61 protein-coding genes and 1 tRNA gene (1 of these 62 cut by a window edge) are annotated in these 55,888 nt (G+C 67.2%); 29 read left to right on the forward strand and 33 right to left on the reverse strand.

All coding sequences use genetic code 11. The features are described from left to right. Positions 1-850, forward strand: an 850-nt coding sequence (locus A5732_RS27625; RefSeq protein ID WP_253189076.1) for an MAP_0585 family protein, incomplete at its 5' end; no start/stop codon positions are given. Between the two features lie 110 nt (positions 851-960). Further along, positions 961-1,200 (forward strand): hypothetical protein, encoded by a 240-nt coding sequence (locus tag A5732_RS15550; protein WP_064951372.1) that lies wholly within the window; start codon positions 961-963, stop codon positions 1,198-1,200. 14 nt (positions 1,201-1,214) lie between these two features. Here A5732_RS15550 and A5732_RS15555 read toward each other — a convergent pair whose 3' ends face one another. After that, positions 1,215-2,162, reverse strand: a complete 948-nt coding sequence (locus tag A5732_RS15555; protein WP_076102836.1) for a lytic transglycosylase domain-containing protein — start codon at positions 2,160-2,162, stop codon at positions 1,215-1,217. Between the two features lie 155 nt (positions 2,163-2,317). Between A5732_RS15555 and A5732_RS15560 the strand changes: the two genes are divergently transcribed. From A5732_RS15560 to A5732_RS15575, 4 genes are all read left to right on the forward strand, one after another. Continuing rightward, on the forward strand, positions 2,318-3,106 hold the full coding sequence (locus A5732_RS15560; RefSeq protein WP_076102698.1) for a DUF732 domain-containing protein: 789 nt from the start codon (positions 2,318-2,320) through the stop codon (positions 3,104-3,106). A 136-nt stretch (positions 3,107-3,242) separates the two neighbouring features. Beyond that, positions 3,243-3,593, forward strand: coding sequence for a LapA family protein (locus A5732_RS15565; RefSeq protein WP_142256627.1), 351 nt, complete (start codon positions 3,243-3,245; stop codon positions 3,591-3,593). A 164-nt stretch (positions 3,594-3,757) separates the two neighbouring features. Then, positions 3,758-3,833 (forward strand) — tRNA-Thr (locus A5732_RS15570). A gap of 32 nt (positions 3,834-3,865) precedes the next feature. Further along, positions 3,866-4,273, forward strand: coding sequence for an HNH endonuclease (locus A5732_RS15575; RefSeq protein ID WP_076102700.1), 408 nt, complete (start codon positions 3,866-3,868; stop codon positions 4,271-4,273). Positions 4,274-4,364: 91 nt separating this feature from the next. On the opposite strand, the gene A5732_RS15580 is transcribed toward A5732_RS15575, so the two are convergent. Beyond that, positions 4,365-5,081 (reverse strand): hypothetical protein, encoded by a 717-nt coding sequence (locus A5732_RS15580; RefSeq protein WP_076102701.1) that lies wholly within the window; start codon positions 5,079-5,081, stop codon positions 4,365-4,367. Between the two features lie 156 nt (positions 5,082-5,237). On the opposite strand from A5732_RS15580, the gene phoP reads away from it, so the two are divergent. Next, a complete protein-coding gene (gene phoP, locus A5732_RS15585; protein ID WP_064951367.1) occupies positions 5,238-5,954 on the forward strand; it encodes a two-component system response regulator PhoP in 717 nt (238 codons plus the stop codon). 26 nt (positions 5,955-5,980) lie between these two features. Then, complete coding sequence (locus A5732_RS15590) at positions 5,981-7,423, forward strand: sensor histidine kinase (protein ID WP_076054996.1); 1,443 nt, start codon at positions 5,981-5,983, stop codon at positions 7,421-7,423. Here the strand turns inward: A5732_RS15590 and A5732_RS15595 are convergent. Further along, a complete protein-coding gene (locus tag A5732_RS15595; RefSeq protein WP_064951365.1) occupies positions 7,411-7,815 on the reverse strand; it encodes an HIT family protein in 405 nt (134 codons plus the stop codon). The two genes, A5732_RS15590 and A5732_RS15595, sit on opposite strands and share 13 nt — an antisense overlap. Before the next feature lie 158 nt (positions 7,816-7,973). Between A5732_RS15595 and A5732_RS15600 the strand changes: the two genes are divergently transcribed. Beyond that, positions 7,974-8,621, forward strand: coding sequence for a dihydrofolate reductase family protein (locus A5732_RS15600; protein ID WP_076055028.1), 648 nt, complete (start codon positions 7,974-7,976; stop codon positions 8,619-8,621). Between the two features lie 27 nt (positions 8,622-8,648). Here A5732_RS15600 and A5732_RS15605 read toward each other — a convergent pair whose 3' ends face one another. The 9 genes from A5732_RS15605 to A5732_RS15645 form a co-directional block, all read right to left on the reverse strand. Then, a complete protein-coding gene (locus tag A5732_RS15605; RefSeq protein ID WP_076054994.1) occupies positions 8,649-9,068 on the reverse strand; it encodes a ketosteroid isomerase family protein in 420 nt (139 codons plus the stop codon). A 17-nt stretch (positions 9,069-9,085) separates the two neighbouring features. Further along, a complete protein-coding gene (locus A5732_RS15610; protein WP_076102702.1) occupies positions 9,086-11,140 on the reverse strand; it encodes an FAD-dependent oxidoreductase in 2,055 nt (684 codons plus the stop codon). Between the two features lie 24 nt (positions 11,141-11,164). Beyond that, a complete protein-coding gene (locus A5732_RS15615; protein ID WP_064951362.1) occupies positions 11,165-12,292 on the reverse strand; it encodes an NDMA-dependent alcohol dehydrogenase in 1,128 nt (375 codons plus the stop codon). A gap of 146 nt (positions 12,293-12,438) precedes the next feature. After that, positions 12,439-12,984, reverse strand: coding sequence for a hypothetical protein (locus A5732_RS15620; RefSeq protein WP_076102703.1), 546 nt, complete (start codon positions 12,982-12,984; stop codon positions 12,439-12,441). 5 nt (positions 12,985-12,989) lie between these two features. Beyond that, on the reverse strand, positions 12,990-13,196 hold the full coding sequence (locus tag A5732_RS15625) for a ferredoxin (RefSeq protein WP_064951360.1): 207 nt from the start codon (positions 13,194-13,196) through the stop codon (positions 12,990-12,992). A gap of 12 nt (positions 13,197-13,208) precedes the next feature. Further along, positions 13,209-14,564 (reverse strand): cytochrome P450, encoded by a 1,356-nt coding sequence (locus A5732_RS15630; RefSeq protein ID WP_076054988.1) that lies wholly within the window; start codon positions 14,562-14,564, stop codon positions 13,209-13,211. Beyond that, positions 14,561-15,385 (reverse strand): SDR family oxidoreductase, encoded by an 825-nt coding sequence (locus tag A5732_RS15635; RefSeq protein WP_064951358.1) that lies wholly within the window; start codon positions 15,383-15,385, stop codon positions 14,561-14,563. The genes A5732_RS15630 and A5732_RS15635 overlap by 4 nt, the downstream gene beginning before the upstream one ends. Continuing rightward, on the reverse strand, positions 15,386-16,603 hold the full coding sequence (locus A5732_RS15640; protein ID WP_076102704.1) for a cytochrome P450: 1,218 nt from the start codon (positions 16,601-16,603) through the stop codon (positions 15,386-15,388). Next, a complete protein-coding gene (locus tag A5732_RS15645) occupies positions 16,604-17,239 on the reverse strand; it encodes a TetR/AcrR family transcriptional regulator (RefSeq protein WP_076054984.1) in 636 nt (211 codons plus the stop codon). Between the two features lie 209 nt (positions 17,240-17,448). On the opposite strand from A5732_RS15645, the gene A5732_RS15650 reads away from it, so the two are divergent. Genes A5732_RS15650 through A5732_RS15665 form a run of 4 tightly spaced genes read left to right on the forward strand, consistent with a single transcriptional unit; the run spans position 17,449 to position 20,980 of the window. Beyond that, positions 17,449-18,918 carry an aldehyde dehydrogenase gene (locus A5732_RS15650; RefSeq protein WP_076102705.1) on the forward strand — a complete coding sequence of 490 codons (1,470 nt, stop codon included), beginning with the start codon at positions 17,449-17,451 and terminating at the stop codon, positions 18,916-18,918. Between the two features lie 30 nt (positions 18,919-18,948). Beyond that, positions 18,949-19,698, forward strand: a complete 750-nt coding sequence (locus A5732_RS15655; RefSeq protein WP_064951354.1) for an SDR family oxidoreductase — start codon at positions 18,949-18,951, stop codon at positions 19,696-19,698. After that, complete coding sequence (locus A5732_RS15660) at positions 19,695-20,552, forward strand: NAD(P)-dependent oxidoreductase (RefSeq protein WP_076102706.1); 858 nt, start codon at positions 19,695-19,697, stop codon at positions 20,550-20,552. Before A5732_RS15655 ends, A5732_RS15660 begins: the two co-directional genes overlap by 4 nt. After that, positions 20,552-20,980 (forward strand): carboxymuconolactone decarboxylase family protein, encoded by a 429-nt coding sequence (locus A5732_RS15665; protein WP_076054978.1) that lies wholly within the window; start codon positions 20,552-20,554, stop codon positions 20,978-20,980. The genes A5732_RS15660 and A5732_RS15665 overlap by 1 nt, the downstream gene beginning before the upstream one ends. Positions 20,981-20,990: 10 nt before the next feature. On the opposite strand, the gene A5732_RS15670 is transcribed toward A5732_RS15665, so the two are convergent. Continuing rightward, positions 20,991-22,085 (reverse strand): aldo/keto reductase, encoded by a 1,095-nt coding sequence (locus tag A5732_RS15670; RefSeq protein ID WP_076102707.1) that lies wholly within the window; start codon positions 22,083-22,085, stop codon positions 20,991-20,993. 74 nt (positions 22,086-22,159) lie between these two features. Between A5732_RS15670 and A5732_RS15675 the strand changes: the two genes are divergently transcribed. Together A5732_RS15675 and purD are read left to right on the forward strand one after the other, a co-directional pair. Then, entirely contained in the window at positions 22,160-22,567 is a 408-nt protein-coding gene (locus A5732_RS15675; RefSeq protein ID WP_076102708.1) for a MarR family winged helix-turn-helix transcriptional regulator, read from the forward strand. A 50-nt stretch (positions 22,568-22,617) separates the two neighbouring features. Next, positions 22,618-23,886, forward strand: a complete 1,269-nt coding sequence (purD, locus tag A5732_RS15680) for a phosphoribosylamine--glycine ligase (RefSeq protein ID WP_076054976.1) — start codon at positions 22,618-22,620, stop codon at positions 23,884-23,886. Here the strand turns inward: purD and A5732_RS15685 are convergent. Further along, on the reverse strand, positions 23,883-25,466 hold the full coding sequence (locus tag A5732_RS15685) for a gamma-glutamyltransferase family protein (protein ID WP_076102709.1): 1,584 nt from the start codon (positions 25,464-25,466) through the stop codon (positions 23,883-23,885). The genes purD and A5732_RS15685 overlap by 4 nt on opposite strands. 18 nt (positions 25,467-25,484) lie before the next feature. Next, complete coding sequence (locus tag A5732_RS15690) at positions 25,485-26,402, reverse strand: alpha/beta hydrolase-fold protein (protein ID WP_076055026.1); 918 nt, start codon at positions 26,400-26,402, stop codon at positions 25,485-25,487. Positions 26,403-26,463: 61 nt separating this feature from the next. On the opposite strand from A5732_RS15690, the gene A5732_RS15695 reads away from it, so the two are divergent. After that, on the forward strand, positions 26,464-27,081 hold the full coding sequence (locus A5732_RS15695) for a TetR/AcrR family transcriptional regulator (RefSeq protein ID WP_065051913.1): 618 nt from the start codon (positions 26,464-26,466) through the stop codon (positions 27,079-27,081). Here the strand turns inward: A5732_RS15695 and A5732_RS15700 are convergent. After that, on the reverse strand, positions 27,060-27,836 hold the full coding sequence (locus tag A5732_RS15700; protein WP_076054972.1) for a DUF429 domain-containing protein: 777 nt from the start codon (positions 27,834-27,836) through the stop codon (positions 27,060-27,062). The two genes, A5732_RS15695 and A5732_RS15700, sit on opposite strands and share 22 nt — an antisense overlap. Positions 27,837-27,885: 49 nt before the next feature. Between A5732_RS15700 and purB the strand changes: the two genes are divergently transcribed. The 3 genes from purB to A5732_RS15715 are packed head-to-tail and all read left to right on the forward strand — an operon-like array spanning position 27,886 to position 31,576. Further along, positions 27,886-29,304, forward strand: a complete 1,419-nt coding sequence (purB, locus tag A5732_RS15705) for an adenylosuccinate lyase (protein ID WP_076102710.1) — start codon at positions 27,886-27,888, stop codon at positions 29,302-29,304. Further along, positions 29,301-30,557, forward strand: coding sequence for a cytochrome P450 (locus tag A5732_RS15710; RefSeq protein ID WP_076102711.1), 1,257 nt, complete (start codon positions 29,301-29,303; stop codon positions 30,555-30,557). Before purB ends, A5732_RS15710 begins: the two co-directional genes overlap by 4 nt. Beyond that, entirely contained in the window at positions 30,554-31,576 is a 1,023-nt protein-coding gene (locus A5732_RS15715) for a tellurite resistance/C4-dicarboxylate transporter family protein (RefSeq protein WP_076102712.1), read from the forward strand. The genes A5732_RS15710 and A5732_RS15715 overlap by 4 nt, the downstream gene beginning before the upstream one ends. Here the strand turns inward: A5732_RS15715 and A5732_RS15720 are convergent. After that, a complete protein-coding gene (locus tag A5732_RS15720; RefSeq protein ID WP_076102713.1) occupies positions 31,541-32,161 on the reverse strand; it encodes a hypothetical protein in 621 nt (206 codons plus the stop codon). The two genes, A5732_RS15715 and A5732_RS15720, sit on opposite strands and share 36 nt — an antisense overlap. Positions 32,162-32,213: 52 nt before the next feature. Here A5732_RS15720 and A5732_RS15725 point away from each other — a divergent pair, with 52 nt between their 5' ends. Beyond that, positions 32,214-33,104 carry a phosphoribosylaminoimidazolesuccinocarboxamide synthase gene (locus A5732_RS15725; RefSeq protein WP_076054962.1) on the forward strand — a complete coding sequence of 297 codons (891 nt, stop codon included), beginning with the start codon at positions 32,214-32,216 and terminating at the stop codon, positions 33,102-33,104. Next, positions 33,101-35,263, forward strand: a complete 2,163-nt coding sequence (locus A5732_RS15730) for a S9 family peptidase (protein ID WP_076102714.1) — start codon at positions 33,101-33,103, stop codon at positions 35,261-35,263. Before A5732_RS15725 ends, A5732_RS15730 begins: the two co-directional genes overlap by 4 nt. On the opposite strand, the gene A5732_RS15735 is transcribed toward A5732_RS15730, so the two are convergent. Continuing rightward, positions 35,192-35,638 carry a DoxX family protein gene (locus tag A5732_RS15735; protein WP_076054958.1) on the reverse strand — a complete coding sequence of 149 codons (447 nt, stop codon included), beginning with the start codon at positions 35,636-35,638 and terminating at the stop codon, positions 35,192-35,194. The two genes, A5732_RS15730 and A5732_RS15735, sit on opposite strands and share 72 nt — an antisense overlap. Positions 35,639-35,730: 92 nt before the next feature. Between A5732_RS15735 and A5732_RS15740 the strand changes: the two genes are divergently transcribed. Continuing rightward, the gene (locus A5732_RS15740) at positions 35,731-36,294 is read left to right on the forward strand and encodes a TetR/AcrR family transcriptional regulator (protein ID WP_076102715.1); all 564 of its coding nucleotides are present in this window, start codon (positions 35,731-35,733) and stop codon (positions 36,292-36,294) included. 5 nt (positions 36,295-36,299) lie between these two features. Here the strand turns inward: A5732_RS15740 and A5732_RS15745 are convergent, their stop codons facing one another. Both A5732_RS15745 and A5732_RS15750 read right to left on the reverse strand, forming a co-directional pair. Next, positions 36,300-37,913, reverse strand: coding sequence for a DHA2 family efflux MFS transporter permease subunit (locus tag A5732_RS15745; RefSeq protein ID WP_064951337.1), 1,614 nt, complete (start codon positions 37,911-37,913; stop codon positions 36,300-36,302). 140 nt (positions 37,914-38,053) lie between these two features. After that, positions 38,054-39,673 carry a DHA2 family efflux MFS transporter permease subunit gene (locus tag A5732_RS15750; RefSeq protein WP_249266814.1) on the reverse strand — a complete coding sequence of 540 codons (1,620 nt, stop codon included), beginning with the start codon at positions 39,671-39,673 and terminating at the stop codon, positions 38,054-38,056. 150 nt (positions 39,674-39,823) lie between these two features. On the opposite strand from A5732_RS15750, the gene A5732_RS15755 reads away from it, so the two are divergent. Both A5732_RS15755 and A5732_RS15760 read left to right on the forward strand, forming a co-directional pair. Beyond that, complete coding sequence (locus A5732_RS15755) at positions 39,824-40,528, forward strand: DUF2334 domain-containing protein (protein WP_064951335.1); 705 nt, start codon at positions 39,824-39,826, stop codon at positions 40,526-40,528. Between the two features lie 47 nt (positions 40,529-40,575). Next, complete coding sequence (locus A5732_RS15760) at positions 40,576-42,243, forward strand: FAD-binding dehydrogenase (protein WP_076102716.1); 1,668 nt, start codon at positions 40,576-40,578, stop codon at positions 42,241-42,243. 23 nt (positions 42,244-42,266) lie between these two features. On the opposite strand, the gene A5732_RS15765 is transcribed toward A5732_RS15760, so the two are convergent. Next, a complete protein-coding gene (locus A5732_RS15765; protein WP_076102717.1) occupies positions 42,267-42,905 on the reverse strand; it encodes an MBL fold metallo-hydrolase in 639 nt (212 codons plus the stop codon). Between A5732_RS15765 and A5732_RS15770 the strand changes: the two genes are divergently transcribed. The 3 genes from A5732_RS15770 to purQ all read left to right on the forward strand — a co-directional run bounded on the left by A5732_RS15770 (position 42,882) and on the right by purQ (position 44,589). Continuing rightward, on the forward strand, positions 42,882-43,616 hold the full coding sequence (locus A5732_RS15770; RefSeq protein ID WP_216351584.1) for an ATPase: 735 nt from the start codon (positions 42,882-42,884) through the stop codon (positions 43,614-43,616). The genes A5732_RS15765 and A5732_RS15770 overlap by 24 nt on opposite strands. Before the next feature lie 62 nt (positions 43,617-43,678). Next, positions 43,679-43,918, forward strand: a complete 240-nt coding sequence (gene purS / locus A5732_RS15775; RefSeq protein ID WP_064951331.1) for a phosphoribosylformylglycinamidine synthase subunit PurS — start codon at positions 43,679-43,681, stop codon at positions 43,916-43,918. Further along, positions 43,915-44,589: a phosphoribosylformylglycinamidine synthase subunit PurQ gene (gene purQ / locus A5732_RS15780; RefSeq protein WP_065051886.1), complete on the forward strand. Its 675-nt coding sequence runs from the start codon at positions 43,915-43,917 to the stop codon at positions 44,587-44,589. The genes purS and purQ overlap by 4 nt, the downstream gene beginning before the upstream one ends. On the opposite strand, the gene A5732_RS15785 is transcribed toward purQ, so the two are convergent. Then, a complete protein-coding gene (locus tag A5732_RS15785) occupies positions 44,556-45,971 on the reverse strand; it encodes a WS/DGAT/MGAT family O-acyltransferase (protein WP_171975040.1) in 1,416 nt (471 codons plus the stop codon). The two genes, purQ and A5732_RS15785, sit on opposite strands and share 34 nt — an antisense overlap. Positions 45,972-45,999: 28 nt before the next feature. Beyond that, positions 46,000-46,815 carry a lysophospholipid acyltransferase family protein gene (locus tag A5732_RS15790; protein WP_076102720.1) on the reverse strand — a complete coding sequence of 272 codons (816 nt, stop codon included), beginning with the start codon at positions 46,813-46,815 and terminating at the stop codon, positions 46,000-46,002. A 148-nt stretch (positions 46,816-46,963) separates the two neighbouring features. Between A5732_RS15790 and A5732_RS15795 the strand changes: the two genes are divergently transcribed. Then, entirely contained in the window at positions 46,964-48,034 is a 1,071-nt protein-coding gene (locus A5732_RS15795; protein ID WP_076102721.1) for an NAD-dependent epimerase/dehydratase family protein, read from the forward strand. A 16-nt stretch (positions 48,035-48,050) separates the two neighbouring features. Here A5732_RS15795 and A5732_RS15800 read toward each other — a convergent pair whose 3' ends face one another. Further along, the gene (locus A5732_RS15800) at positions 48,051-48,518 is read right to left on the reverse strand and encodes a hypothetical protein (protein ID WP_065053092.1); all 468 of its coding nucleotides are present in this window, start codon (positions 48,516-48,518) and stop codon (positions 48,051-48,053) included. Between the two features lie 117 nt (positions 48,519-48,635). Further along, positions 48,636-49,463 carry a GntR family transcriptional regulator gene (locus tag A5732_RS15805; RefSeq protein WP_076054940.1) on the reverse strand — a complete coding sequence of 276 codons (828 nt, stop codon included), beginning with the start codon at positions 49,461-49,463 and terminating at the stop codon, positions 48,636-48,638. Between the two features lie 88 nt (positions 49,464-49,551). On the opposite strand from A5732_RS15805, the gene A5732_RS15810 reads away from it, so the two are divergent. After that, on the forward strand, positions 49,552-49,989 hold the full coding sequence (locus tag A5732_RS15810) for a VOC family protein (protein ID WP_076054938.1): 438 nt from the start codon (positions 49,552-49,554) through the stop codon (positions 49,987-49,989). Here the strand turns inward: A5732_RS15810 and A5732_RS15815 are convergent. The 8 genes from A5732_RS15815 to A5732_RS15850 form a co-directional block, all read right to left on the reverse strand. After that, positions 49,983-50,450, reverse strand: coding sequence for a cupin domain-containing protein (locus tag A5732_RS15815; protein WP_076054936.1), 468 nt, complete (start codon positions 50,448-50,450; stop codon positions 49,983-49,985). The genes A5732_RS15810 and A5732_RS15815 overlap by 7 nt on opposite strands. Before the next feature lie 3 nt (positions 50,451-50,453). Beyond that, positions 50,454-51,140, reverse strand: coding sequence for a haloacid dehalogenase type II (locus A5732_RS15820; protein WP_076054934.1), 687 nt, complete (start codon positions 51,138-51,140; stop codon positions 50,454-50,456). Positions 51,141-51,142: 2 nt separating this feature from the next. Further along, positions 51,143-51,736, reverse strand: a complete 594-nt coding sequence (locus A5732_RS15825; protein WP_249266813.1) for a TMEM175 family protein — start codon at positions 51,734-51,736, stop codon at positions 51,143-51,145. A gap of 2 nt (positions 51,737-51,738) precedes the next feature. Then, a complete protein-coding gene (locus A5732_RS15830; protein ID WP_076054932.1) occupies positions 51,739-52,602 on the reverse strand; it encodes a DUF427 domain-containing protein in 864 nt (287 codons plus the stop codon). Between the two features lie 52 nt (positions 52,603-52,654). Further along, positions 52,655-53,701, reverse strand: a complete 1,047-nt coding sequence (locus A5732_RS15835; protein ID WP_076054930.1) for a zinc-binding alcohol dehydrogenase family protein — start codon at positions 53,699-53,701, stop codon at positions 52,655-52,657. Positions 53,702-53,852: 151 nt separating this feature from the next. Beyond that, positions 53,853-54,491: a TetR/AcrR family transcriptional regulator gene (locus tag A5732_RS15840; RefSeq protein ID WP_076054928.1), complete on the reverse strand. Its 639-nt coding sequence runs from the start codon at positions 54,489-54,491 to the stop codon at positions 53,853-53,855. A gap of 19 nt (positions 54,492-54,510) precedes the next feature. After that, a complete protein-coding gene (locus tag A5732_RS15845; protein WP_076054926.1) occupies positions 54,511-55,206 on the reverse strand; it encodes a TetR/AcrR family transcriptional regulator in 696 nt (231 codons plus the stop codon). Between the two features lie 58 nt (positions 55,207-55,264). Continuing rightward, positions 55,265-55,888, reverse strand: the 3' portion of a protein-coding gene (locus A5732_RS15850) for an alpha/beta fold hydrolase (RefSeq protein WP_076054924.1). 246 nt of this gene lie beyond the right edge of the window; 624 of the gene's 870 nt are visible here — the last part of the coding sequence; the start codon falls outside the window, past its right edge — the gene reads right to left on this strand; its stop codon occupies positions 55,265-55,267.

The following is a 55,888-nucleotide window of genomic DNA, read 5'->3' on the forward strand; positions in this document are numbered from 1 at the left end:
CGGCGGGGGCAACCCGGGCGGGCCGGGCGGCCAGCCAGGTGGTCAGCAGGGCGGCGGTAACACTCCGCCGGCGCAGGGCGGGCAGACCAACCCGCCGCAGGGCGGGCACAACAGTCCGCCGGCGCAGGGTGGGCAGACCAATCCGCCGCAGGGTGGCCAGAACAGCCCGCCGCAGGGCGGCCAGAACAACCCGCCGCAGGGCGGCCAGAACAGTCCCCCGCAGGGTGGCCAGACCAATCCGCCGCAGGGTGGCCAGAACAATCCCCCGCACGGTGGCGAGAACGCCCCGCAGCCCAACCAGCACGGGCAGTACCCGCAGCAGACCGGGCAGAACAGCCCGCCCAACGAGCATGGCCAAAACCCGCCGGGGCAGGGCGGACAGACCAATGCCCCGGTGAACCAGAACCCGCCGCCGAACAACAGGCCGCGGTATGAGGCGCTGAACCCGCCGGCCACGCAGCCGCCGCATCCGCCGTACGTTCCGCGCCACGACGTGGTCACCGCCAACGCGCAGATCGGTGGCCCCGCCGGTCCGGATGTCCAATTCAGCATCCCGGGTCGCGGGGCGCCGCCGCCGCCGCGTCCGCACGGCTACGGCTGGAACGACGGCCCGGCTCCGGGGCACCCGCCGCCACACTGGGAGGGCCCGCCGCCTCCGGGGGGCTGGGACGGTCCGCCGCCTCCGGGGGGTTGGAACCGGCCGTGGGACGGTCCGCCGCGTGACTGGGATGCGGGACGGCGCGACTTCGGACCCTTCAACTACAACACCTTCACCGTCGTCCCGGTCTTCAACTGGCAGTACGGAGGTTGGGGCTACTGGTTCTTCGGTGTGTGGGTGCCGCTCTACTGATCGTTGATCCGGTGTCAGCGGGCGCAGCCGTTCTTGGGCGCGCCCGCTGACGCGTGTCGGGGGTGTCTGCTCGACCTGCGATGGGGTTGCCGGGATGGCAGGCTCCGAGAATGGACGTGAGAGAGAACGTTCGCCGAGCCATCGACGTCATGACGGCTTGGTCGTCCGACGGCGGCGCTGACTTCACCTGGAGCCGGCTGGTCGAGAACGTGCTCGACGAGCCCGACGGCGACCTGATGCTGCTGATGGGCTTCGTCAATCTCGCGGGCGAGCTGGGGATCAGGCTCGAGAAGGCCACCGGTCAAGACGTGCGATCGCACCTGCAGGACATTGCCCGCAAATACCTCTGAGCCCGCACCTGCTTCTACTGCGGGTGGGCCGCCACGTACGCGGCGGCCGGGATCGGTGACGCCTCGTCGTAGCCGATGGGCAGCAGCACGTCGCCGGCCGTCGTCAGGCAGTAGACGTCCCACCGGTAGAACGCGGCGAACGTCGCGGGATCGGCGGCGATCAGCGCCGCGTACTGGTCGACGGCGCGCACGTATTCGCCGGCGTGGTTGTAGCCGTAGAGGGCGTGATCACGGTCGTTCGCGAAGCCGTTGGCGGCCAGGAAGCGGCCCGCCGCCAGGATGCTGTCGTGAGGTGAATGGATGTCGCCGCCCTGCCCATAGCCGGCGAACGTCGAGGGCAAAAACTGCATGGGGCCCTGGGCGCCGGCGGTGCTCGCGCCGACGATGCTGCCGAAGCGGCTTTCGACGAAGTTGATCGCGGCCAGGTAGTTCCAGCTGACGCCGGATTCCGCTTCCGCCTGGTGGTAGTAGTTCAGCAGCTCGTCTGCCGGTGCCGGCGGCTCGATCCGCCACGCCGGCAAGGTTTCTCGCGCCGGGGTCAAAGCGGTGAGTTGGCGACGGGCATCGACGTTGCGGTCGTAGACATCGACCAGTTCCGGCGGGATGCGCGGACGCGTGGTGGCGTCCCATTCGGGGTGGCGTCCGATGGCGCGGTAGGCCGCCTGCTCGCGATGCGCCGCCGCCGTCAGCGCAGCCTCGGCCGTCCCCGGATCGCGCAGCGCTCGCTCGTCGGCGACGAGGTCGTCGGCCAGCTGCGCGGGGTCCGACGCCAGTCGCGGCTGCGCGCCACCGGGCGTTCCCGCGTCGGCGGGCACCATGTGTGTCGTCGGCGCCGGCGGCGCGGCGGCGTGGGCGGACGTGGTAGGGCCGGTCGTCGCCGTCGGGTGCGGCGCCGAACACCCGGCGAGCGCGAACACGATCGCGCCGACGATCGAGGCGGCGGCGCGCCGGTCACGGCTCACGGTGATCACATCCGTCCATTGCCTCGAATCCCCCCGGCTCCGGTTGGTTGGCCCATCGCGAGTCTGTCGCATCGAACCGGGTGACTTCAATGTAGTGACGGTCTTTTGTTCACCGGTAGTTGTGACAATCGCGCGCTGCTCTCAAACTGATTGATATGCGCGACCGCGAGAAGATCGACTCGGAATTGCGGCTTATCGCGCTGCGGCGCCAAGCGATCCGTGAGCAGGGCGGTCGGCCGTCGTCCCTCGAGGCCGATGCGCTGCTCGACGAGATCTTGGCCCACGGCGCGGGGTCGTCCGAGCCCGGCGCGTTCGAGGACTGGGAAGCCGAGATTCTGGCCGCCGGCCCGTCGGCCGACGGGAAGGCCGGTGCCATCGCGTCTCGGCGACGGAAGGTCGCCGCGCTGCGCCGGTTGGGCCTGTTTGCGGCGTTACCGCTGTCTCTGGTGGCCGTGGTCTCCGCGGTGGTGGTGATGTTCGCGCTGCACCGCCAGGATCCGTCGGCAGAGCCGCAAGACTCCCCGCCATCGGCCGCGCCCTCCGCGCCGGTCGCGCCGAAGGTGTCCGCTCCGGCGGTCAACGTCGCCGACTCGGCGTTCGTCGCCGCGTTGAAGCAGGAGGGCGTGCCGGTTCCCAGCCAGGAGTACGTGACGAACCAGGGGCACGCGGTCTGCGAATTCCTGGCGCACCAACCGAACTTCGCCGATGCGGTCGGGTTCGTGCAGCGGAACTCGATCTGGGACGCCAATCAAAGCGCGAAGGTCACCGCGGGCGCCGTCGTGTCGTACTGCCCCCAGTCTCGGCCCACAGGCCCGGACCCGATGCAGCCGGATTATCAGAAATCGTTGTCTGACTTGCAGGACATCGAACGGAACCTGCAAGGCATTCAAGGGAAACTGCACGACATTCAAGGCGGTCTGGACGCCATCCCGGGTCGCCCGTAGGGCTGTCGTCCTCGCACCTAGCGCCCGGCTTTGTTGGCTGCGCTGGCCACCGGAAGAATGCCCAGGTAAATAGTGGCCGACCTTCATTGTTTTCGCAGGCACGGGTCAGTAGCGTGACGGCTGACAAGGAGGACTCGTGGGCTACCTCACCGCTAACGACCCGGTCGACCATCTGCGGACCAGCCGCCCATTAGTGGGCCAAGCGCTGAAGAGTCCGGCCAAAGAACCCGGGCTGCTGCTGATGGCGGCCGGTCTGGCGGCGTACGGGATTTGCCTCGCCTGCTTCGCCCACTACCAATACCGGGCAGGGATCATCGCCGCCGGCATCTCGTTGGTGGCGATGTCGGCGGGGGGAGCGTGGCTATGGAAAGAAGCACGGCGAGTCCGAAAACTTGACAGCGACTGGAACCTCGGGAACCGCGGGACCCGGCCGGCTGACCTTGCCGTCACGTCGGGGAATCGGAGCCCCCTGTCAGGATTGAACTGACGACCGCTCGCGACCGCTCGCCTACCAAGGCGCTGCGTCCGTGAGCTTCCGCCCTACATGACGACGCGTCCCGGGCGTCCCGCGCCTCCGCTGGCTCGAGTCGACGCGAGCTCGGACGGCATCACCCTGTCGTAGAATCGTCGTGGCTTATCGAGCCAACCCCGGCCGCGTTAGCTCAGTTGGTAGAGCGTCGCTCTTGTAAAGCGGATGTCGAGAGTTCGAGTCTCTCACGCGGCTCCATTCTTGTCGGTGCTCATGGATAGCGTCGGCTTGTGTCAGCGACCTGTCTGGGCTGCGGAGTTGATTTGGAAGGTCGTCGGCGAAAGGTGTTCTGCACCAACGCATGCCAACAGTCACACCGCCGACGCTTGCTCTTGAAGGCTTGGCTCGACACCGGAGTCTGTGGGCGCATGTCCTACCAGGGCCACTATGTCCGTGGCTACCTCTATGAGCAGCAGGGCGGTTGTTGTGCGATCTGCGGCATCGAGGACAAGTGGAACGGCGTGAGCCTGGCGCTGATCGTCGACCACATCGATGGAGACGCAAGCAACGATCGTCGCGAGAATCTGAGGCTGATTTGTCCCAACTGTGACAGCCAGCTACCGACGTTCAAGGCAAGGAATCGCGGCAGCGGTCGCTACAACCGCCGTCGGCGGTACGCCGACGGCCAGTCCTATTGACGCTCCGGCCGTCTGAGCATCCAACTAACGTTCTGGTCGGCTCTACCACTGAGCTCAGGAGGCGGGGTTGAATCGGACCCAGCCTAATCGGTCAGTCCTCGGTGTCGATCACGCGTGCTGAGCGCACCGCCCGCGACGACGGACGCCGGCGCCCCGGCAACGGAATCCGGTCGGCGATGTTGCTCAGCGGGTTGACCACCATGGTGAGCGCGATGACGGCGTCCTGCAGCGTGGCGATGGCGGGCTCGAGCGCCTCCATCCCGGGAGTGAGCCGGGCCAGGGTCTCGGCGACATCGGCGAGCTGATCCAGCGGCCCGTTCTTGGCCGTCAGCTTGTCGACGAGGCCGCCCTCGGCCAGCAGCCGGTCGGCCAGCCCGTCCTCGGCCAGCAGCCGCTCGATCAGACCCTCCTCGGCGACCAGCTGATCGGCCAGGCCGCCGGGCTGCAGCGTGCGGTGCAGGGCGCCGCCCTCGGCGGTCAGCCGGTCCAGCAGGCCGCCTTCCGCCGTCAGCATGTCGACCACCCCGCCCGGGCGCAGCAAGCGGTCGATCGGGCCGTCCGCCGCTATCGCCCGGCCCAGCGGGGCGTCGTCGTCGAGCAGCCTGGCCAGCCGGTTGGCCCGGACTATCGCGTCGTCGATCCCCCACATGGACGTCATGGCATTGGTGCCGCCGGCACCGCCCTCACCCAGCGCCCGCTTCGCAACCCCGACGGCCGCGCTCGCGACGCCCAAACCCGCATCCGCGGCGGCCAGTCCCACCCGGGCGGGCGCGGTCGCAGCCGACACGATGTTTCTGGCGAGGTTCATCCCACGAGTCTATTCGCGACGCTCGCCGGGATAGGGCTTATGTCCCAAGGCAATGCGATGATTCCTGGCAGACTACTATCAGTCTGTTAACACTGAGCTTTCAGGAAGCGCACAACCTTCACATAGCAAACGTTCAAGCAAGGACATGAGCATCTGATGACATCAACCCCCAATGACACGAGACCGGAGGCCCGCGTCCTCGTGGTCGATGACGAAGCCAACATCGTCGAGCTGCTCTCGGTGAGTCTGAAATTCCAGGGGTTCGAGGTCTATACGGCGACCAACGGCGCCCAGGCCCTGGATCGGGCGCGCGAGGCCCGACCCGATGCGGTAATCCTCGACGTGATGATGCCGGGCATGGACGGGTTCGGGGTGCTGCGGCGGCTGCGCGCCGACGGCATCGATGCCCCGGCACTGTTCCTGACGGCGCGGGATTCCTTGCAGGACAAGATCGCCGGCCTGACGCTGGGCGGTGACGACTATGTGACGAAGCCGTTCAGCCTCGAAGAGGTGGTCGCCCGGTTGCGGGTCATCCTGCGTCGAGCCGGCAAAGGCGGCGCCGAACCGCGCAGCGCGCGGCTCACTTTCGCCGACATTGAGCTCGACGAGGAAACACATGAAGTGTGGAAGGCGGGTCAGCCGGTATCGCTGTCGCCGACCGAATTCACGCTGCTGCGTTACTTTGTGATCAATGCCGGCACGGTGTTGAGCAAACCCAAGATCCTCGACCACGTCTGGCGCTACGACTTCGGAGGTGACGTCAATGTCGTCGAGTCCTATGTGTCGTACCTGCGCCGCAAGATCGACACCGGGGAAAAGCGACTGCTGCACACCCTGCGCGGAGTGGGTTATGTACTGCGGGAACCGCGCTGAGCCGGGCGGCAGCGAGAAGTAGATAGATGGACACCAAGCCTCGACGTGGATTGCCCCTTCGGATAGGGCTGGTCGCCGCAACCCTGGCCCTGGTCGCCTGCGGCCTCGCCGTGTCCGGCATCGCGGTGACGTCGATCCTGCGGCACAGCCTGGTCAGCCGCATCGACTCCACACTGCTCGACGCGTCCCGCGGCTGGGCGCAGGCCCCGCGGCGGCAGTCGGCGCCGCCCTACGAGGGGCCCGACCCGGGCCGGCCGCCGTCGAAGTTCTATGTGCGCGGCGTCAGCATCGACGGCACTCCGTTCACCGCCATCAACGACCGCAACGCCGAACCGGCGCTACCGGCCAACAACGACGTGGGCCCCAACCCGACGACGCTGCCCTCGGTGAACGGCTCGGACATTCAGTGGCGGGCCGTCTCGGTGCACGGTCCGCACGGGCTGACCACGGTCGCGATCGACCTGTCCGACGTCCAGCACACGGTCAGCTCGCTTGTCTGGCTGCAGATCGGCATCGGGGTGGCGGTGCTGGCCGTCGTCGGGATCGCCAGCTTCGCGGTGGTGCAGCGCAGCCTGCGGCCGCTGGTCGAGGTCGAACGGACGGCCGTGGCGATCGCCTCCGGTCAGCTGGATCGCCGTGTGCCAGAACGAGATCCGCGGACCGAGGTGGGCCGGCTGGCCCAGGCGCTGAACGGGATGCTCGCGCAGATTCAGCAGGCGCTGGCGTCCTCGGAGTCCTCCGCGGAGAAGGCCCGCGGCTCCGAACACCGGATGCGGCGGTTCATCACCGACGCCAGCCACGAACTGCGCACGCCGCTGACCACCATCCGCGGCTTCGCGGAGCTGTACCGCCAGGGCGCGGCCCGCGACGTCGCGATGCTGTTGTCGCGGATCGAGAGCGAGGCGTCCCGGATGGGCCTGCTGGTCGACGACTTGCTGCTGCTGGCCCGCCTCGACGTGCAACGACCCCTCGAACACCATCGGGTCGACCTGCTGGCGCTGGCCAGCGATGCCGTGCACGACGGGCAGGCGATCGACCCCGGGCGCACCATCACCATGGAGGTCCTCGACGGTCCCGGCACCCCGGAGGTGCTCGGTGATGAGGCGCGGATCCGCCAGGTGTTGAGCAACCTGATCGCCAACGCCCTGCAGCACACCCCGGAAAGCGCCGACGTCACCGTGCGGGTCGGTACGGACGGCGACCACGCGGTGCTCGAAGTGGCGGACAAGGGGCCCGGCATGAACCAGGAGGACGCGTCGCGCGTCTTCGAGCGGTTCTATCGCACCGACTCGTCGCGGGCCCGGGCCAGCGGCGGCACCGGACTGGGGCTATCGATCGTCGAGTCGTTGGTGCGTGCGCACGGCGGTGCCGTCAGTGTGACCACCGCGCCCGGCGAGGGCTGCCGCTTCCGGGTGACGCTGCCGCGCATCAGCGACGTGTCCGCGCCCGAGCCGGTTCACGCCAACTGAGCCAACGCCGCCTTGATCTTGGCCTGCGCCTCGTCCAGCGATTCCGGCGACGGGTTGCGGTCGACGTTGGCGAAGCCGAAGTCGCTGAGGCTGCGGGTGGGGAAGACGTGCACGTGCAGGTGCGGCACCTCGAGCCCGGCGATGATCACGCCGGACCGCTCGGTTCGGAACGCCTTGCACACCGCCTTGCCGATCAACTGGCTCACTTCCATGACCCGGGCGAAGGCCGCGGTGTCCACGTCTTGCCAGTTGTCGACTTCGGCGCGGGGCACGACGAGCGTGTGTCCCTGCGTCATCGGCTCGATCGTCAGGAACGCGACGACGTCGTCGTCCTCATAGACGAAGCGGCCGGGAAGTTCACGGTTGATGATCTTGGTGAAGATCGACGCCATGGGCCCCAGCATAGGTGCGTCGAAATTGCGGTAGCGGCAGTGGTCGCCCTGGCACCACGAGCCGCAAGGCAATCTCGGCGACGTACCGATGAGTTCGGCCGCTGTCTCGGGTCAATCCTGCGATGCCCCACAAGCGGATGGATTCAGGAGATCTCACCATGTCACGAGTGCGCGTGCACAACTTTTCGGTTTCCCTCGACGGCTTCGGTACGGGTATCGGCCAAAGCATGGATGCGCCGTTCGGGCACGCCGGCGGACGGCTACACGAGTGGTTTTTCGCGACGCGGACCTTCCGCGCAATGCACGGCGAGTCGGGCGGGGCCACCGGCGTCGACGACGCCTTGGCCAGCCAGTGGGCGCCGGGCATCGGCGCCGAAATCATGGGACGCAACAAGTTCGGGCCACAGCGCGGACCATGGACCGGAAAAGAATGGAAAGGCTGGTGGGGCGAAGAGCCGCCCTTTCACACCCCGGTCTTCGTGCTCACCCACCACCTCCGGCCCTCGATCGAGATGGAAGGTGGCACCACTTTCCACTTCATCGACGCAAGCCCCGTCGAATCCCTCCAGATTGCACGAAAAGCCGCTGGGAACAGCGATATTCGCCTCGGTGGGGGGCCGTCAAGCGTCCGCCAATTCCTTGCCGCGGACCTCGTCGACCATTTGCACATCGCGGTGGTGCCGATCATCTTGGGGCGCGGGGAGCGGGTGTGGGAGGGGCTGGAGGGCCTCGAACAGCGCTTCGACACGGTGGAGTCGGTGAGCAGTCCCAGCGGCGTCGTGCATCTGATCTTCACGCGCCGCTAGCAAGATCGCCGTTGGTCGAGGGCCGACTCAGTCCTCTTTGCCGAACTCCATCACGTCGAGGTTCCAGTACCCGCGCATGTTGGTGATCAGCCCGGCTTCGTTGACCTTGTAGGTGAACACACCGCGCACCTTGCTGGTGACTCCGCCTTCAAACCTGCTCTGCAGCACCAGAATATGAGCGATCTCGTCGGGCGAACTCGACGGGAAGGTCTCCTCGCACGTGATGGTCAGCTGGTTCTGCGCGATGTTGTTGTCGAAGAATTCGCCGACGGCCGCCTTGCCGCGCACCCCGGTTCCCTCGGGATTGGTGACGGACTTGCCGATCGGGTCCTCGATCACGACGTCGTCGGTCATCAGCGCGAGCCAGCCCTCGCGGTCCTTGCCCTGCGCGCAACGCCAGGACGATTGCGACGCCGTCAGTGCGGGGGTTTGGGCGGTTTGGGTCATCGTTGTTTCTCCTGTCACTAGATAGCGCACGCGGCGCGCGCGCCTTCCTCGGTGGCCTTGCGGATCAGGCCGAGCCCGGTGCAGTCGCCGGCGGCGTGCACCTCGGCGCCCGGCAGGGCGTCGACGATCGCATCGAACAGGGCGGTGTCGGGCTCGACCGTGCCGGCCAGCACGACGCTGTCTGCGGCCAGCCGCCGGGTGGTTCCGCCCGCGGGGGTGAATTCCACCGCGTCGGCGATGATGCGTTCGGTGATCGCGCGGACGTGCACCGTGACGCCCAGCCGGTCGAGACGGTCCATGTGTTCGGTCTTGCGCTTGTTGCCCACTTCGGGAGCGATGTCGTTGCCGGCTTCGAGTATGGCCACCAATCGGCCCCGGCCGGCGAGGAATTCGGCCAACTCGAGGGCGACCAGGTCGCCGCCGACGATGACGACGCGGCGTCCGATCGGCATCCAGGCCCGGCTGGCGAACCGGATCGCGGCGGGCCGCAACAGCCGCTGCGGCCAGCCGGACAACGCCGAGGCGCCGATGCGTTGCCAGGCCGGAGCGCCGGATTCCGCACGGCCACCGAGTAGATCGCGGAGCCCGGGCCCGGTGTGCACGTGCGCGCGATCGGCGCCGGGAATCGGGGGCACGACGACGCGGCCGCCGGTGGCCACCACCACGGCGTCCGGTGCGGACGCGACGACGTCGTGCACCGACGCCGCGTGGCCCAGTCGCACCTCGGTGCTGCCCGCCTTGAGCTCGTCGCACAGATAGCGCAGAAACGGCTGGTTCTCCGGGTGCAGCACCGAGGCCCAGCGCAACGCCCCGCCCAGCTGCGGGCCGCGCTCGAACAGCGTGACCTGGTGGCCACGCTCGGCGGCGACACGCGCGGCCTCCAGCCCCGCCGGTCCGCCGCCGATCACCACCACCCGTTTAGCGCGGCCGGTGCGGGCCGCGGACAGCTGACGTTCCTTACCGGTGCGCGGGTTGACCGCGCAGTCGACGGAGAAGCGCTGTTCCATTGCGTCGATGCAGTTTTCGCACGAGATGCATCTACGGACCCGATGCGCCTCGCCGGATGCGATCTTGCGCGGCAGGTCGGGGTCGGCCAGCAGCGGACGGCCCATGGCGATGAAGTCCGCCCGGCCGTCGGCCAGGATCCGTTCGGCCCTGGCCGGGTCGTGGATGCGGCCGACGGCGATCACCGGCACATCGACCACCTGCTTGACCGCGGCCGCGGCGCCGACGTTGAGTTCGTCGCCGTCGTCGGCGCCGTTGACCATGCCGGTGACCAGCCGATCGATCACCCCGCCGCTGACGTGGAAGGCGTCGACGCCGGCGGCGACGAGCTCGGGTGCCAGCCGGGCGGTTTCGTAGATGGCCCGGCCGCCGGCGACGCGCTCGTATCCGGAGATGCGCAGCGTGATCGGCAGCGCATCACCGATCTCGGAGCGGATCGCGGCCAGCGCCTCGATCACCACCCGCACCCGGCCGCGCGCCGAGTCGCCGCGATAGTCGTCGGTGCGCCGATTGCGTTGCGGGGCAAGGAAGGAGCCCAGCAGCATGTAGCCGTGCGCGGCGTGCAGCTCGATGCCGTCGTAGCCGGCCTCGACGGCACGCCGGGCCGCGGCCTTGAACAGGTCGAACACCTCGGTCAGCTGCTGCGCGCTGATCTCGGCCGACGGCCGCCCGGTGAGGTAGGAGGGAATCACGGAGGGCCCCAACGATTCGACGCCGAAGATCTCCGGCCCCAGGCCGTCGGGCCCGGCATGCACGATCTGCGGCTGGATCTTGGCCCCGTGCTCGTGCACCGCCTCCACCAGCGCCCGGTGCGCGCTCACGGCGTCGTCGGTGGCCAGGTGCAGGCCGCCCGGAGTCTCTGGGTGATGGTGGTCAACCCCGGTGGCGCCCAACGTGATCAGCCCGACGCCGCCGCGCGCGCGTGCCGCGAAGTAGTCGCGGGTGCGCTCCGACGGCAGCCCGTCCGGCGTGCCGTACATCGTCTCCATCGGAGACATGACCAGGCGGTTGCGCACGCTCATGGCGCCGATGCGTCCCGGCGCCATGAGGTGGCCGAAGCCGGTCACTGAGCGGACGCGGCTGATAAGTGGTTACCGGTCGGCGTCGGTGAACCGGATGACGCCGCGAATGTTCTTGCCGTCCAGCATGTCCTGGTAGCCGTCGTTGATCTGCTCCAGCTTGTACTGGCGGGTGATCATGTCGTCCAGGTTCAGCTTGCCGGCCTTGTACATCGACAGCAGCTGCGGGATGTCGTACTGCGGGTTGCCGCCACCGAAGATGGTGCCCTGCAGGTTCTTCTGCATCAGGGTCAGCATCGCCAGGTTCAGGTTGACGTTGGTGTCCAGGAGGCTACCGATGGCGGTCAACACGCAGGTGCCGCCCTTCTGGGTGATGTTCAGGTAGTTGTCGACGTCGGCGCCCTGCAGCTCGCCCACGGTGACCACGACCTTGTGGGCCATCAGGCCGTAGGTGACCTCGGCCATGCCCGCCATCGCGGCCATGATGTCGGGGTAGACATGGGTGGCGCCGAACTTGAGCGCCTGGTCGCGCTTCCACTCGACCGGGTCGATCGCGAAGATGTAGCGGGCGCCGGCGTTGACGGCTCCCTGCAGTGCTGCCATGCCGACCCCGCCGACGCCGACGATGGCGACGTCCTGGCCCGGGCGGATGTCAGCGGTGCGGACCGACGAACCGTAGCCGGTGGTGACGCCGCAGCCGACCAGGGCGGCGACCTCGAACGGGACGGACGGGTCGATCTTCACCACCGAGCTGCGGTGCACGACCATGTACGGGGAGAACGTGCCCAGCAGCGTCATCGGGTAGACGTTCTGGCCCTTGGCCTGGATGCGGAAGGTGCCGTCGGACACCGCGGCGCCGCCGAGCAGGCCGGCGCCCAGGTCGCACAGGTTGCGCATGCCCGCCTGACAGGTCGGACACTGCCCACACGACGGGATGAACGACAGCACCACGTGGTCACCGGGGGCGATGTCTTCCACGCCCGGACCGACCTCGGTGACGATGCCCGCGCCCTCGTGGCCGCCCAGCACCGGGAATCCGGCCATCGGGATGCCCCCGGTGACCAGGTGATGGTCGGAGTGGCACATGCCCGCCGCTTCCATCTGGATCTTGACCTCATGGGCTTGCGGGTCGCCGATCTCGATTTCCTCGATAGACCAGGGCTGGTTGAACTCCCAGATCAGTGCGCCTTTTGTCTTCACGATGGTCCTGACCCCATTTCGCCTTTGAATCGATCAGCGCTGACCGGCCCCTTCATGCCGGCCAGCTAGGTGACGGGTGCCACAGGCACCCTTGTCGCGTCAGCATAGCGCGTGCAACAAATCAAATGCTTGGTTGGCTCCCGCTGTCACCAGATGGGGACGGGGGCCTCGCCAAGCGGGTAGTAACCGGGCAGCTTTTCGCCGGCGATGCTGCGCTCGATCCGCCTCTGCATGCCCTCGCTCAGGTCGCCGGACTCGATGAGCTTGCCGAACATGTACGCGACGTGGCCGAAGTCAAAGAAGTCGCGCTGCCACTCGATCTGCTGGTCGCCGTTGAGCCGGAACCAGCTGCCGCCGATGCCGTAGATCTCGTCCTGAGTGCCGTCGGTCTTGTTGACGATCTGCTTCCAGAAGCCGACGATCTCGCCCTGCTTCTCGTCGATGAGCACCTTCTGGTACTCGTACACCCAATTCTCCAGGCCCTCCATCTCCAGGCCCAGGGCGACGTCGCGGATTTCGTCGACGCCGACGCACATCACGTCTTCCTTCGGGCCGATGTTCCAGCCGTAGGTGGCGTCTTGGGTGTAGAAGTCCGCCAACGGTCGCCAGTCGCCGGCCTGCTCGCAGTCCTTGTTGGCCTGCAGCCAGCGGTCGACCCATGCCTCGAGATCTTCGCGGGAGTGTGACGCCATTGTCCTCAATCTTTCTCTTTGATGAAAAGTGCTTGCGTTGGGCACATATCGACCGCGCGCTCGACTTCTTCGCGGGCGTCTTCGGGTGGTTCGGGGTCGAGGATCTCGACCTTGCCCCGCTTGGGCACCCGGAAGTAGTCGGGTGCCTCCAGTTCGCACATGGCGTGGCCCTGACACAAATCCAGATCCGCTTCGATTCTGAATCCGCCCATCGGACTTACTCCTTACCCGCTGCGCTTGCGGTAGCGGACCTTGGCCGGCCGGGCCAGCTGCACGACCATCTTGGAGTGGTCGTTGTGATAGCTGTCCGCAGGCTGCGCCATCTCGAACTCGTACTCGCGCAACAGGACAGAGAAGATCGCCTTGATCTGCATCTGCGCGAACGCGGCGCCGACGCAGCGGTGCCGGCCCGCGCCGAACGGAATCCAGGTCCACCGGTTGACGATGTCGGCCTGCTCGGGCTTGTTGTAGCGGTCCGGTTTGAACGCATCCGGGTCGGGAAAGTCCTCGGGAATCCGGTTTGAGATCGCCGGGGACGCCGCGACGAAATCACCGGCGTGGATCGGGAAGCCCTCGACCTCGAACTCGCCCTGGGCCACCCGCATCAGGATGATCAGCGGCGGGTGCAGCCGCAGTGTCTCCTTGACCACGTTGTCCAACTTCGGAATCGACCGCAGCGCATGGAAACTCACCTCCTGGCCGTCGGCGTAGAGCTCCTCGAGCTCGGCCAGCACCTCGGCGTACACGTCGGGGTGGCGGATCAACTCGATCAGGGTCCACGCCGAGGTGCCCGAACTGGTGTGGTGCCCGGCGAACATCAGCGAGATGAACATCCCGGTGACCTCGTCGGCCGAGAAGCGGGGCTGGCCGTCGTCGTCCTTGATCGACACGAGCACGTCGAGCATGTCGCGGTCGCTCTTGTCCTTCGGCGGGTTGGCCAGCCGCTGGTTCATGATTTCCTGCACTAGCGCAACGAGTTTGACGCGGGCCTCGTCGCGGCGCCGAAAGCTCTCGATGGGCAGGTAGGGGTCGACGTAACACAGCGGGTCGGTGCCTCGTTCCAGCTCGTGGTAGTACTCCGCGAACCGGTGGTCGAGCTGGTTGCGGAATTTCACGCCGATCAGGCAGGCGGTCGAGGTGTAGATGGTCAACTCGGAGAAGAAGTCGAGCAGCTCGATCTCGCCCTCGTCGCCCCAGTCGGCGATCATCCCCTTCACTTGAGCCTCGATGGTCGCGGCGTGGCCCTTCATCTGCTCGCCGCGCAGCGCCGAGTTGTGCAGCATTTCCTTGCGCCGCTCCGGGCTGGCGTCGAACACCACACCCTTGCCGAAGATCGGCGCCATGAACGGGTACGCCGCGGCCTGGTCGAGGTCTTCGTCGGCGGACCGGAAGAAGAATTCGTTGGCACCCGCGCCGGACAGCAGGATGACGTGCTTGTCGACCAGCTGGAACCAGCCGACGTCGCCGCACTCGTCGCGGACGCGCTTCATCAAACCGATTGGGTCGGTGCGGAATTCCTCGAGGTGGCCGTGCTCTTCTTCGCCGCCGGAAACCCGCGGCACGGTGGCAGTTGTCGTCATGACGGCATCCCCTCTTCGCCGAGCGCGAGTTTCTGGCGATCTTTGTTGTCGGCCAACGGGGCTTCGGGCTGAAGCTCCATGTTCGCGATGAAGCCACCGCGGGGTGTCTCGGCGACGAAGGTGATGGCGCGTCCCAAATCCGCCGCGCGCAGGAAGTAGTCGTGGCGCGCCTGGCCCCACTTGGCCCAGTCCTCCAGTGCGGGTCCGATCTTCTCGGCCGGCAGGCTCCAGCCCATCGACGTCTTCGTCGGGCCGGGATGCACGATCGAGGCCCGCACGCCGGTGCCCTCGAGTTCCATCTGGAAGTTGGTGACCATCGCGACGAGCGCGGCCTTGGCCGCGCCGTAGGCGCCCATGTGCGGTCGCTGGCGCAGGGCCACATCGGAACCCACGAAGATCAGGTCGCCGCGTTGCCGGTCGAGCATGCCGGGCAGCACCGCGGTGGCCAGCCGGTTGGCGCCGACCAGATGGATCTGCAGCTGCGACTCGAACTCGTCGGTGGTGATCTCGGCGAGCTTGCCGAAGTAGGTGTCGCCGGCGCCGGCGACCAGCACCTCGATGTCACCGAGCGCCTCGGTCGACTGTGCGACAAAGGATTTCACCGAGTTCGGGTCGGTGACGTCCAGGTGGAATCCGACGGCCTCGCCGCCGTTCGCGTTGATCTTGCCGACGATGTCGTCGAGCTTCTCGACCCGGCGCGCGCCCAGGGCGACCGGGAAACCGTGCGCCGCGAGTTCGATGGCGGTTGCCTCTCCGATGCCGGAGGACGCACCGGCCACGATGGCGGGCCGGCGTTCGGGCAAGGGTTCAAACCGGGGCATTCAGCGGACCTCCACGCTCATTGGTAGGTGAGCGAATCCGCGGACATTGCTCGAGTGGACGCGGACGGCGTTGGCCTCGTCCACCTCGTAGCCGCGGATTCGCTTGAACAACTCGGTGAGCGCGACCCGGGCTTCCATCCGCGCCAGATGCGCGCCCAGGCAGAAGTGTGCGCCGCTACCGAAACTCAATAGTTTGGGCCCGATTTCGCGCCCGATCAGGTAGTCGTCGGGGTTGTCGAAGACCCGCTCGTCGCGATGCCCGGACCCGGGCAACAGCAGCAGGACATCGCCCTCGGGAATGGTGGTGTCGTAGAGGGTGAGCTCGCCGGAAACGGTGCGGGCCAGGATCTGGCTGGAGGTGTCGTAGCGCAGGGTCTCCTCGACCCACAGCGGCACCCGCGACAGGTCCTCGTAGACCGGCGTCAGCTGGTCCGGATTCTTGTGACCCCAAAACGCGGCATTGGCAAGCAGTTTGGTGGTGGTCTCGTTGCCGGCGATCACCATCAGGAACATGAACCCGAGCACCTCGTCGTCGGTGAGCCGGTCACCGTCGATCTCGGCCTCCAGCAACGCCGAGGTCAGATCGTCGGTCGGCTTCTCGCGCCGCTCGGCCACCATGCCCTGGTAGTAGACGATCAGGTTGAGGGAGGCTTCCACCGCTTCGGGCGGCACGTCGGTGACGCCCTCCTCGCGGTGCATCACCCCGTCGGCCCAGGCCCGCACCCGATCCCGATCCGGCTCGGGGACGCCCATCAACTCGGAGATGACGTCCATCGGTAGCTTGCCGGCGAACTCGTCGATGTAGTCGACCGCACCGTCTTTGGCCTTCGCCAGCATCGTGTCGAGATGCTGGGTCGCGATCTCGGTAACCCGGGGCTCGAGTTCGCGAATACGGCGCGGGGTGAAGCCTTTTGAGACCAGCGTCCGCAGTCGCAGGTGGGCGGGATCGTCCATCGCCAGGAACGACATCGTCTTGCTGGCGTGCGGGCCTCGCGACGCCGGGTCCAGCGAGACGCCGTACTTGTTGGAAAGCGTTGTGCTGTTGCGGAATCCCTGCAGCACATCCTGGTGCCGCGACAGCGCCCAGAACTTCAGCTCGTCATTGCGATACAGCGGGGCCTCGTCGCGCAGCCGCTTGTAGTAGGGGTACGGATCTTCGTGGAAGTCGTAGTCGTAGGGATCGAGGACCAGCTCGTGGTCGCCCACATGGACGGTCATCTAAGTTCTTGTCTCCTCGCTTGTGTTCCCTGGGCCGGGCAGGATCAGGTTCACTACGTAGGCCAATTGGTCGGCGATCTGGTGATAGGTGAACTGGCCACTGGCGGCCTGCACCAATGCACCGAAGAACATCATCTCCAGCGCGGCCACCGTGTTGGGGTCGGCGCCGGGCCCGATCGCCGTCGCGATGCGCCGGTGGATTTCCGCCCCGATGCGGTCGCGCACGGCACCCACCGCCGGATCGGTGCCACCGCCGAGCAGCGCCGTCGTGCACGCGGCGCCAACCTCCGGCTCGTCCGCGACCACCAGCGCCAGGTGACGTAACACCTTGTCCACCCGGACCGGCATCGGGTCGTTGACGTCGGTGAAGAACGGAACCTGCCGCACCAAGTCCAAGTAGACCTCGGCGATCAGGTGGTTCTTCGACGAGAAGTAGGTGTACGCGGTGGCCGGGGCGACTTTGGCGCGGGCGGCGACCGCGCGCACGGTCAGGTCGGCGTACGACTTCTCTCGCAAGGTCTCGATGCCGGCCACCAGCACCTTGCGGAAGGTCTCCTCCTGGCGACGGTTCCGTGCCGGCTGACCGGTCTGGCGGTCGTCGTCGGATGTCATCGTCACCAGTGCGTCGCTGGACACATGTCCAAGCTAGTGGATCGAAACGGTGTGAAGCAAGCCCGCGCGACAAATATGCTGCCTAATGGCCATTTACCGGGGTATCTTGGGCGACGCCCGAGATCGGCTCTTGCACCGTCGGCGACCGGGCGACTATGGTTCGATCGGACAATATCGGACAACTGTCCACCAGATTGCGTGCCGGGTTGGCCGCGCACAGACGGGAGCGGGACATGGCCTTGTTGGCCGACGGCGTGAGTGAACTCTTCATCGACGGCAAGCTGTCGGCTGGCAGCGCCGGCAACTTCCCCACGGTGAACCCGGCGACCGAGGAGGTGCTGGGTGTCGCCGCCAACGCCGACGCCACCGACATGGACCGCGCCATCGCCGCCGCGCGGCGCGCCTTTGACGAGACGGACTGGTCGCGCAATACCGAATTGCGGGTGCGCTGCATACGACAGCTGCGCGATGCGATGCGCGAGCACATCGAAGAACTGCGCGACATCACCATCGCCGAGGTCGGCGCCCCCCGGATGCTCACCTCCGCCGCCCAGTTGGAGGGCCCGGTCGGCGACCTGAGCTTCGCGGCCGACACCGCCGAGTCCTACGAGTGGAACACCGACCTCGGCCAGGCATCGCCGATGGGAATCCCGACCCGACGCACGATCGCGCGGGAGGCCGTCGGCGTCGTCGGCGCCATCACCCCGTGGAACTTCCCGCACCAGATCAACCTCGCCAAACTGGGTCCCGCGCTGGCCGCCGGCAACACCGTGGTGCTCAAGCCCGCACCGGACACACCCTGGTGTGCAGCCGTGCTCGGCGAAATCATCGCCGAACAAACCGACTTCCCGCCCGGCGTCGTCAACATCATCACGTCGAACGACCACCGGGTGGGGGCGTTGCTCTCGAAAGACCCTCGGGTGGACATGGTTTCGTTCACCGGATCGACCGCAACCGGCCGCAGCGTGATGGGTGATGCCGCCGCGACCATCAAGCGTGTGTTCCTCGAGCTGGGCGGAAAGTCGGCGTTCGTCGTTCTCGACGATGCCGACCTGGGCGGGGCCTGCTCGATGTCGGCGTTCACCGCGGCCATGCACGCCGGCCAGGGCTGCGCCATCACCACTCGGCTGGTGGTGCCGCGGGCCCGCTACGACGAGGCCGTCGCCATCGCTGCGGGCACCATGGGCTCGATCAAGCCCGGCGACCCCGACGACTCCGGAACCGTGTGCGGGCCAGTGATTTCCGCGCGGCAACGGGACCGCGTCCAGAGCTACCTCGATCTGGCGATCACCGAGGGCGGGACGTTCGCCTGCGGCGGCGGCCGCCCGGCGGACAAAGACCGCGGCTTCTTCATCGAACCCACCGTCATCGCGGGCCTGACCAACGACGCGCGGCCCGCCCGGGAGGAGATCTTCGGGCCGGTGCTCACCGTGATCGCCTACGACGGCGAGGACGACGCGCTGCGCATCGCCAACGACTCGCCATATGGCTTGTCCGGCACCGTGTTCAGTGCCGATCCCGAGCGTGCGGCCAACTTCGCCGCGCGGATGCGGGTGGGCACCGTCAATGTCAACGGCGGTGTCTGGTACTCCGCCGACGCGCCGTTCGGCGGATACAAGCAATCCGGCAACGGACGCGAAATGGGCGTGGCCGGCTTCGAGGAGTACCTGGAAATCAAAACCATTGCCACAGCTGTGCAGTGACCGCGCCAGATAGGCGACCGAGAGGAAAACATGCGATTCGAGAATAAAGTCGGCATCGTCACCGGGTCCGGTGGCGGCATCGGGCAGGCGTACGCCGAGGCGCTGGCCCGCGAGGGCGCGGCGGTGGTGGTCGCCGACATCAACGCCGAGGCCGCCGACGCGGTCGCCAAGCAGATCGTCGCCGACGGCGGAACCGCCATCAGCATCCCGGTCGACGTGTCCGACCCCGCGTCGGCCAAGGAGATGGCCGACCGCACGCTGGCCGAGTTCGGCGGCATCGACTACCTGGTCAACAACGCCGCGATCTTCGGCGGCATGAAGCTCGACTTCTTGCTCACCATCGACCCGGAGTACTACCGCAAGTTCATGAGCGTGAACCTCGACGGGGCGCTGTGGTGCACCCGTGCGGTGTACAAGAAGATGGCCAAGCGCGGCGGCGGAGCGATCGTCAACCAGTCATCCACCGCCGCCTGGCTTTACGCGAACTACTACGCCCTGGCCAAGGTCGGACTCAACGGCCTGACGCAACAACTCTCCCGCGAACTGGGTGGCCAGAATATCCGGATCAACGCGATCGCCCCCGGCCCCATCGACACCGAGGCCAACCGGACCACCACCCCCAAAGAGATGGTCGACGACATCGTCAAGGGTCTGCCGCTGTCGCGGATGGGCACGCCTGCGGATCTGGTCGGCATGTGCCTGTTCCTGCTCTCCGACGAGGCGTCATGGATCACCGGACAGATCTTCAACGTTGACGGCGGGCAGATAATCCGATCATGAGTGACAATCTGAAGCTCGGCTACATCGGGCTGGGCAACATGGGCGCGCCGATGGCCACGAAGATGACCGAATGGCCCGGCGGGGTAACGGTTTACGACATCCGCACCGAGGCGATGACCCCACTGGCCGAAAAGGGCGCCAGCCTGGCCGACAGCGTCGCCGACGTCGCCGCCGCCGACATCATCCACGTCACCGTGCTCAACGACGCCCAGGTGCGTGAGGTGGTCGGCGAGCTGGCGGCCAACGCGAAGTCCGGCACCGTCATCGCGATCCACTCGACCATCAGCGACACCACGGCGGTCGAGCTCGCGGCCGAACACAAACCGCGGGGCATCCACATCGTCGACGCACCGGTCAGCGGTGGGGCCGCTGCGGCGGCGAAGGGCGAGCTCGCCACGATGGTGGGCGCCGAGCGTGAGGTCTACGAAAAGATCAAGCCGGCGTTCAAACACTGGGCGGCGATGGTCGTCCACGCCGGCGAGCCGGGCGCAGGAACCCGAATGAAGCTGGCGCGCAACATGTTGACGTTCACCTCCTACGCCGCGGCGTGTGAGGCCATGCAGCTCGCCGAGGCGGCAGGGCTGGATCTGCAGGCCCTGGGCCGGGTGGTCCGCCACACCGACGCGCTCACCAGCGGCCCGGGGGCGATCATGGTCCGTGACAACATGAAAGACATTGAGCCGGACAACTTTCTATACGAGTCCTTCGTGCACGCCCGCGGCCTGGGGGAGAAGGACTTGAGCCTGGCGCTGGGTCTCGGCGAGGCGGTGTCGGTCGACCTGCCGCTCGCCCAGTTGGCCTACCAGCGGTTGGCCGCGAGCCTTGGAGTTCCGCACACAGAGAAAGAGGCGTGATGGACGAGCTGCGCAGCAAGGGTCTCGCGAAGATGAATGAGGTCTACGGCTGGGAGATGCCCAACATCGAAGGCGACGCGTACTTCGATCTGACCGTGGACCACCTGTTCGGCAGCATCTGGACGCGACCGGGATTGTCGATGCGCGACAAGCGCATCATGACACTGACGGCGGTGACCGCGATCGGAAACCGCGACCTGGCCGAGATCCAAATCAACGCCGCACTTCTCAACGGCGAGCTCACCGAGACCGAGCTGAAGGAGATGGCCGTCTTCCTCACCCACTACCTGGGCTTCCCGCTGGGTTCGGCGCTCAACGGCGCGGTCGACGCCGTCGTCGCCAAGCGCAAGAAGGCCGCGGCGAAGGGTTCCAGTGAGGACAAGAAGGCCAACGTGGATGCCGCGTTGAAGATGCACTCGGGCGAGTGATCCACCAATCTCAGTACGGCTGAACGCCTTCGGGCATCACGTACTCGGAGATCGGCCCGGCGATTCCGTTGATCGTCGTTCCGCCGTTGATGATGCCCGGCGCCATCTCCAGCATGTTGTGCGGGAATCCGAACCGCGGCTTGGTCAGCGCGTCGAGCCGCGCCAGCTCGTCGGCGCTCAGATTCACGTCGACGGCCCGGACGTTGTCCTCGAGCTGGGAGAGCCGGCGCGCCCCGATGATGACGGACGAGACGGCGGGCTGCGCGCGCACCCAGGCCAGCGCCACGCTGGCGACGTTGGTTTCGTGCGCCTTGGCGATGGCCTCGAGTTCGTCGATGACGGTGTAGGTCTTCTCGTTGAGAAAAGCATCGACCATGGCGCCGCGGTCGGCGTTGTGCCGGCCGCCGCTGGCGCGGGTGTACTTGCCGCTGAGGACGCCGCCCTTCAACGGTGACCATGGCGTGATGCCGAGGCCGAATTCGGAAGCCATCGGCGCCAGGTCCTGTTCGATGGCGCGTTCCAGGAGCGAGTACTCGACCTGCAGCCCGACGAACGACGACCAGCCGCGGAACTGGGCGATGAGGTTGGCCTGCGCGATCTTCCACGCCGGGGTGTCCGAAACCCCGATGTAGCGCACCTTGCCGGACCGCACCAGGTCCTCGAGCGCCGCCATGGTCTCCTCGATGGGGGTGTTGGAGTCCCAAATGTGCAGCCAGTACAGGTCGATGTAGTCGGTTTGCAAGCGCCGCAACGAGTTTTCGCAGGCGTTGATCAGTGACTTGCGGCCCGAGCCGCCGCCGTTGGGATCACCCGGGTACAGGTTGCCGCTGAACTTGGTCGCGATCGCCAGTCGATCGCGGCGCGCGGGGTGGCGCCCGATATGGTCGCCGATGATCTTCTCGGAGTGGCTTCGGGTGTAGAAGTTGGCGGTGTCGATGAAGTTACCGCCGAGCTCGAGGTATCGATCGATGATCTGTTGGGACTCTTCCACACTGGTGCCCCAGCCGAGGTCTTCGCCGAACGTCATGGCGCCCAGGCACAGCGGACTGACGCGCAGACCGGATCGTCCGAGTGTCACGTATTGATCCAGCGGCATGAGGCCCACTCCCTGGTAGATTGTTCGGTTATGAGGTTGTTCATAACAAAACTAGTTCATAGCTGAACGATCTGGCAAGCCGAATGTCTGCAGTCGATGCGGCCAAGATCTGGTCACTGAACTACCGGGTGCTGCTCTCGGTCATCGCGTGCGCCGAGGCCGATATCTGCGCGCTGGGTCTCGAGTCCAAGGAACTGTTTCTGCTCGCCGAGATCGACGAGCATCCCTATCCGGCCGAACTGGCCGCAACGCTGAGCATGCCCAAGGCGACGGTGACGCTGTACCTGAAGCGGCTCGAGGCCGCGGGGTTCGTGAGCCGCGAGATCGACCCGTGCGATCTGCGTCGCCACCGGCTGCTGCTCACCCCGGCCGGACGCCAGGCCGCCAGGAAGGGCCTGACCCTGCTCTCCGATGAATTCGACAAGCGACTCGGACGCCTCACCGTCGCGCAGCGCAACGACCTCAGGGCGCTGCTGGAAAAAATCGTCTGAATCTGGGGACGGTGGGCGTGGGCCGTTTGACCGGGCTAGTCTGACGAGTCGTGCGCGTCCTGGTGATTGGTTCCGGTGCCCGTGAACATGCGTTGCTGCTGGCGCTTCGCAAAGACCCCGAGGTCACGGGGCTGGCGATCGCTCCCGGCAACGCCGGCACCGCGCGGCTGGCCGACCAGCACGACGTCGATGTCACCTCGGCCGACGACGTCGTCGCCCTGGCGCGCGAGGTCCGCGCCGACCTGGTGGTGATCGGTCCCGAGGTGCCGCTGGTCCTCGGGGTGGCCGACGCGGTGCGGGCCGCGGGCATCGCCTGCTTCGGTCCCAGCAAGGACGCCGCCCGCATCGAAGGCTCCAAGGCTTTCGCCAAAGAGGTCATGGCCGCGGCCGGGGTGCGCACCGCGACCAGTGAAATCGTCGATACCCCCGCGCATTTAGACGCCGCCCTGGACCGGTTCGGGCCGCCGGCCGGGGATGCGGCCTGGGTGGTGAAGGACGACCGCCTGGCCGCCGGTAAGGGCGTGGTGGTGACCGCGGATCGCGGTGTCGCACGCGCGCACGCGGCCGGGCTGCTCGAGGCGGGGCACCCGGTGCTGCTGGAGTCCTACCTGGACGGGCCGGAGGTGTCGCTGTTCTGCGTCGTCGACGGCGCAACCGTGGTGCCGCTGCTGCCGGCGCAGGACTTCAAGCGTGTCGGCGACGGCGACAGCGGGCCCAACACCGGCGGCATGGGCGCCTACGCGCCGGTCCCGTGGCTTCCCGACGAGGTGTATCGCGACGTGGTCAGCAACATCGTCGAACCGGTTGCGGCTGAGATGGTTGCGCGCGACAGCTCGTTCAGTGGATTGCTGTATGCCGGGCTCGCGATCACCGCGAACGGGCCCGCGGTGGTCGAATTCAATTGTCGCTTCGGCGATCCCGAGACCCAAGCGGTGCTGGCGCTGCTGGAATCGCCGCTGGGCCAGCTGTTGCACGCGGCGGCCAGCGGCACCTTGGCGGACTTCGGCGAGCTGCGCTGGCACGACGGCGCGGCCGTGACGGTGGTGGTGGCGGCGGAGAGCTATCCCGGACGCCCCCGCGTGGGAGACGTCATCGTCGGCTCGGAAGCCGACGGGGTACTGCACGCCGGAACGGCGCGGCGCGACGACGGCGAGATCGTCTCGTCGGGTGGCCGGGTGCTGTCGGTGGTGGGCACCGGCGCCGACCTGACGGCCGCCCGGGCCCAAGCCTACGAGGTCGTGCGCTCAATTCGCCTGCCGGGCAGCCATTTCCGCAGCGACATCGCCGAGCTGGCGGCCGACGGGAAGATCCGCATCTAGAAGGCGGCGGCCTGACCGTCCCGGCGCGGATCGCTGGCCGCGAAGTAGCCGCCCTCGAGGCGCCAGATCGCCTGGCAGCTGCCGAATTGGTTATAGTCGTCGACGGCAACCAGATCGTGTCCGCGCCGGCGCAATTCGTCCAGCGTCGAATCCGGGAAACCCTTCTCGCAGCTGACCTGCATACCATCGACCCACCGGAACCGTGGGCCGTCACATGCCGCCTGAGGATTCTGCCCGTGGTCGGCGATGCGCACCATCACCTGCACGTGACCCTGGGGCTGCATCGTTCCGCCCATCACCCCGAAGCTCATGACCGGTGCGCCGTCTTTGGTGACAAATCCCGGGATGATGGTGTGGTAGGGACGCTTGTTCGGGGCCACGGTGTTCGGATGTCCAGGGGAGGCAACGAAATTCGCGCCCCGGTTCTGCAGGGAGATCCCGGTGCCTGGGACCACCACGCCCGAACCGAAACCCATGTAGTTCGACTGGATCATCGACACCATCATCCCCGCGGCGTCGGCCGCGGTGAGGTAGACGGTTCCGCCCGCCGCGGCCCCGGCGGATGCCGGCTTGGCCCGCTCGCGGTCGATCAGTCCCGCGCGGTGCTTCAGGTACTCGTCGTCCAACAGGCGTTCCGGCCCCAGCTGCATGTGTTCGATGTCGCCGACATGGGCCTGGGCGTCGGCGAACGCCAGCTTCACCGCTTCGATCTGCAGATGCACGCTGTCGGCGGAATCCGCTGGCAGCGAGGCCATGTCGAAATGCTCGAGGATGCCCAGGGCGATCAGCGCGACGATGCCCTGCCCGTTGGGCGGGATCTCGTGCACCGTGTACCCGCGGTAGCCGCCGTCGACCGTGCCCACCCAATCGGCACGATGAGCCGCCAGGTCAGTGGCCCGCATGGCGCCGTCGTTGCCCAGCGCGTGCGCCTCGAGCCTGGCGGCCAGTTCCCCACGGTAGAACGCCTCGCCGTTGGTCGCGGCGATCGTCTCGAGCGTCGCGGCATGATCCGGCAAGCTGAAACGCTCACCCGGTTTCGGCGCCCGCCCGCCGGGCAGAAACGCCGGGGCGAAACCGGGCTGGCTTTCAAAGAGCGGCACCTGGGCCGCCCATTGCTCCGCGACGGTCGGCGAGACCGGAAAGCCGTTGCGGCCGTATGATATTGCGGGTTCGAAGAGCCGCTCGAACGGCAGCTTGCCGAACTTGGCATGCAGTTCGGTCCACGCCGACACCGCGCCGGGTACGGTCACCGAGTTCCAGCCCAGGACGGGAACGCCGTTGCCGCCGAAGTATTCCGGCGTCCACGCTGCGGGCGAGCGGCCCGAGGCGTTCAGTCCGTGCAGTTGCTTGCCGTCCCACACGATGGCGAAGGCATCCGAACCGATGCCATTGGACACCGGCTCCACGATCGTCAGGGTGATGGCGGTGGCGATGGCCGCGTCCACCGCGCTGCCGCCCTGCGCGAGCATCCGTAGGCCCGCCTGGGCGGCGAGCGGTTGCGATGTGCACACAACGTTTTCCGCCAGGATGGGCTTGCGTGGCCAGGCGTACGGGAGGTTCCAGTCGAAAGGTGCGGTCACCTCCGCGAGCGTAACTCGTCACGCCGTCAGCAGCGGTGCCATCCAGGTGAGCTCGGCGGGCAACTGCGAGCTCCAAAATGCCCCGTCGTGGCCACCGGGCGAGAAGCCACCGGCCGGCGGATTGGGCAGTTGCGCGATGAATTGCTTTGTCGCGGCGTAAAAGGGATCGCTGTCGCCGCAATCGATCCGGATGGGGATCGAGGCCAGGGCGGGCATGCCGAACACGGAGTTCGCCGCGAAGTCGTCCGGCCCGTCGAAGGCTCCGGGCGCGGCCGCACCCGAGGACATCCACAGCGCCGGGCTTACCGCGCAGATCGCCGCGGTGCGGGCCGGTCCCAGCCGGCCGCCCAGCAGCAATGCGCCGTAGCCGCCCATCGACCAGCCCAGGAACGCCACCCGTGAAGTGTCCAGATTCTGGTTGCCCAGCATCGGGATGAGCTCGTCGAGCACCATGGCGCCACTGTCCTCACCGGACGACCGCTTGTGCCAATAGCCGCCACCGCCGTCGACGGCGACCACGGCGAACGGTGGCAGTCCGGCATCGACGGCCTGCGCCAGACCGTGTTCTACGCCGCCCGCCATCACGGTGGACGCGTCACTGCCCTTGCCGTGCAGCGCGATCACGGGGCGCAGCGGCTTCGTCTGGCCCGGTGGACGCGCGATCGCCCAGCTGGTGTTCACCCCACCGCGCGCGGCGGAGAGGAAGGAACCGGTCACCATCGTCGGCGCGGCCGCCGCCGGGGGAGCCGGGTCGCGGGGCGGGTTTGGCGGCGGCGCCAACGGCATACCTGTACTGGCGGTTGATCCCGGCATCGCGTGAGATGTGCGGGGATCTAACAGGATGTCGAGCCCGTAGGCACCCACCGCCCCCATAGCCGCGCTGGCGCCGAGGCCAAGCAGGGCGCGTCGGCTCAAGTCGGGCATGCGGGCCATTATGCCCTGGCCGTTTGGCCGAAATGGCAATGCAGTACCACTTTTGCTGGCACGATGGCTACTCGTGACTGCAGCGGTTACTCCAAAAGGAGAACGTCGGCGGTACGCGCTCGTCAGCGCCGCCGCCGAGCTGCTGTCCGAGGGCGGCTTCGAAGCGGTGCGGCACCGGGCGGTTGCTCGGCGGGCCGGATTGCCGCTGGCGTCCACCACTTATTACTTTTCCTCCCTAGACGATCTGATCGCGCGCGCCGTCGAACACATCGCGATGATCGAGGTGGCGCAGTTGCGGTCGCGGGTCAGCGGCTTGTCGCGGCGGCGTCGGGGACCGGAGACCATCGCCGAGGTGCTGGCCGATCTGCTCGTGGGCGACGTGTCCGGCCCGGGCCGAACCGATCAGCTGATCTCGCGGTACGAGCGGCACATCGCGTGCACCCGGCTGCCCGCGCTGCAGGAGACCATGCGCCGCAGCCTGCGCCAGCGCGCCGAGGCGATCGCCGAGGCCATCGAGCGCTCGGGCCGTTCGGTGCACATCGAACTGGTGTGCACGTTGATCTGCGCGGTCGACGGTTCGGTGGTGTCGGCCCTGGTGGAGGGTCGGGATCCGCGCGCCGCCGCGCAAGGCGCGGTGGTGGACCTCATCGAGGTGCTCGCGCCCATCGATCAGCGGCCCGTGCAGATCTGACCGACCGCTACGCCCGGACTCCGATCTGCCGGCAGCGACGGCGTCACGATATGCCCGGTGTCCGGGTCGCCGTAGATCGTCACGTTCCCGGGGCTGCGCTGCGCATACAACGCCACATAGGCGCACACCACGGCGTCGACCGGATCCTCCGCGCGCCGCAGCTCGCTTTTGCGCTGCGCGGCCGCGACGGCACGGCGCAGCGCGACCCAGCCAGCGTGCCCGGCCACCCGGAGCGGCACCGGGGCCTGCGCCAGCCGCTCGACGCCGTCCATCAACAGCAACATCTCGGATTTGAGCCCGTCCACCGTGCGCCCGGGCTTCGCCTTGTATTTCAGGGTCCGCTCCAGGCGGAACAGCGCGACGGTCGCCGCGTGCGGGTAGACCTCGATGGCGCGCCGGGCCGCCGGCGATCGGGGATCCAGGTCCAGGCCCAGAGCGGCGGCCAGCCGGCCCGCGCGCGGGCCGTCGGCGAACTCGGGCTTTCCGGTGTTGCAGGGGTGGGCACCGGCCTCATATCTGCGGAAATCGCGGTTGAGCGCGGTCTCGGCGGGACGCTGGCCGGTCGGGTTGGTCACCACCAGGGGCGCATCGAAGGCGACCAGGCAATCGCCCCGCACATACGGTTCCAACGCGGCCAGGATCTCGTCGTCGTCGCGGACCGCGCACACGCTCACCAGAGCGCCGCCCGAGTCGACGACCGCGACGCCGGTCGGATTGCGACCCGCCCAGGCGAGGTCGACGCCGGCGAAGTACATCCGCATAGGCTATGACCGCGACCGTAAGCTGTGTGTTCGTGAGGACCAAGTGAGCATTCCGAATGTGCTGGCCACTCGCTACGCCAGTGCCGAGATGGTCGCGATCTGGTCGCCGGAGGCAAAGGTCGTCGCCGAGAGGCGGCTGTGGCTGGCGGTGCTGCGCGCGCAGGCGGAACTGGGCGTCTCGGTGCCGTCCGAAGCCATCGCCGACTACGAGCGGGTGATCGAGGACGTCGACCTGGCGTCGATCGCCGACCGAGAACGGGTGCTGCGCCACGACGTGAAGGCGCGCATCGAGGAATTCAATGCGCTGGCCGGTCACGAGCACGTGCACAAGGGCATGACCAGTCGCGACCTGACCGAGAACGTGGAGCAACTGCAGATCCGGCGCTCGCTGGAACTGGTTTTCGGTCACGGCGTGGCGGTCGCCGCGCGGCTCGCCGAGCGGGCCGTGGCCTACCGCGACCTGGTGATGGCCGGACGCAGCCACAACGTCGCCGCGCAGGCCACCACGTTGGGCAAGAGGTTCGCCTCGGCGGCGCAGGAGACGCTGATCGCGTTGACCAGGCTGCGGGAGCTGATCGACCGCTACCCGCTGCGCGGCATCAAGGGCCCGATGGGCACCTCGCAGGACATGCTCGACCTGCTGGACGGTGACGCGGCCAAGCTCGCCGACCTCGAGCGGCGCGTCGCCGAATTCCTGGGATTCGCAACGGTATTGACCAGCGTCGGGCAGGTGTACCCGCGTTCGCTGGACCACGACGTGCTCTCGGCGCTGGTGCAGCTGGGCGCCGGGCCGTCGTCGATGGCCCACACCATCCGGCTGATGGCCGGGCACGAACTGGTCACCGAGGGATTCGCGCCCGGACAGGTCGGCTCCTCGGCCATGCCGCACAAGATGAACACGCGCAGCTGCGAACGGGTCAACGGCTTGCAGGTCGTGTTGCGCGGTTACGCCTCGATGGCCGCCGAACTGGCGGGCGCGCAGTGGAACGAGGGCGACGTGTTCTGTTCGGTGGTGCGCCGAGTGGCGTTGCCGGACAGCTTCTTTGCCATCGACGGGCAGATCGAGACCTTCCTGACGGTGCTCGACGAGTTCGGCGCCTATCCGGCGGTGATCAGTCGCGAGCTGGACCGCTACCTGCCGTTCCTGGCCACCACCAAGGTGTTGATCGCCGCGGTGCGCGCCGGCCTCGGACGCGAGGCCGCGCATCACGTGATCCGCGAACACGCGGTGGCCACCGCGCTCGCCATGCGCGAACACGGCGCCGAGCCCGACCTGCTGGAGCGGCTGGCGGCCGACGAGCGGTTGCCGCTGGACCGGGCGGCGCTCGACGCCGCGCTTGCCGACAAGAAGGCGTTCACCGGGGCCGCCGGTGACCAGGTCGACGAGGTGGCCGCGCAGGTGGACGCGCTGGTGAACCGCTACCCGGACGCGGCCAAGTACGCCCCGGGTGCGATCCTGTGACGCTGGCCGGCGCGCTCGCGGAGATCGACTTCACCGATCTGGACAACTTCGCCAACGGCTTTCCGCACGATCTGTTCGCGATCCATCGCCGTGAGGCGCCGGTGTACTGGCATGCACCGACCGACAACACCCCGGACGGCGAAGGGTTCTGGTCGGTGGCCACCTACGCGGAAACGCTTGAGGTGCTTAAGGATCCGGTGACGTATTCCTCGGTTACCGGTGGCCCGCGACCGTATGGCGGCACACTGTTGCAGGACCTGGCCATCGCGGGCCAGGTGCTCAACATGATGGACGATCCGCGGCATTCGCAGATCCGGCGGCTGGTCAGTTCGGGGCTGACGCCGAGGATGATCCGGCTGGTCGAGGACGACCTGCGGGCCCGGGCGCGCCGGCTCCTGGACGCGGTGGTGCCCGGCGAGCCGTTCGACTTCTTGGTCGACATCGCCGCCGAATTGCCGATGCAGATGATCTGCATCCTGCTGGGAGTGCCTGAATCCGAACGGCATTGGTTGTTCGAGGCGATCGAGCCGCAATTCGATTTCGGCGGCTCGCGCAAGGCCGCGCTGTCGCAGCTGTCGGTCGAAGAGGCCGGCTCGCGGATGTATGAGTACGGTCAGCAGCTGATCGCGGCCAAGCGGGACAACCCCACCGACGACATGTTGTCGGTGGTGGCGAACGCGATGCTGGACGGCCCCGACGGCGACGACGGATCGGCCCTGTCCGACCTCGAACTGTACCTGTTCTTCAGCCTGTTGTTCAGCGCCGGCGCGGAGACCACCCGCAACGCCGTCGCGGGCGGTCTGCTGGCGCTGGCCAACCACCCGCGCCAATTGCGGTCAGTGCGCGGCGATCTCGACGCGCTCCCCACGGCCGTCGAGGAGATGGTGCGGTGGACGTCGCCGTCGCCCTCCAAGCGCCGCACCGCCACTCGCGACGTCACGCTGGGCGGGCAGTCGATCGAGGCCGGACAGAAGATACAGATCTGGGAAGGCTCGGCGAATCGCGACCCCGGCGTTTTCGAGAACGCCGACGTGTTCGATATCGCCCGAAAGCCCAACCCGCATCTGGGGTTCGGCCAGGGTGTGCACTATTGCCTGGGCGCCAACCTGGCCCGGCTGGAGCTACGGGTCTTGTTCGAGGAACTGCTGTCCCGGTTCGGCCGGGTCCAAGTCGTCCGTCCGGTCGAATGGGCCCGCAGCAATCGGCACACCGGCATTCGGCACCTCGTCGTGCAGCTACACGAACAACCGTGACGATCCGGTTCGCCGATGTCGAGCCCTCACCCGATGTGTTCGCCGCGGTGATGGCGACGGGAATCTTGTCGATCGGCGCGCACGATCACGGATACCGGTTGATCAGCGACACGATGGGCGTCATCGCCACCGTCGGGCTGCTGCTTCTGGTTGGTCTGGTCGTCGCGAAGGTCGCCATGCCCGGCCAGAAGTTGGGGTGGGATCTGACCGATCCCGACGTCACCCTGCGCCTGATCACTTTCGTCGCCGCCTGCGCGGTGATCGACACGCGCTTGTCGTCCAACGTCTGGGTGGCGCGGGTGCTCGGCGCGGTCGCCCTGGCGTCCTGGCTGGTGCTGATCCTGTTCAGCGCGCGAAACATGTTGGCACACCGGTGGACAGAGCTGCGCGACCGCGCGCACGGCCCCTGGCAGCTGGGCAGCGTGGGCACTTCCGGGTTGGCGATCGTGATCGCCCGGGCGGCGCGGCAGACCGGTCATCACTGGTGGCTGGCGGTGGCCGTGGCCGGGTGGGTGGCGGCGCTGTGCATTTACGGCCTGATGACGTGGCTGACCCTCTGGCGTGTCGTCAACGAACGCCAGGACCGCGACGGCTTCGAACCCGACACCTGGATCCTGATGGGCGCCATGGCGATTGCCACGCTGGCCGGCGACAACATCCACGCCGTGGCCCCGGCCTGGCTGGCCGGTCCGGTGCGCGCGCTCAGCATCGTGACCTGGGTGACGGCCACCCTGTGGATACCGCCGCTGATCTACTTTGCGCTGCACCGCATCAGGCGGCACCCCAACATGCTGCAATTCACCGGTGTGTGGTGGGCGTTCGTGTTTCCGCTGGGCATGTACTCGGCAGCCAGCTTCGCCATGGCGGTCGAGCTCGGCCAGCACCCGCTGCTCACCGTCTCGCTGGTGTTCTTCTGGGATGCGTTGGCCGCCTGGCTCATTGTGGTCATCGCCGGGCTGCTGTTGGTGGCGCGGGCGCTGCTGCTAGCTCCCGCGCAGCGCGATGCCGGCCGACCGTAGTTCGAGCGCGACCAGGGCGCCGATGGTGGCCGGGTCCTCACGGCGCCACCCGCCGACCGGATCCGCGCCGACGGCCATCAGCTTTCGCGGCGGGCGGTTGGTCAGCGCGCGCAGCGCGAGCAATTGCGCGCCGGCCGGGGTCGCGGCCAGGGCGGTCACCGTCAACTTGCGCCGAAAGAATCGCAGCCGCAGAAAAAACCACGGCAGCGCCGCGATGAGGATCGGTACCGCAACGACGGCCATCGCGAGCAGCACCGCGAGCCAGGTCGCCGCGCTGTCCAGATCGTGGCCGGCGCCGGCGATGTCCAGCGCGGCGTGGCTGGCGGAGTTGAGCGGCTTGCTGACCGTGTCGCCCACCACCGGGATGTGCTGGGCGCCGTGGCCGGCGGACTCGAGGTTGCCCGCGATTCCCTTCGCGCCACTCTCCACCTGCCGGCCCGCGTCGGCGATGGTGGCGATGGCGTCGTAGACGGCCAGCCCGACGAGCAGCCAGAGCACCGTCCAGATGACGACGGCCAAGTCGCTGAACAGCTGGACGGCCAGGCGGCCGGGCCTGGTGGAGTAGGGCAGAAACCGCAGGGTCATAGCCCCGATCCCAGCACAAACCGCGTTTGCAGGTGCCCGATAGGCTGACCGGATGCCTGCACTGTCCGACTACCAGCATCTGGCCAGCGGCAAGGTCCGTGAGCTGTATCGCGTCGACGACGAACACCTGCTGCTCGTCGCCACCGACCGGATCTCGGCGTACGACTTCGTCCTGGACAGCACCATCCCGGACAAGGGCCGCATCCTCACCGCGATGAGCGTCTTCTTCTTCGGCCTCGTCGACGCCCCCAACCATTTGGCCGGACCGCCCGACGATCCACGCATCCCCGACGAGGTGCTGGGCCGCGCGCTGGTGGTGCGCCAGCTGGAGATGCTTCCGGTGGAATGTGTGGCGCGCGGCTATCTGACCGGTTCGGGATTGCTGGACTACCAGGCGACCGGAACGGTCTGCGGCATCGCGCTACCGCCGGGACTGGTCGAGGCCAGCAGGTTCGCCGAACCGCTGTTCACCCCCGCGACGAAAGCCGCACTGGGCGACCACGACGAGAACATCCCCTTCGCCCGGGTGATCGAGATGGTCGGTGCCGTGCCCGCCAACCAACTGCGCGATCGCACCTTACAGATCTACGTGCAGGCCGCCGATCACGCGCTCCGGAAGGGAATCATCATCGCGGACACCAAATTCGAGTTCGGCACCGACCGTGACGGCAACCTGCTGCTCGCCGACGAAATCTTCACGCCGGATTCTTCGCGGTACTGGCCGGCCGACGAGTACCAGGTCGGCGTCGTCCAGAACAGCTTCGACAAGCAGTTCGTCCGCAACTGGCTGACCGGGCCCGAGTCCGGCTGGGACCGCCACGGCTCACAACCCCCGCCGCCACTGCCCGAGCACATCATCGCCGCCACCCGCGACCGCTATATCGATGCGTACGAACGCATTTCCGGCCTGAACTTCAACGACTGGATCGGCCCCAGCGCATGACCGAAACGCACCTGGACGGCTCGGTGCCCCCCGTCGCCAAGCGGGTGGAGAGTCGGCGTGAGCACCACGGCGACGTCTTCGTCGACCCGTACGAGTGGCTGCGCGAAAAGACCAACCCCGAAGTCATCGCCTACCTCGAGGCGGAGAACGCCTACGTCGATCAGATGACCGCGCACCTCGAACCGCTGCGGCAGCAGATCTTCGACGAGATCAAGGCGCGCACCAAGGAGACGGATCTTTCGGTGCCCACCCGCCAGGGCGAGTGGTGGTACTACGCGCGCACCTACGAGGGCAAGCAATACCGCATCCAATGCCGTTGTCCGATAAGCGGGCCCGACGACTGGGACCCGCCGACGCTGGACGAGAACACCGAGATCGCGGGCGAGCAGATCCTGCTCGATTCCAATGCCGAGGCCGAGGGGCACGAATTCTTCTCCCTGGGGGCCGCGACGGTGAGCCTCGACGGGAACCTGCTGGCGTACTCGGTCGACATCCTCGGCGACGAGCGTTACACATTGCGGTTCAAGGACTTACGCACCGGCGAGCTGTTTCCCGACGAGATCGCCGACATCGGCGGGGGGGCGACGTGGGCCGCCGACAACCGGACCGTGTATTACCTGACCCTGGACGACGCGCACCGCCCCGACAAAGTGTGGCGGTATCGGGTGGGCTCCGGCGAAGAGGCTGAGCTGGTCTATCACGAAGAGGACGAAAAGTATTGGCTCGGTGTGGGACTCACCCGCAGCGAGGCCTACGTCTTCATCGCCTCGGGATCCTCGATCACCTCCGAGTACCGCTACGCCGACGCCGCCGACCCGCAGGCACAGTTCACCGTCGTGCTGCCACGCCGCGAGGGCGTCGAGTACGCGGTCGAGCACGCGGTCATCGGGGGGCAGGACCGGTTCTTGATCCTGCACAACGATGGCGCGGTCAACTTCACCCTCACCGAGGCGCCGATCAGCGATCCGACACAGCAGCGCACCCTGATTCCGCACCGCGACGACGTCCGGCTCGACGCCGTCGACGCTTTCGCCGGCCTCCTGGTCGTCAGCTACCGGCGCGAGGCGCTGCCCCGGATGCAGTTGTGGCCCATCAACGCCGACGGCACATATGGTCAGCCCGAAGAGATTTCGTTCGACTCCGAGCTGATGACGGCCGGCCCGGCCGGCAATCCCAACTGGGAGGCGCCCAAGCTGCGGATCAGGGCGGGATCGCTGGTCGTTCCGGCGCGGGTCTACGACATCGACCTCGCCACCGGCGAACGCACCTTGCTGCGCGAGCAGCCCGTACTCGGCGGTTACCGGCCCGAGGATTATGTGGAACGGCGTGACTGGGCGGTCGCCGACGACGGCACCAGGATCCCGGTGTCCATCGTGCACCGCGCCGGCATCGAGTTTCCGGCGCCCGCATTGCTTTACGGCTACGGCGCCTACGAGCTGTGCACCGACCCGAGCTTCTCCATCGCCCGGTTGTCGCTGCTGGACCGCGGCATGGTGTTCGCGATCGCCCACGTGCGTGGCGGCGGTGAGATGGGCCGGCTGTGGTACGAGCACGGCAAGCTGCTGGAGAAGAGGAACACGTTCACCGACTTCGTCGCGGTTGCACGGCATTTGGTGGATTCCGGCGTCACCCGGCCGCGTCAGCTGGTGGCGCTGGGCGGTAGCGCCGGCGGACTGCTGATGGGGGCGGTGGCCAACCTGGCACCGGAGCTCTTCGCCGGAATTCTCGCGCAGGTTCCCTTCGTCGACCCGCTGACCACCATCTTGGATCCCTCGTTGCCGCTGACCGTCACCGAGTGGGACGAATGGGGAAATCCCTTGGCTGACAAGGATGTCTACTCCTACATGAAGTCCTATTCCCCGTACGAGAATGTCGAAGCCAAGCGGTATCCGGCGATCTTGGCTATGACGTCGCTGAACGATACAAGGGTCTACTACGTGGAGCCGGCCAAGTGGGTCGCGGCGCTTCGCCACGCCAACGGCGAGGGCAGTCCGGTCCTGTTGAAGACCCAGATGAACGCCGGACACGGCGGCGTCAGTGGCCGCTACAAGGGCTGGGAGGAAGCCGCCTTCCAATACGCGTGGCTGTTAGCGGCCGCCGACGGCGACCGCTACGGCGGCGGCCAGGAAGACGATCTCGGCGCCGATCCGCAGCGGTAGCCGGGTCGTCATCGATTTCGGCGGATCGGGCATCCGGGACGCATAGATGTTGGCCGGGAACATGGCCAGCATCAGCAACAGGAGGCACACCGCGGCGGGCACCCGGGTGGCCGGCAACAGCAATCCGGCCGCCCCCAGCAACTCCAGCACCCCGGTCAGGGTGACCAGCAAGCCGGGCGCGGGCAGCCGGGGCGGAACGATCGCGACCAGATCGGCGCGCATCGGCGGGGCGAAATGCGCGACGCCCGTCAGCACGAACATCGCGGCCAGCCCGACGGCGATGGCCGCCGTCCAGTTGCCGACGTAGGCCACGCCGAGCCAGCCGACGGCCCGCGCGAGGACGCTGCCCACCAGCAGGGCGATCAAGGGCGCCATCGCGACCTCCTAATCTAGACGATGACAAGATCCTCACGGGTAAAGCTAACCCTGTATCTAGTCGCTGTCAAGATTGCCGGTATGCTGGGCCCATGAGCCGGCAGACCTACCACCACGGCCACCTGCGCGCGGTGATCCTGGCCGAGGCCGCGCGGCTGGTGGCCGAGCGCGGCGCCGACGGCGTCTCACTGCGCGAACTGGCCCGGTCCGCGGGCGTCTCCCACGCCGCGCCGGCGCACCACTTCACGGATCGCCGGGGCCTGTTCACCTCGCTGGCCGCAGAGGGCTTCGCCCTGTTGGCACAGGCCCTGGCCGATGCCCGGGGCGACTTCGTCGACGCCGCAGTCGCGTATGTGCGATTCGCCATCGACCACCCGGGTCACTACCGGGTCATGTTCGACGAGTCGCTGCTCGATGCGTCAGACGCGGAACTGGCGGCCGCGGAGGCCGCCGCCGCCGCGGAGCTTTCTCGCGGGGTGGCGACGCTGCAGGACCCCGACGCCCGCGCCGACCCCGGCGGCGCCGAGTTGGCGGCGTGGTCGCTGGTGCACGGTTTTGCGACGCTGTGGCTCAACGACGCCGTCAACGATCAGGTCAGGGCTACCGACCCGATGGAGACGGTGCGACGGATCGCGCGGATGCTGTTCGCCGGGTGATCGCGCTATTCGCCGGCGGGCTGGCTCGGCGGCTTCTTGGGCAAGAACGATGCCGGGATGATGGTGAACGCCACCAGCACGACGGCCAGCACGAACACCGCGGTATAGGCGTGCGCCAGGTGGTGCGAGACGTGGCTGGCCAGATCGGGGGCAAGCGGCTGACGCGGGACGGCGGACGGATCGGCCGGCAGGCCGTGCTTGCCGGCGCCCGGGCGCACCCCGCCCATCTCGTTGGCCGCCATCAGGGCCTCGTTGCGGTTGAACTGATTGGTCAGGATCACCGCCATGAGCGCGGCCCCGATCGACCCGCCAACCTGCTGATTGACGCTGATCAGCGTCGTCCCGCGGGCAACCTGATGCGGGGCCAGCGCCTGCATGAGCGCCGCGGACAGCGGCGTGGTGGTGAGGCCGATGCCCAGGCCCATGATCGCCAGCCCGGTCACCAGGACCGGTGAATACGCGGCCTGCCTGGCGACGCCGTAGGTGAAGACACCCAGCCCCACCGCCATGAGTGGCAGCCCGATCAGCACGATGTTGCCGGGCCCGCGCTTGTCCATGAAGGCTCCGCCGAGCGGCATGGTCAGCACCGCGCCGATCCCGATCGGCAGCATGTGCAGACCGGACTGCATCGGCGTCTCGTGGCCGACGATCTGGAAGAAACTCGGCACCAGCAGGCCGGTGCCGACCGAGGCGGCGCCGAATACCAGCAGCGTCACGTTGACCTGGGTGACCACCGGGTTCCGGAACAATCGCAGGTCGATCAGGGGGTGATCGGTGCGATACCAGGCGTGCAGGATGAACGCGGCGATCAGGCCCAGGCCGAGGAGGGCCGGGACCAACACATAGCGGTCGGCGATCGTGTGCCGCCCCGGGATGGAACACACTCCGCACAAGAAGATCGCCACACCAGGGGAGAGGAGCAGCGCGCCGGTGATGTCGAGCGCCTCCGACGGGGCCGAACGGTCCTTCGGGAACATGATCGCCGCGAGGGCGAAGGCCGTCAGCCCGATCGGCAGGTTGATCAGGAAGATCCACTTCCAGCCGTAGGCGCCGATCAGCCAGCCACCCAGGATCGGCCCGCCGATGGGGCCCAGCAGAATCGGGATCCCGCCCACCGCCATCAGGCGGCCGACCCGCTTCGGTCCCGCCTCGCGCGTCAGGATCACGAAACTCAGCGGCAACAGCATGCCGCCGCCGACGCCCTGGACTATCCGAAACAGGATGAGCAACAGTATGTTTGGCGCGATCGCGCACAGCAGCGATCCCAGCGTGAAGATCAGCACCGAACCCATGAACAGGCGCTTGGTGCCGAACCGATCCGCCGCCCATCCGGTAATCGGGATCACGGTGGCGAACGCGAGCATGTAGCCGGCGATCGTCCACGAAACGATGGCCTGGGTGGACCCGAACTGCTCGATGAAGGTGCGCTGTGCGACGGCGACGACGGTGCTGTCCAGCACGGCCATGATGCAGGCCAGGCCACATACCCCGGCGATCCTGAACAGGGCCGCGTCCAGCTTCTCGGGGTATTCCTCGGCGCGCAGCGACGATCCCGGGGCGGTGGGCAACGGGACACTCAAAGCTGCGGAGCGGGTCTTCTGCATGGCGCCGCTGAGCATATCCACAGGGTTGCCCCGGCAGAAGGGTTTTTACTCGTATTCGCTTATTCCCACGCGTGTAATTCGCACGGCGGAGATTGCGTCTTGCTCCCTCGCTGAACCGACAAACGGCCTGGTCGCGCGGTTACCGGGTGATTATGTTATTCGCCGGCCGTTTCGCTCGCAGGCTTTTTCGGCAAAAACCACGCCGGAATGAAGGTGCACACCACCAGCACGACGGCAATCACAAATACCGCGGTATACGCGTGCGAAAGATCGTGCACCACATTGCTCGCAAACCCGGGGGCAAGCGACTGCTGGGGTATCGCCGACGGATCGACGGGCACTCCGTCGGCGGCCGCCTTCTGGTGCAGGGCGGCGAGCTTGTTTGCCGCCACGATGTCGGGGCTCCGATTGAACTGGTTCGTCAGGATCATCGACATCAGCGCGGTTCCCATCGAGCCGCCCACCTGGTGGCTGACGCTCATCAGCGTCGTTCCCCGGGCGATCTGATGGGGCGCCAGCGCCTGCACGGAGGCGACCGACAGCGGCATCATCGTGCAGCCCATGCCCAGGCCCATGATCGCCAGGCCGACCAGCAGGATGGGCAGGTAGTGGGCCTGGGTCGCAACCCCGAAGGCGAAGGCGCTCAGGCCGGCGGTGATCAGCGCGATCCCGACCAGCACGATCTTGCCGGGGCCCTGCCTGTCCACCAGCGGCCCGGTGAGCCGCATGGTCAGCATGGCGCCCAGCCCCTGGGGGATCAGGTGCACGCCCGCCTGCATCGGCGTCTGGTGCAGCACCTGCTGGAAGTAACTCGGGAGCAGCAGGCCGGCGCCGAAAAATGCGCCGGCGAACACCAGCATCGTCACGTTGGCGTGCGTGAGCACGGGGTTGCGGAACAACCGCAGGTCTATCAGCGGATGGTCGGCGTGATGCCACGCGTGCGCGACGAAGCCCGCGATCAACGCCAGCCCGATCGCCGCCGGTATCACCACGTGGCGGTCGGCCACCGTGCCGCGGCCCGGGATGGAGGACACCGCGAACAAGAACGTCGCCAGGCCCGGCGAGAGCAGCAGCACGCCGACGGCGTCGAAGGTTTCCGACCGGGCCGGGTGATCCCGCGGGAAGATGACGGCGGCCAGCGCGATGGTGAGAAACCCGATCGGCACATTGATCAGAAAGATCCACCGCCAGCTCGAGGTGTCGATCAGCCAGCCACCCAGGATCGGCCCGCCGATCGGGGCGAGCAGCATCGGGATGCTCAAGATCGACATCAGGCGCCCGAGCCGTCCCGGGCCCGCTTCTCGGGTCAAGATCATGAATCCCAACGGCAGCAGCATGCCGCCGCCGATACCCTGCACCACGCGAAAGGCAATGAGCTGCACGATGTTTGCCGCGATCGCACACAGCAGCGAGCCCAATATGAACGCCACCACGGAACCCATGAAGAGCCGTTTGGTGCCGAACCGGTCGGCCGCCCACCCGGTTATCGGGATCACCGTCGCCAGGGCGAGCGTGTAGCCGGTCATCGTCCAGGCCACGACGGCCTGTGAGGACGCGAATTGGTCGATGAACGTGCGTTGCGCGACGCTGACGACCGTGACGTCCAAGATCGCCATCACGGTGGCCAAGATGCACACGCCGGAGATCCGCAACAGCGCGGCATCGAGCTTGTCGGGATATTCCCGTTCCTCGACACCCGGCTGCCCGGTGGGGGCGTGGGGCAGCGGCGTTTTGGCCGCTGCGTACGAGGCCTCATCCATGGCGTTGCTTAGCATATCGAACTGATCACATCGGCTGGCGCTCGATGTGCACTGCCCAGGTATGAGACCCGCCGAAATCAGTTATCGCGCTTGGTCGCGCGCATATACGCCTGCTGTCTGCGTGTCCTTCACCGTTCCGACACTTGGGATCGGCAAACTGCTGGTGTGTCTGGAAAATTGATCGTCTCGGTCTCGGGGATCGGTGAACACACCCTTCCCGACGTCGAGGCGTTCTGCGCGAAAATGGATGCCCGCAAGGTACCGGTGTCGTTGCTGGTGGCTCCCCGCCTGTCCGGTGACTACCGGCTCGACCACGACCCGCAAACCGTCGACTGGCTGACCACCCGCCGCGCCGGTGGCGACGCCATCGTGCTGCACGGCTACGACGACGCAGCCACCAAGAAGCGCCGCGGCGAATTCGCGATCCTGCGGGCGCACGAGGCCAACCTGCGGTTGATGGCCGCCGACCGCGTGCTCGAGCACCTCGGGCTGCGTACCCGGCTGTTCGCGGCGCCCGGCTGGGTGGTGTCACCCGGTGTTGTCAAGGCATTGCCGGACAACGGATTCCGCTTGCTGGCGGATCTGCACGGGATCACCGACCTGGTCCGCCACAACACCGTCCGCGCACGCGTCCTCGGCATCGGCGAAGGCTTCCTCACCGAGCCGTGGTGGTGCCGGATGGTGGTGCTGTCCGCCGAGCGGATCGCTCGCCGGGGCGGCGTCGTGCGGGTTGCGGTCGCGGCTCGTCACCTGCGCAAGCCCGGGCCGCTACAGGCCATGCTGGACGCGGTTGACCTGGCCTTGATGCACGCCTGCACACCCACCGTGTATCGCTGGGAGCCGGCCAAAGCGGTGCTCGACGCCGCCTGACGAAGCGACTGTCTGACCTGCTCGTCGGGGCACTACCCTGGTCCGACATGAGCGATTCTTCGGCTGCGGGGTTCGACGCTGATGCCATCGTCGTCGGGGCGGGCCTGGCCGGCCTGGTCGCCGCCTGCGAACTGGTGGACCGCGGCTTACGGGTGCTCATCGTCGATCAGGAGAACAGCGCCAACCTGGGCGGGCAGGCCTTCTGGTCCTTCGGCGGCCTGTTCTTCGTCGACAGCCCCGAGCAGCGCCGGTTGGGTATCCGCGACAGCCATGAACTCGCGCTGCAGGATTGGCTCGGCACGGCGGCCTTCGACCGTCCCGAGGACTACTGGCCGCGCCAATGGGCGCACGCCTACGTCGATTTCGCCGCCGGGGAGAAACGCACCTGGCTGCGCTCGCGGGGGCTCAAGCTCTTCCCGCTGGTGGGCTGGGCCGAGCGTGGCGGCTATGACGCACAGGGACACGGCAATTCGGTTCCCCGCTTCCACATCACCTGGGGCACCGGGCCCGCGCTGGTCGATATCTTCGCCCGTCAACTGCGCGACCGTTCATCGGTGCGGTTCGCGCACCGCCACCAGGTCGACGAGCTGATCGTCGAGGGCGAGGGGGTGACCGGCGTCCGGGGCACCGTGCTGGAGCCCTCGGCCACGCCCAGGGGAGTCGCGTCATCGCGAAAAGCGATAGGGCAGTTTGAGTTTCGCGCCGACGCGGTGATCGTGACGAGCGGCGGCATCGGCGCCAATCATGAACTGGTGCGCAAGAATTGGTCGAAGCGCATGGGCCGCGTTCCCGAGCAACTGCTGAGCGGGGTGCCGGCCCACGTCGACGGCCGGATGATCGCCATCTCGCAGCGGGCCGGCGCGCGGGTGATCAACCCCGACCGGATGTGGCACTACACCGAGGGCATCACAAACTACGACCCGATCTGGCCGCTGCACGGGATCCGGATCATTCCGGGTCCGTCGTCGCTGTGGCTGGACGCGAGCGGCAAGCGGCTACCGGTCCCGCTCTACCCCGGTTTCGACACGCTGGGCACCTTGGAGTACATCACCAAATCGGGGTTCGACTACACCTGGTTTGTGTTGAACGCCAAGATCATTGAGAAGGAGTTCGCGCTGTCCGGGCAGGAGCAGAATCCCGACCTGACCGGCCAGAGCATCCGCGAGCTGCTGCGAAACCGGGCGCGTTCCGGGCCGCCGGGGCCGGTGCAGGCGTTTGTCGACCGGGGTGTGGACTTCGTCAGCGCGAACTCGCTGCGCGACCTGGTAACCGCGATGAACAAGCTGCCCGACGTGCAGCCGCTGGATTACGCCACGGTGGAGGCCGAGGTCACCGCCCGGGATCGGGAAGTGGCCAACAAGTTCAGCAAGGACGGCCAGATCACGGCGATCCGAGCGGCGCGCAACTATCTGGGCGACCGGCTGGGCCGGGTGGTGGCGCCGCATCGGCTGACCGATCCGAAGGCGGGGCCGATGATCGCGGTCAAGCTGCACATCCTGACCAGAAAAACGTTGGGCGGCATCGAAACCGACCTTGCCTCACGGGTGTTGAAGGCCGACGGCACGCCGCTGAGCGGTCTATACGCCGCCGGCGAGGTGGCCGGGTTCGGCGGCGGCGGTGTGCACGGCTACCGCGCCCTGGAGGGCACCTTCCTGGGCGGCTGCATCTTCTCCGGCCGCGCGGCAGGACGCGGTGCCGCCGACGACATCACCTAGCCGCGTCCGAGGCCAACCGGCCGCTAGAACGTGACGGCGTCTTCCTCGGGCAGCACCTGGAAGTCGGTGCTGGTCATCTCGGTCAGGCGTCCGTAGTAGATGCCCCGCGCATCCGGGGCGATGATCCCCTGGTGAATGGGAACGGCGCGCTGCGGGGCCACCGCACGCAGGTAGTCGACCGCCTCGGACACCTTCATCCACGGCGCGGCCGCCGGGGTCGCCAACACGTCCACCGGCTCGTCGGGCACGAAGAGCGCGTCACCGGGATGCATCAGCCGGGCGCGATGGTCGGCATCGCCCACCAGAAACGAAATGTTCTCTATCACAGGGATTTCCGGGTGGATGACCGCGTGTTTGCCGCCGACCGCGCGAACCGTCAGTTCACCGATGTGCAGCTCATCGCCGACGTGCACCTCGCGGCAGGGCGCGCCGAGTTGCGCGGTGGTCTGCGGGTCGGCGTACAGCGCCGCATCCGGGTTACCCTCGAGCAATGCCGGCAGCCGTTCGGCGTCGACATGGTCGGGATGCTGATGGGTGATCAAGATGGCGGTCAAGCCGGTGATTCCCTCGAATCCGTGCGCGAAGGTACCGGGGTCAAAGAGCACGCGGGTGTGGTCGAATTCGGCAAGTAAGCACGAATGGCCGAAATGCGTCAGTTGCATATCTACGATTGTGCCTTGATGGACAAGCTGGCGATGCGCGTGATTTTGGCCACGATGCTGGTCGCCGGCAGTTTCGCAGTTGCTCTGATCATCGTCGTTCCTGCGCACGCCGAGCCGGAGACTTGCCCGGGGCTGTGCGACCGGATCCCGAACACCGCGTGGATCGATCAGCACGCCGTCCCGCTGGACGGCGTGTACCACTGGCCCGCGCTGGCCGGCCAGGCCGTGCAGACCACCGGTTCGTCGCCCGGCCCGCGGTTCCGGTTCGAGGAGCTGTGCGCCGCGCCGGCGCCACCCCAGGATCCCCGCGACTCCGCCGTCGCGGCCCGCGCGACGGTGCAGCATCCCGACGGGCAATGGCAACTGCAGGCCCAGGTCCTGCACTGGCGCGGTGAAACCTCGCACGGTGGCGCGATCGCGACCACGGCGTTCAACAACGCCGTCGCCGCGCTACGCGCCTGCCAGCAGCGTGCGCCGCAGCAGTCACCGTCGTTGACCACCGACGAATCCAATCGGATGGCCGCCGTGATCAGCGGCCCGGTGGTGATGCGCACCTATCTGTTCGCCCACCCTGCCAGCAGCACGATCAGCGAGGTCACGCTGTGGTCGACGGCCCCGCCGCAGACGGCCTGGCCGGCGATGGCCGACGATCCGGTGCTCAATGCCATGAGCGCCCCCCTGTGCGACGCCTACATTGCCTCGTGCCCGTAACCCCGAGCTGCGCGTTCGCCGGTAGAGTTGGCGCCGAAAACGCCAACTGAGGAGGAGCGCCGGTGGCCCGGGTGATCGTGAGCGTGATGCCCAAAGCGGAGATTCTCGACCCGCAAGGTCAAGCGATTGTGGGCGCACTGGGTCGCCTCGGACATCCGGGAATCTCAGAAGTTCGGCAAGGCAAGCGCTTTGAGCTCGAAGTGGACGACAGCGTGGACGATTCGGCGCTCGCCGAGATCGCGGAATCGTTGTTGGCGAACACCGTGATCGAAGACTGGACGATCAGCCGGGAGGCGCAGTGACGGCTCGCATCGGGATCATCACCTTCCCCGGCACACTCGACGACGTGGACGCCGCCCGCGCGGCGCGGCGCGTCGGTGCCGAGGCGGTCAACCTGTGGCACGCCGACGCCGATCTGCGGAGTGTGGACGCCGTGGTGGTGCCCGGCGGCTTCTCCTACGGCGACTACCTGCGAGCCGGTGCGATCGCCAGGTTCGCCCCGGTGATGGCCGAGGTGGTCGAGGCCGCCCGCCGCGGCATGCCAGTGTTGGGAATCTGCAACGGTTTTCAGGTGCTCTGCGAGGCCGGCCTGCTGCCCGGGGCGCTGACCCGCAACGTGGGCCTGCACTTCATCTGCCGCGACGTGTGGCTGAGGGTGGCCTCGACCTCGACCGCGTGGACGTCGCGATTCGAGCCCGACGCCGATCTGCTGGTTCCACTGAAATCTGGCGAGGGACGCTACGTGGCGCCGGCCGAGGTGATCGAGGAGCTCGAGGGCGAGGGGCGGGTGGTGTTCCGGTACCACGAGAACGCCAACGGGTCGCTACACGACATCGCCGGGGTCAGTTCCGCCAACGGCCGCGTGGTGGGCCTGATGCCGCATCCCGAGCACGCCATCGAGGCACTGACCGGGCCCTCCGACGACGGCCTGGGCCTGTTCTATTCGGTGCTGGACGGCGTGCTCGCCGGTTGATCGGAAACGCCTGCGGCATCGCGTAATTCGGCGAATGACGCGGCGATGGCGTCCGTCGCCTCGTGCGGGTCGTTGAACGTCCGGTCGTCGGTGAGCACCGCGACGCCGAGTCGGTCCACGTAACTCCACACGGTGATGTTGACCGGGGCGCCCGGCGACAGCACGCCGGTGGAATAGATCTCGCTGACGGCCGCGCCGCCGAAGTGGCCGCGCTCGCGCGGCCCCACCACACTGGACACCGCGACGTTCATCAGTTTGTTCGGCGCGTCGCGCAGGCCCAGCCAACGAAATGCGGCGGGCGCGAAGGCGGTCGGCAGGTAGGCCATCATTTTCCCGTACAGCTCCGGGCCGAGGACCTCGTGGTCTTCCTTGGCGATCTTGGTGGCCAGGGCGACCAGCCGGGCCCGCTCCTTGGGGTCGGCGACATGGACCGGCAGCGAGATCATCAGCCCGCTGATCTCATTGCCGGTGACCCGGTCCGACTTGTCGGTGGCCGTCGGCACCGAGGCGATGATCGGGCGCTCGGCCGCGCCGTCATACGCCAGCAACAGCGTCCGCAGCCCGCCGGTCGCCATGGCCAGCACCACATCGTTCACGGTGATGCCCAACGCCTTTGCCGTCGCTTTGACCTCCGGCAGCGACAACGATGTGCTGGCGAACCAGCGCCGCGGCGAGACGAGATGGTTGAGGAACGTCGGCGGTGCGTCGAACGCCTCGGCCAGGTCGGGGTGCGCCCCGCGCTCTTTCGACCGGCGGCGCACCCGCATCATGCCGACGGCGGCGTCCTTGACCAGCCTGGGCAGTTCACCGATCTGCCGGACGTGGTCGCGCGCCGCGGCGCGCAACAGGTCGGCCTTGGACGTGGTGACACCGGCCTCGTCGTTGTCGCGCTCGTCGGTGTTCCCGTCGCGCAGATCCATCGCGCGGGCCAGCAGATTGACCGATGCGACACCGTCGGCCAGCGCATGGTGAACCTTGCCGATCAAGGCGAATCGGCCACCGGCCAGCCCCTCGGCGAAATGGAACTCCCACAGCGGGCGACTGCGGTCCAGCGGGGTGGACGCCACGTCGCCGATCACCTGGTCGAGCTCGCGCCGGCCACCCGGCGCGGGCACCTGTACCCGTCGCAGGTGGTAGTCGAGGTCGACGTCGCAGTTCTCCTGCCACATGGGGTGATGTAAATGCCAGGGAATGTCAACGAGCCTGTAGCGCAACGGTTCTAGCAGATGGAGCCGCCGGCGCACATGGCGACGGAACGCCTCGAACCCGAATTCGCCGTCGACGTCGGCGGGGTCGATGATGGCCACCTTCAGCGTGTGCGTGTGCAGGTTGGGCGTCTCGCTGTAGAGCAGCATCGCGTCCATGCCGTTGAGTCTTTTCACACGCCACCTCCAGCGGCCCCGTGCGCCGTCAGCCCAGGATGGGTAGCCGGCGCTGGCCGGCGAGCCGCTGCAGCGCGGCTTCCATGACGGCGCGTACGTGGGCGTCGACCTCGTCGACGTCGGGGTCCTTGCCGAATTGGGCGGTGATGTCGATCGGCTCGAGAACCTCGGTGACGATCTTTGCCGGCAGGGGCACGTTGGGCGGGAAGATGACGCTCAGCCCGAAGGGGAACCCGACGCTGATCGGCAGGATGTCCATTCGAGCCTTGGTTAGCCCGAGCTTGCGGGCAAGCCAGTTGCCCCGGGTCAGGAACAACTGGGTCTCCTGGGCGCCGATGGACACGGTCGGGACGATGGGCACCCCCGCTTCGATGGCGGTCCGCACGTAGCCGGTGCGGCCGTTGAAGTCGATGGTGTTGGCGCTGAAGGTCGGCCGGTAGGAGTCGTAGTCGCCGCCGGGGAACACCAGCACCACCGCGCCGGAATGCAGGGCGGCGGCGGCGTTTTCACGGCTGGCCTCGATGACCCCGAGGCGGCGCAGCCAGCCGTCCAAAGGCCCGATGAACAGCCCGTAGTGGCCCAGCGTGTAGACCGGGCGGTCGTAGCCGAACCTGTTGTAGAAGGCGGGGGAGAAGATCAGCACGTCCGGGGTCAGCATGCCGCCCGAGTGGTTGGACACCACCAGGGCTCCTCCCGACGACGGGACGTTGTCGAGGTTTCGCACCTCGGCGCGGTAGTACCGTTTGATGGCCGGTCCGAGCACCTTCGTCACCTGTTCGGTGAAAGCCGGATCCCATTTCGCGGTTTCGTGGTTGTCCGCCGCGTCCACACCGTTGCCCTTCATGGCTCCCCGCCGTCCGTTCTGCGCTCTTTGCTATTTGTTGCCGGTGTGACGCCGGTCTCAAACCTGAGCCCTCGATTGACATATGCTACTCTCTATTTAGGAGAATGTCATATCCGTTTGCTAGAGAGCGAACGCGTGGTGGGGGAGTATGTCCGAAAAGGTTCTGGTTACTGGGGGTTTCGGACTCGTCGGCTCGCAAACGGTGCGCCGGCTGGTTGCCGACGGCCATCGCGTCGTCGCGACCGACCTGGGCAACGCCGCCCAGCGCAAAGCCGCGGCGGCGCTGCCGGCGGGCGCCGAGGCGCACTGGGCGGATCTCACGGACCCGGGTCAGGTTGATCGGCTGCTCGCCGAGACGTCGCCCACCGCCATCGTCCACCTGGCCGCGGTGATCCCGCCGCTGATCTATCGCCAGCCCGCGCTGGGCCGCCGCGTCAACGTCGACGCGACCGTCACGCTGCTGCGCGCGGCGCAGTCCAGGCCGCATCCGGCGCGGTTCATCCAGGCGTCGAGCAACGCCGTGTACGGCGCGCGCAACCCGCACCGGCATCACGAGCTGTTGCGCCCGGACAGCCCGATGAACCCGGCAGACCTCTACGGCGCGCACAAGGCCGAAGCCGAACAGCACCTGCGGGCGACGGATCTCGAGTGGGTCATCCTGCGCCTGGCCGGGGTGATCAGCGTCGAACCGGACGCCATGCCGTTCAGCGTCGATGCGTTGTTCTTCGAGAGCGCCCTGCCGGCCGATGGCCGCATTCACACCGTCGACGTCCGCGATGTCGCGCGCGCGTTCGCCGCCGCGGTCACCGCCGACGTCGCCGGTGAGACGCTGCTGATCGCGGGCGACGAGTCGCACCTGCTTCGGCAGGGCGAGGTCGGCAAGGCGTTGGCCGCCGCGCGCGGTCTGGTCGACGTCCTGCCCGGCGGCCGGCCGGGCGATCCGGACAGTGACGACGACTGGTTCGTCACGGACTGGATGGATACCGTTCGGTCCCAGCAGGTCCTGCAATTCCAGCGCCATTCGTGGCCGGACATGCTCGCCGAGATGCGGGCCGCCGCCGGGTGGCGGCGCTATCCGATGCGGCTGATCTCGCCGCTGGCCCGACGGTTCCTCAAAAGCCGTGCGGCCTATCGGGATACGCCCGGACGCTACGCCGATCCGTGGGGCGCGATCCGGGCCGGGTTGGGCGAGCCGCGCCCGGATGCTCCGTGGAAGTAGGCAGCCGGCCCGGACGTCAGCCGGCGTCGCGCAGCAACGGCCGTTCGGTTGACGGCAGTTCGACGGTGGGGCTCAGCTCATCGAAGAGCTCGGTGGCGTCCGCGACCGTCCGGTCGACGAACGACGCGAAATCGTTGAAGGAGACGTCGTTTCGGATCCATTGCGACTTGCGGGCCGTCACGCCGATGCGCTGCGGGTCCGACGAGCCGTGCACGATCGCGGTGACCTCGCGGTCGAGGCGGTTCCACCGGTCGCAGAAGTAGGTCAGCCACGGGCGGTCGGCCGCCGGGAAATAGCATCCGGGAGTGACGCGGATGATCAACACGTCGTCGTTGGCGGGCGAGATCTCGAAGTGAACGTGCAAGCGCCGCGGAGCGTTGGTGACGAAGAAGTATTCGCCGTCGTGGTGGCCGCGAAAATATCGCCGCCCGCGGGTGCGCAGGTAACGTTCGAGCCGGTTCGCGCACAGCTGCTCATTCGTCATGAGTTCGATGGTGCGACCCGCGGCTTTGGGGATGCTTGGAGCCGCGCGAAGCGGCACCGAAGAATCTGTTGAGAATTGGCTGAGTGAGCGTCGGCTCCCAGGAGTTCTAGCCCGCACTCAGATGGACTCGCGCCGTTCCACGATGCCGGCGCCGGGGCTGGGCACGGTGCGCGGCAGCGTGACCGAAAACCTGTACCTCTCGGGGCGGTAGTGGAATTCCACGACCTCGAGGGGCTTGTCGTCATGGCCGAAGCTGGTGCGCTCGAGCACCAGCACGGGAGACCCCAGCGGCAGGTTCAAAGCGCCCGCCACTTCCAGCGATGCACCGGCCGCATGAATCTCATAGTTGGCTCGGGAGATCGGGACTTCCAGCCGGCGCTCCCACATCGTGTAGGTGCTCTCCATCGCCTGCGCGGTCTGCTCGTCGGTCGCGCTCTTCAGCAGTGGTTCCACTGCCGTGCCCAAGCCCGGCGGCAGGTAGGCGATCATCAGGGCGAGCGGTTGGTCGCCGTCGCGAAAACGCCGGTGCACACACAGGACTTTGGGCAGGCCGAGTATTTCGGCAACCCGTTGCGGAGCGTCTTCGACGCGGTGCGACAGGACGTCGACGTTGGGCGTGATCCCGGAGGCGGCCAGTACCTCGGTGATGGTGCGCACGCCGGGCCCGAGTTCCTGTTTTACCGGGTTGGCCACGAACGTGCCCAGGCCCTGCTTTCGGACCAGCCATCCCTGACGCTCGAGAAGCCCGACCGCCGCGCGCACGGTCACCCGGCTCACGCGGGTGCGATCAATGAGCTCTCGCTCGGTCGGCAGTCGCGCGCCGCGGCGCAGACGCTGTTTGACGATGGCCGCCTTGAGGGCTTCGGCGAGTTGGGTGCTGGCCGGCACGCTGCCGCGGGATATCCGGAGGTCGGCGACGTCGAGGTCCAGCTGATCGGAAGCCACGAGATGTATTAAAACGTTCTATGCGCGGGGCGTAAAGCAATGCGTCCCGATGCGGATGCCACCGTCGGCCGGATTACTCTGGTACCGAATGCTTTTCGCGCGTTTGCGCGGGTCAGGAGGACCGAACGTGGCACTCACCGTGGAACGGTTCGACCACATTGTCCTGAATTGCCGCGACGTCGAGGCCACGGCCGGGTGGTATGAGCGGGTGCTCGGCATGCGGCGCGAGACGTTCGGGCCGTCGCGGCGAACGGCGCTGTGCTTCGGGGATCAGAAGATCAACCTGCGACCGGTCGGGGCGCTCGGCGACGATCCCGACTGGTTCACCGGGGCGGTCGAGGTCGCCGGTTCTGAAGACCTGTGCTTCATCACCCGCGCCAGTCCGGATGACGTCCGTGCCCACCTCGCCGCGTGTGGCGTGGACGTGATCTCCGGACCGGTCACCAAGATAGGGGCGCTGGGCGAGATGACCTCGCACTACTGCCGTGATATCGACGGCAACCTGATCGAGATCGCCGTCTACTGAGCGTCGGCCAGCGGATACAGGGCCGGAAGATTGATCACGATGGCCTCCTGGCTGCTGCGTGCGATCACCACCTCGGCGGTGGTGTGGGGGTCGGGGTTTTCCTCCCGGTGCGGCAGGTAGGGCGGGATGAAGACGTAATCGCCGGGTGCGGCGGCGATGCGGACCTCTCCGGCGCCGTCATGGAAGACGAATTCCGGGTTCCCGCTTCGTACATAGATGGCGGTCTCCGAGTCACCGTGATGGTGGTTGTCCGAAGCCGATTGCGGCGACGCGTGTGTCTCGCCCATCCAGAGCTTCTCCGCGCCCACCGAACTACCGGACAGGGCGGCGAAGCGCCGTAACCCCTCCGATTGTGCTGTGTCGGAACTGATTTCCGATGCCTTGATGTGGCGTACCCGGTTGCGCGCGGCGGGCCCCGCCGTGTCGTCGAAGTCCGGATGGAATCCGTCTGTGGTGGCCATGGGTCAATTATCGCGGGATCCGAGGCACTGGGCGAGCTCGCGCAGATCCTTGGCGACGATGTCAGGCTGTGGCAGGCCCTCGACCGGCAGCGGTGCGTTGCCACGCCTGGTGATCAGCGCGCCGCTGAAGCCGACGCTCTGCGCCCCGATGGTGTCCCACACGTGTGCGGCCACCATCATGCAGTCCGCGGGCGCGACTCCGAGCGTCTCGCACGCGTACCGGTAGACGGCGGGCGAAGGCTTGAAGACGCCGCGTGCGTCGACGCTCAGTTGGTGTTCGAAAAAGCTCGCCAGTCCCGAACTTTGCAGTGCCGTCGGGCCATCCCGATTGGGCGGCGAATTGGTCAGGGCCGCCAGCCGAAAACCGTTGTCACGTAGCGCGGCGAGCCCGTCGGCGGCGTCCGGGTGTGCCGGCATGGTGAGCAGCGCGGTCTTGAGGCGGTCCGCGTCGTTTTCGCTGACGTCGACCTGGTGGACGTCACCCAGCATGCGCAGCACCCCCTGGCCAAGCACCGGGAAGGGCACGTAGTTGCCGGCCAGTGTGACGGTCATCGAGTACATGACGAGCTGCGCGAACCATTCGCGCAACATCCGCTCGTCACCGAACAGGTCAACGAAAAGCGGTGCGATTGACTCGATATCGAGCAACGTCTCGTTGACGTCGAAGACCAGGACCGACGGTGTTGCCATGACTAGTGCTCGACATTCTTTCGTTGGGGAATATCCGGTCGGAGATAGCCCACGAGGCACAACACAATCAACAGCATCGCCGCCACCGGCCACCACAAGGCGACCAGGGCAGCCGTCATGAACACCCCGAGCGTGATGAACGACCTCATCTGCAGCATGCGCCGCATCCGCGCCGAAACATCTTGATGCGAGGGCCGATCGACCGCCTCCCAACACAGCGCCAGATAAGTGATGTTGACCAGGACGAAGACCGCGGCGTACAAGGACACCGGCGCCGCGGCCAACCTGCTGTCGGCGATCCACTCGGTGGTGAAAGGGATCAGCGACACCGAAAACAGGTGCGCGAAATTCGACCAGACCAACCGCGACGTCGCGACCTGCGCGTAGTTGAACAGGTGATGATGGTTGACCCAGACGATCGCGATGAACAGATAGCTGACCACATAGCTCAGCCCGGTGGGCCACAGCGGAAGCAGAGCGCGGAAGCCGTGGTCGCTCGGCGGCCTGAGCTCTAACACCAGAATGGTGATGAGTACGGCGAAGACGCCATCGGAGAACCCGCGCACCCGCTCGGGAGTGGTGTCCCGTTCCGCCACCGCTACCTCCTTCCCAGCACCTCATCGGTGTCGAGTCCGCGGTCGACGCCGTGCGGGATGACGGTTTGGCCCGGTTCCAGCTGAAGTTGCTTGCCGTCGAGATGCACTTCGATTTTGTCGGGTTCGAAGGACACCAGATTTCGGACCCGTGCGACCTCCGTCCAAGCGTCGACGTATGACCAGGCCGCGCGCTGGTGGTTGCCGATGTCATAGTAGGAGCAGATCCCCTTGTATGGGCAAAACGTCTGGATATCAATGGGTTTGAGTGCGGACTCGTCGATATCATCGCGCGGCACGTACCATCTGGGCGCAAAGCCGGACTCGTACAGTGCCAACGGGCGATGGGTATCGGCGATCACTCGGTCACCATCCCGTACTACGAGATGCCGTGCGGTAGAACGGATGTCGATGCGATGGTAGGCATCGGCGGCGTGCCCGACGATCCGTTCCTCTTCTTCGTAGAAGGCATCCATAGCACGCCAGGCAAACGCCACCCGGCCGTCAAGCACCGCCGCATGGGCGGGCAGCCCGGTGTGTTCCCAGGCGCTGTGGTTGGTCTCGCGTCCCGATGCGTTGACGGTGAACCATTGTGTGGCCCCGAGGTCGCGGTGTTGTGTCACCCGATCCTCGGCAAGCAGCGTTCCCTCCTCGATATCACCGCGGGGGAAGTAGGCGACCGGGTAACGACCCGGTTCGTGCAAGAGGACGACATCCTCACTGTCGGCGATCCACCGATCCGCGAAGCGCACCCGCATCCGGCGACGCAACGGCTCGGCGAACAGCAGCCGCGGTGGCATCGGCTGCTCGGTCAGGAAGTGTCCGAGTGATCCCGCCGCCAGCGGGCCTTGCTGCCATGCCAGACCCATGTCGTGTCCTTCCTCGTGAATCGGGTTCTGCGACAGACGGTTTCACGCAGAATCACTCCATCACGACGACCATCTTGCCGCCGGATTCGCCGGCCTCCATCACTCGGTGTGCCTCACGAATCTGATCAAAAGAAAAGACTCGAGACGGTTTCGCTTCCAGCGCGCCCTCGGCGACCTGTTGGGCGATGTTCTGCAAGGGCACATCGGACAGCGGGAAGCCTGGTGTGCCGAAAACAAAGCTGCCGAAAAAGTTCCAGTTCACACCGGAGGCCATGCGCAGCAGCGGGTTGAAATCCCCAAGGGGATCAAGCCCGCCCAGCCATCCGGCGAGGCAGGCCGTGCCGCCGCGGCGCAGCATGTCGAGGGAGTCCAGGATGGTGCTGTTGCCTACGAGATCGAGAACGGCGTCAATCTGCTTGCTCTCGGCGATATGGCTCGCCAGGTCGCGGCGCTCCAATTCGATACGCGAAGCGCCCAGCTTCTCGAGCATGGCGAAACGGCCGCTGCTGCGCGTGGTTGCGATGACTCGGGCGCCCGCGGCGACCGCCATCTTGAGCGCAGCCTGGCCTAGAGACGACGTCGCACCCCGCAACACCAAGGTCTGACCGGCTCTAAGGTCTAGATTGCGGAAGAGGCATGTCCAGGCCACCGCATAGGTTTCCGGCAGCGCGGCCAGTTGCCACCACGGCAGGTCGGATTCGATGAGCGCGACGTTGGCCGCGCGCACACGGGTGTATTCGGCGTAGCTGCCATTGATGGTTCGGCCCAGGCCGCCCATGAGCGCCGCCACCTTGGCCCCGACCGGGAACTCGCCACCCGGGCACGAGTCGACGATGCCGACGCATTCGATGCCGCTCACTTCTGCGGCTTCGGCCCACTCACCCCGACGCATGTGCATCTCGGCGTGGTTCACACCGAAACCCTTTATCGCAATGACGACCTCGCTGTCCTTGGGCAGCGGCTTGGGGATGTCGGTGTAGACCAGGCTGTCCAGACCGCCGAACTTTTCCAAGATGATCGCCCGCATGGTTGGCCCACCGGATTGCTCGCGTACGACCGCCGGCGCGGTCGGCAACTGAGGTGAATCGATAGTGGACATCGATGCCTCTTTCTCAACCGTTGGCGGGCGACGACGCCGGTTGGCGCGTCGGCTAATAATGGGCCAACTGACCCATTATTATGGGCGACCGGATCCACCATGTCCAGCGAAAGATGACTCAGGCTTTGCACTGACCGCGAGACGGCGCGGATCAGCCCTTGCGGGGCGGCGGTTGAGTTCCGAAGGAGCGCACGTAGTCGACGGCGGCATTGACGGCGGCCCGCAACGGTTGCGGATCGCCGGTGACGTGAGTGAGCATCGCACCGCCCTGATGGGCGGTGACCAGCGACACGGCCAGATGCCGTGGGTCGGCTTCCGCGCACAAGTCACCGCGATCGCGCATCGCCTCGAGGCCGGCCCGAAACAGTTCAATCCATTGGTCGTATCCCGCCGCGAGCTCGTCGTGAATCTCGCTATCGGCCTCGATCAGTTCGCCGGCCAAGGACCCGTACACACAACCCCCGACCCGGTACACGGCGTCGATATCGGACACGCAGGCATCGGCCCATGCCTGCAGGGCGTCGAGGCTGTCGAGTTCGGCGAACTGCGTCCGCGTGTGAAAGTCCCGCACGTCGTTACGGCGCGCCTCGATGACGTGGCGGGTCAGGTCGCGCTTGTCGGTGAAGTAGTGCGAGATCTGGGATCCGCCCACCCCGGCGGTGCGCCGTACCTGGTCGATGCTGGTATTGGCGATCCCGCGCTGGAACATCAGGCGGGCGGCGGCGTCGATGATCCGCGCGCGCGTTGCCAGTCCCTTGCGGGTGAATCCCGATGCGGGCCGTTCAGTCACGTAGTCACCCCGGACAGCCTCAGCTTGCTCGTCGCGCCGGACGGCGCCCCCGCGGCCTGCGCGGTTTGCGGGGCACTCGTTCGGCGCAGTCGGTGGCGAACAGGCGCAGGTAGTTCACCGCGAAGCGGATCGCGTCGGCGTGCGGCCACTCCTCCTGGTAGGTGAACGTCAGCACACCACCTCCCTGGTGCGCGGCGACGATCACCAGGGCGAGCCGGAGCGGATCTGCATCGCGAACCAGCAGCCCGGCCTCCTGCATTCGTTGAATTGCCTGCTCTAACAACTCGATCCACTGCCGGTAACCGGCGGCCAACGCGTCGCGCGTGGCGTCGTCGGTCTTCGCCAGCTGGGCGGTGAGTGCGTGATAGGTGGGGGTGCCGAAATACCCGATGCGGCGCAGGTAGCGCATGTTGAGGTCGATCCACCGTTCGAAGTCGTCGAATGAACCCAGGCCCCGAAGCGTGGGCTGGCGGTGAAAGTCCAAGACCACGCCGATCTGGCGCCGGATCACCGCGCGGATCAGCGCCGCCTTGTCGGCGAAATAGTGGGCAAGCTGCGAGCCGCTGACCGACGCCGCGCGGCGCACGTTGTCCATGTTCGACGCGGACAGACCCTCGGTGACGATCAGCTGGGCGGCCGCCTGCACGATCCGGTCGCGGGTGGCACGCCCCTTGGCGGTCAACCGTTGTTCGTCGGGAACACCGGGATGGGACATCGCGCCAGGCTAACCCGGGAGCGCCCCCATTTTTGGGATCTCCAGCCCATACATCAGGTCAGGCCGTGACTCGCCTGGCGAGGAAGCTACGGATGAGCTGGGCGACGTCGTCGCACGCGGACTCCAAGAGGAAGTGGCCGCCGTCGAGCAGGTGGATCTCGGCGTCGGGGAGGTCGTCGGCGAACGCCTCGGCGCCGGCCGGCCCGAAGATCTCGTCGCCGCGGCCCCACACCGCCAGCAGCGGCACCCGGCTGGCGCGGAAGTAGTCGTGCAGGCGCGGATACAGGGGAGCGTTGGTGGCGTAATCGCGAAACAGTTTCAGCTGCACCAGATCGTTGCCGGGCCGGGAGAGCAACGCGTAGTCGTGATGCCAGGATTCGGGATCGACCAGCGTCTCGTCGGCCACTCCGGTGACGTACTGCCAGCGGGTGGCATCGAGCGTGAGGAACTGGCGCACCGGCGCCTCGGTTTCCGGCGTCTGCTCCTGTTGGTACGCCTGCACGACCTTCCAGAAGCTCTCGACGAACCCCGCGTCATAGCCATTGCCGTTCTGGCTGATGATCGCGGTAATAGCGGCCGGGTCGCGCAGCGCGAGCCGCCAGCCGATCGGTGCGCCGTAGTCCTGGACGTACATCGCGTATCGGTCGACGCTCAGGGTTCCCAGCAGGCCCGCCGTGAGGCC

Origin of the sequence: Mycobacterium colombiense, from assembly GCF_001953985.1 — a bacterium.
Lineage (GTDB): Bacteria > Actinomycetota > Actinomycetes > Mycobacteriales > Mycobacteriaceae > Mycobacterium > Mycobacterium colombiense_B.

What these genes read in the sequence shown, in the direction of transcription:
- A5732_RS15550 (WP_064951372.1), top strand. Translation starts at nt 961, where the DNA reads ATGGACGTGAGAGAGAACGTTCGCCGAGCCATCGACGTCATGACGGCT.
- A5732_RS15560 (WP_076102698.1), top strand. Translation starts at nt 2,318, where the DNA reads ATGCGCGACCGCGAGAAGATCGACTCGGAATTGCGGCTTATCGCGCTG.
- A5732_RS15580 (WP_076102701.1), bottom strand. Translation starts at nt 5,081, where the DNA reads ATGAACCTCGCCAGAAACATCGTGTCGGCTGCGACCGCGCCCGCCCGG.
- phoP (WP_064951367.1), top strand. Translation starts at nt 5,238, where the DNA reads ATGACATCAACCCCCAATGACACGAGACCGGAGGCCCGCGTCCTCGTG.
- A5732_RS15590 (WP_076054996.1), top strand. Translation starts at nt 5,981, where the DNA reads ATGGACACCAAGCCTCGACGTGGATTGCCCCTTCGGATAGGGCTGGTC.
- A5732_RS15595 (WP_064951365.1), bottom strand. Translation starts at nt 7,815, where the DNA reads ATGGCGTCGATCTTCACCAAGATCATCAACCGTGAACTTCCCGGCCGC.
- A5732_RS15600 (WP_076055028.1), top strand. Translation starts at nt 7,974, where the DNA reads ATGTCACGAGTGCGCGTGCACAACTTTTCGGTTTCCCTCGACGGCTTC.
- A5732_RS15605 (WP_076054994.1), bottom strand. Translation starts at nt 9,068, where the DNA reads ATGACCCAAACCGCCCAAACCCCCGCACTGACGGCGTCGCAATCGTCC.
- A5732_RS15620 (WP_076102703.1), bottom strand. Translation starts at nt 12,984, where the DNA reads ATGGCGTCACACTCCCGCGAAGATCTCGAGGCATGGGTCGACCGCTGG.
- A5732_RS15625 (WP_064951360.1), bottom strand. Translation starts at nt 13,196, where the DNA reads ATGGGCGGATTCAGAATCGAAGCGGATCTGGATTTGTGTCAGGGCCAC.
- A5732_RS15630 (WP_076054988.1), bottom strand. Translation starts at nt 14,564, where the DNA reads ATGACGACAACTGCCACCGTGCCGCGGGTTTCCGGCGGCGAAGAAGAG.
- A5732_RS15635 (WP_064951358.1), bottom strand. Translation starts at nt 15,385, where the DNA reads ATGCCCCGGTTTGAACCCTTGCCCGAACGCCGGCCCGCCATCGTGGCC.
- A5732_RS15640 (WP_076102704.1), bottom strand. Translation starts at nt 16,603, where the DNA reads ATGACCGTCCATGTGGGCGACCACGAGCTGGTCCTCGATCCCTACGAC.
- A5732_RS15650 (WP_076102705.1), top strand. Translation starts at nt 17,449, where the DNA reads ATGGCCTTGTTGGCCGACGGCGTGAGTGAACTCTTCATCGACGGCAAG.
- A5732_RS15655 (WP_064951354.1), top strand. Translation starts at nt 18,949, where the DNA reads ATGCGATTCGAGAATAAAGTCGGCATCGTCACCGGGTCCGGTGGCGGC.
- A5732_RS15660 (WP_076102706.1), top strand. Translation starts at nt 19,695, where the DNA reads ATGAGTGACAATCTGAAGCTCGGCTACATCGGGCTGGGCAACATGGGC.
- A5732_RS15665 (WP_076054978.1), top strand. Translation starts at nt 20,552, where the DNA reads ATGGACGAGCTGCGCAGCAAGGGTCTCGCGAAGATGAATGAGGTCTAC.
- A5732_RS15675 (WP_076102708.1), top strand. Translation starts at nt 22,160, where the DNA reads ATGTCTGCAGTCGATGCGGCCAAGATCTGGTCACTGAACTACCGGGTG.
- A5732_RS15700 (WP_076054972.1), bottom strand. Translation starts at nt 27,836, where the DNA reads ATGTACTTCGCCGGCGTCGACCTCGCCTGGGCGGGTCGCAATCCGACC.
- A5732_RS15720 (WP_076102713.1), bottom strand. Translation starts at nt 32,161, where the DNA reads ATGACCCTGCGGTTTCTGCCCTACTCCACCAGGCCCGGCCGCCTGGCC.
- A5732_RS15725 (WP_076054962.1), top strand. Translation starts at nt 32,214, where the DNA reads ATGCCTGCACTGTCCGACTACCAGCATCTGGCCAGCGGCAAGGTCCGT.
- A5732_RS15730 (WP_076102714.1), top strand. Translation starts at nt 33,101, where the DNA reads ATGACCGAAACGCACCTGGACGGCTCGGTGCCCCCCGTCGCCAAGCGG.
- A5732_RS15735 (WP_076054958.1), bottom strand. Translation starts at nt 35,638, where the DNA reads ATGGCGCCCTTGATCGCCCTGCTGGTGGGCAGCGTCCTCGCGCGGGCC.
- A5732_RS15740 (WP_076102715.1), top strand. Translation starts at nt 35,731, where the DNA reads ATGAGCCGGCAGACCTACCACCACGGCCACCTGCGCGCGGTGATCCTG.
- A5732_RS15745 (WP_064951337.1), bottom strand. Translation starts at nt 37,913, where the DNA reads ATGCTCAGCGGCGCCATGCAGAAGACCCGCTCCGCAGCTTTGAGTGTC.
- A5732_RS15750 (WP_249266814.1), bottom strand. Translation starts at nt 39,673, where the DNA reads ATGCTAAGCAACGCCATGGATGAGGCCTCGTACGCAGCGGCCAAAACG.
- A5732_RS15760 (WP_076102716.1), top strand. Translation starts at nt 40,576, where the DNA reads ATGAGCGATTCTTCGGCTGCGGGGTTCGACGCTGATGCCATCGTCGTC.
- A5732_RS15770 (WP_216351584.1), top strand. Translation starts at nt 42,882, where the DNA reads ATGGCCGAAATGCGTCAGTTGCATATCTACGATTGTGCCTTGATGGAC.
- A5732_RS15765 (WP_076102717.1), bottom strand. Translation starts at nt 42,905, where the DNA reads ATGCAACTGACGCATTTCGGCCATTCGTGCTTACTTGCCGAATTCGAC.
- A5732_RS15790 (WP_076102720.1), bottom strand. Translation starts at nt 46,815, where the DNA reads ATGAAGGGCAACGGTGTGGACGCGGCGGACAACCACGAAACCGCGAAA.
- A5732_RS15795 (WP_076102721.1), top strand. Translation starts at nt 46,964, where the DNA reads ATGTCCGAAAAGGTTCTGGTTACTGGGGGTTTCGGACTCGTCGGCTCG.
- A5732_RS15800 (WP_065053092.1), bottom strand. Translation starts at nt 48,518, where the DNA reads ATGACGAATGAGCAGCTGTGCGCGAACCGGCTCGAACGTTACCTGCGC.
- A5732_RS15810 (WP_076054938.1), top strand. Translation starts at nt 49,552, where the DNA reads ATGCTTTTCGCGCGTTTGCGCGGGTCAGGAGGACCGAACGTGGCACTC.
- A5732_RS15815 (WP_076054936.1), bottom strand. Translation starts at nt 50,450, where the DNA reads ATGGCCACCACAGACGGATTCCATCCGGACTTCGACGACACGGCGGGG.
- A5732_RS15820 (WP_076054934.1), bottom strand. Translation starts at nt 51,140, where the DNA reads ATGGCAACACCGTCGGTCCTGGTCTTCGACGTCAACGAGACGTTGCTC.
- A5732_RS15830 (WP_076054932.1), bottom strand. Translation starts at nt 52,602, where the DNA reads ATGGGTCTGGCATGGCAGCAAGGCCCGCTGGCGGCGGGATCACTCGGA.
- A5732_RS15835 (WP_076054930.1), bottom strand. Translation starts at nt 53,701, where the DNA reads ATGTCCACTATCGATTCACCTCAGTTGCCGACCGCGCCGGCGGTCGTA.
- A5732_RS15845 (WP_076054926.1), bottom strand. Translation starts at nt 55,206, where the DNA reads ATGTCCCATCCCGGTGTTCCCGACGAACAACGGTTGACCGCCAAGGGG.